The organism is Blastocatellia bacterium (assembly GCA_035275065.1).
Lineage (GTDB): Bacteria > Acidobacteriota > Blastocatellia > UBA7656 > UBA7656 > DATENM01.
The window spans coordinates 1-57265 of the sequence record DATENM010000036.1 but is presented as its reverse complement, the minus strand read 5'-3'; the positions used below and the strand labels follow the sequence as shown (position 1 = coordinate 57265).

Here is a 57265-nt window from a genome sequence, read left to right as displayed (position 1 = left end):
CACTGGCCGAAAGCCTATGGCGGGCGCGGCGCGACGCTCGTCGAGCAGACCATCTTCATCGAAGAGATGGCCCGCCAGAACGCGCCGCCCTTGATTAACGTGCTGGGGCTTTCGCTGCTCGGCCCGACCTTGATCGCTTACGGCAACGAGGCGCAGAAGCAACGTTATCTCGCCAACATCCTGAGCGCCGACGAAATCTGGTGTCAGGGCTACTCAGAGCCGAACGCCGGCAGCGACCTGGCGGCGTTGCGCACCGAAGCGGTGCGCGATGGCGATCACTTCATCGTCAACGGTCAGAAGACATGGACGAGCTTTGGTCATTACGCCGACTGGTGCTTCGCCGTCGTGCGCACGGACCCCGAGGCCGCCAAGCACAAGGGGCTGACCTACGTGCTGATCGATATGCACGCGCCGGGCGTGTCCGTGCGACCGCTCAAGCAGATGACCGGCGACGCCGAGTTCAACGAAGTCTCGTTCCGCGACGTGCGCGTGCCGGTCGAAAACGTCGTCGGCAAGATTAACGAAGGCTGGAACATTGCCATCGCCACCTTGATGTTCGAGCGCGGCACGCTCGGCGCTAGCTTGCAAATCACCTTCAAGCGCCAGATCGAGCGGTTGATGGCTTTGTCAAAAGAGCTGTCGCACAATGGCCAGCCGGCAAGCCAGAATCCGGTCATTCGTCAAAAGCTGGCGCAGATGTATGCCGAGACCGAGATCTTCCGCCTGAACCAGATGCGCACGCTGACGCGCATGAGCAAGACCGGCGTGCCCGGCCCCGAAGGCTCGATTCAGAAAATTTTCTGGAGCGAGATGAATCAACGCATGCAGCAGGTGGCGATGGAGATGCTCGGCCCGTACGGCCAGTTGACCGACGCGAGCGACTATGCGATTGATCACGGCGAATGGGCGCACGGCTACTTGCGGGCGCGCGGCAACACCATCGAAGCCGGCACCAGCGAGATTCAGCGCAACATCATCGGCCACTTCGTGCTCGGCCTACCCAAGAGCTATTAAGAGTGACAAGTGACAAGTGACAAGTGACAAGACGTGGTCACTACGGTATCCTCGCCCGCTTCGTCAGGCGCAGCCGCTCTTGTCACTTGTCACTCGTCACTTGTCACTCTCTGAGGAGACTACATGGACTTTGATCTGAACGAGACGCAGAAGCTGTTCAAGTCGTCGGCGCGCGAGCTATTCGCGCAGGAGTGCCCGCCGGAAGCCGTGCGCGCCATGATCGAAAACGGGGTGCCGTATTCCGAGGCGCTCTGGCAAAAGCTCGTCGAGCAAGGGTGGACCGGCTTGATCTTTGACGAAGCCGACGGCGGCATGGGATTGGGCTACGTCGAGATGGCGGTGGCGTTCGAAGAGATGGGCCACGCCCTGGTGCCGGGCGCTTTTCTCTCGACCGTGGCGCTCGCCGGCTCGCTCGTCGCCAGGGCCGGCAACCCTTCGCAGCGCAATCAATACCTCAAAGCGATCTGCGAGGGCGAGGCGAAAGCCACCGTCGCGCTGCTTGAAGCCGCAGGCGACTGGAACCCTGACGCCGTGCAGTTACAGGCGAGCGAAACCGCGACCGGGTTGACGCTGAACGGCACGAAGCTCTTTGTCGCCGACGCCGGGGCCGTCAATACCATTATCACGGTGGCGCGCATCGGCTCTGATCTGGCGCTTGCAGTGGTGGCCGCTGACACGCCCGGCCTGGCGATCAAGCCGATGCCGGCCATAGACGCGACACGCCATCTGTACGAAGTCGCTTACAACAATGTCGAGGTCGCGGCGACTCAGGTTCTAGCGCGCGGCGAAGCGGCGCGTGCGGCAATCGAGCAGGCGCTCGATGTCGCCACCGTCGCGCTCGCCGCAGAGATGGTCGGCGGCATGCAGTGGCTGCTCGACGCGACGGTTGAGTACGCCAAGACGCGCAAGCAGTTCGGCAAGCCCATCGGCCAGTTCCAGGCGATTCAACATCACTGCGCCAATATGTTACTGCTCACGGAAAGCGCGCGCTCGGCGGTCTACTACGCCGCGTGGCAACTGGGCAATGACGCGGAACGAGCTCCCCTGGCCGTCTCCGTGGCAAAGACCTATACGAGCGATGCCTACCGCGAGGCCGGCAATCTCGGCATACAGGTACACGGCGGCATCGGCTTTACCTGGGACGAGCCGATGCATTTTTACTACAAACGGGCGAAGGCGTCCGAGCTGATGTTCGGCGACGCGGCCTATCACCGCGAGCGCATCGCCCGTCTGGTGATAGACGCCGCCGCACCGGTGAAGGCCGCGCACGGCAGCGGCGATTGACCGGATTATGGCGCACGCCATCTCCGAGCGATTCAACCTCGCGGAAGCCATCTGCCGGCGGCACGCCGACAGCGTCACCCGCGTCGCGCTGCTCGACGCGAAACCGTTGGCGGCGAACTGTTACACCTTTGGCGGGCTGGATTACCTGTCAGACAAGTTCGCTTCGACGCTCAGAGATTGCGGCATCACGGCAGGCGACGCGGTAGCGGTGAGCCTCGAACAATCGGCGGCGCTTGTGGTCGCAGAGCTTGGGGCGCTCAAGTGTGGCGCGGCGGTTGTGCCGCTGTCGCCGGCGCTTGACCTGAGCGACCTTGAAACGATAGTCAACGACAGCCGTGTGAACGCCTTGATTGCGCCGTTCGCGGATCGCGCCGCCTATGCCGCTCTTGCCGCCCGCGCTGACTCGATCACCACGCTCTTTCTCGCCGGCGATTCGCGCGAAGCCATCCATTACGAAGGCGCGGAACGCAGCTTCTGGCGCGATGTCTTTCTCGCCTCTTCGGACTTCATCCCGGTCTCGACTGAAGCCGACGCGCCGGCTTTCATCTTCTACCTGAATACAGGCGGCAGCACGCGCCGCGTCGTTCACAGTCACGCGGCGATGCTCGGACGACTCGCCGATTTTGAACGTCTGCACGATCAAGCGGTTGGCAAAGGCGATGCTCTGTGGTGCGGCGAGGATTGGGCGGCGGCTGACCTGCGGCGAGCCCTGATCTACCCGGCCTGGTGGCGTGGCTGTGCGGTCGTGACGCAATCGCCTAGCGGACTAACGGGCGAAAGCGCATTACGTTTATTTGAAGATTGTGACGTGACATCGGCCTTCTTGCATGAAGATTTGCTGGGCGGGTTGCTGCGCCTGGACGAGAGCGAGCGGGCAAGATTCAATTTAAAACTGCGGACGGTCATCGCGCGCGACGAAGCCGTCACCGGCGAGTTTGGCCAGCGCGTCAGAGAACGGCTTGGCGCACAGTTGGTCGGCATTTCATCGCAATCTGATCCGGGTTGACTGGTAAGCAGGAATTATCGGAGGGCTGGAGTCCGCGAGGAGATAGCGGATGTCAAGTGTTCAGTTGTGTGCCCTACGACTGAACACCTGACACCTCTTTGAACGCTCATCGAAGAGGCGGACTCTCTGAGCGTCGGCTCGACCGCAAGATAACCAAGCGGCGTGCCACAAGGCGATTGCGGATTGCGGATTGCGGATTGCGGATTTGCGGAGCCGTGCAATAGTCCATGATATATCGCTAAATGATGGTGAATAAAGTTATTGCCCTTGTCGCTGTCGGCTCGCCCAGGCCGGTCGCCTGACTAGCCGTTTAAAATCCGCAATCCGCAATCCGCAATCCGCAATTTGCCGGCTGTTCGTTTGCGGAATTGATTGTCGCGGAAGTGGGACGCGCCGCCCTGCCGGGCCTGGCGCGGGTTTCAATCGGGTGTAGCCTGGGAGCGCGGGCGTCTCGCCCGCTTGCTGCGCACATACGCAAGACTGGCGGGCAAGCGGCCCGCGCTCCCAGGCCATCAGCAATTGAATACCGCTCTAGGCTTCTTCGTTGGCGTTAGCCGCGCGCAGCAATCCATAACGGTAATAGCCGATGGCGTTCGAGAAGATCATCGATTCGACCTTTTCGGCGGAAGTGAAAATCTCTTTGATGCCGTCATAGATCATGTCGCCGGAGCCGCCTGCGACCAGCACTTTCTGTGGCCGCATCGGGCGCACGGTCATCGAGATGCGGTCGAGAATCTGCGGCAGGTGCTTCTGCATCACTTCGCGGCGCATGGCTTCCAGATCAACCGCCTCGCCGGTCGGCGTGATGTAAGGCGTCTTGCTGCGGATGTAGGACTCAATCGTGCTGCGCTCTAAGTAATCGTCGTAGCGCGCATCGATCTCGCGCTGCATGTCGTGATAAACGGCGTCGAGCGACGAGGGGATCGATTTCGAGGTGGTGTTGTTGTAGCCGCCGCTCGCGGCAACAATGTCAATCGTCTTTTCGCCGCCGTCAATGACCGCCGTTGACACCAGCCGCTCTTCAATCTTTTTGCCGTCGCGGTCGAGCGCATAGCTCAGGTAAGAGCCGTAGCCTTGCGGCAGGACCAGGATGTTGTCGAGCGTAAAGTCGATGGTGTGATCCACCTTGCCGTTGATGCGATAGAGGGTCACCTGGTGTTTGCCCTTGAGCTTTTCCTCAAGCGTTTGCCGCTGCGAAGCGTAGTAATTCACCGGCAGGCCGACGACCAGCGTGTCCGGCGCGGGCATCTGCTTCTCTTCCACGAAGCGAGCGATGCCGGCCAGCGTCAGCGCCGGGTTGTAATGCTTGGTGAACATATCACGGTCGGCAGTCATCTCGCCGCCGCGATTCAATCGCACCGCGGTTTCGCCGAAGTTGCGCACCTTGCCGGGGTAGAGGCTGAGCTCGGCGATGAAGTTCTCTTCCTTGGTGCCAAGAAAATCTTCGCCAAATTCGGCGGGGCCGATGACCGACGGAAAGATCAAAGTCTTGCGCGAGCCTTTGACCTCCGAATAAATTTTCGTAGCCGAATAGCCAGTGTCAACCGCAAGCACATTCATACGCGATGCTTTTCAAGGCCCCTTGCTGCGGCCTCGACGGACGCCTCCAACGCCCAGTCAACGAGGTAGTGTCGGATGTAGATTATCAGCCGACGCGCGGAAAACAGCAAACCGCCATCCGCGGGTCAAAGCCAATGCGGCATCGGCTGCCGGTGCGCGCCGTTGAGCAATCGGGGGTTCGCCTGGATTATAAGCCAACCGCCGCGCGAATGATAAGCCGGTTCGGAAAAACTCACTGCTCGTTCAAGCTCTTGTCGTACTCCAGGTGCTTGACGCGCAACTGATCCGCCGGGACGCCGGCGAGCGCTCGCGCCGTCGCGCCCGTCAGATAGAGCTTCAGGTAATCGCTGATGTGCGGCGTCGCCAGACCACGCTTGACGCGCAGATAATTCAAGAAGTCAGCTTCGTACCAATCGAAAATCTTTGACAGGTAGAGCGTCTGCGTCGCGGCGTCAACGCGCACGTTCGCCGGGTCGTTGATAAAGGCGCGCGCGCCCTCTTCAAGCTCCGCCTCCGTCGCCCGCTCGGCGATGGCTCTGGCCTTGAGCGGCGGGCAGCTCACCGCGCCACAGTTCAAGTAGAAATGGATGCGCGGGTCGAGAAAACGCTTGCGAATGATGTTGTGCTCCAGGTCGTTGAGCGTCAGTTGTCGCCCGCCTAGCCTAATCTCTTTGTTCTTGAACCAACCGAGCCTGGCCCACAGCGCGTGCTTATCGGGGTAAGCCTTCGCCGCATAGTAAAGCACATAGGCGTTGTAAGCCGTCAGGTAGTAGCGCTTGCTTTCATCGTCACCGGCGAAAAGCTCTGGACGGTTTTCAGGGCCCGTCGCCGCCAGTTGAGCGAGAAAGGCTTCGAGCGCCGCAAGCTCCTTTTTGAGGCCGGCATAATTGACTCGCCCGCGCCCGTCAACGTACTTCGCGACCAGCCGGTCGTATTCGGCATACGAGAACGGCGCGGCAGGCGTCTGTTCAATCAAAGCGGTCGGCAGGGTTTCGCTCATCGCCATCACCATCGTCGCCGTAAGCAGTAGCGCCGAGATTAAACCGGAAAATCGAGCCATCGTCTTCTCTGATTAATAGAGCGGTTGCAGCCGCGCGCCGGGGAAATAATGCGTCAGAATCTCGCCGTGCGCGTAGCCGCGGTCGGCCATCACCGCCGCGCCGATCTGGCACAGCCCAACCCCGTGACCCCAGCCCGCGCCGATCAACGTGAAGGCTTGCGGGAAATCATCCGCGCCCGCTTCGTCCTCGACCACAATCGCCGAGCTGTAGAGGTGCGAGCGCGACAGCGCCCGGCGAATCTCAAGCTCTTTGCCGATGACCAGCGTTTGCCGGTCGCCGGTGATCCGTAGCCGGATGATGCGCCCGGACTCGCCGCGCTCTATGGCTTCGAGCGATTGAAGGCGCCCGACGTCTACGCCAAGCCGCGACTCGATAATCTGTCGCAACTCGTCTGCCGTGTAGCGCACGCGCCAGCGATAAAAGTCGCTGGTCTCTTGATCAAAGCCCGGCAGGATGCGCGCCAGCAGTTCCTTTGATTGCGTGTTGCAAAAGGCCGGCGGCGCGTTGCGAATCCACGCCTCGGCACTCGCTTCGTCGGTGAGCGGCAGCGCATACACGCTGATGTCGTCCGCGCCGTCGTAAAGCGCCGCGAGGTACGGCACGTCGCGGTCTTCCCACCCCGCCCGATAAACTTCGGTCATGCCGCCGCAGCTTTTCGAGTAGCGCGTATCACACACCTCGTCACCCCAGACCATCGCTTTGCCACGCGTGTCGCGCACGGCGTTGAACGCTTCAGGCGAAAAGGCTTTCGAGATGCCCTGATACCGCTGGCAGTGATCGTCTGCGCAGACATCAAAATCGCTGTGATTCTGGCGTCCATACCAGCGAATGATCTCAAGCGGCACGCCCGCCGCGCCCCCGTCGGCATTGTGGCTTTGACCGGCGCCCGTCTGGTCATCAACAACGAGGTCGCTTGACTGCTTGCCGGCCTGGGCCAGTTGCGCCAGCAGCCAGCCACGCGACACGACCGCATGAGCGCGCAACGCCTCGGGCGGACAGGCTGCGCTCATCTCGGATGAGATGACGCTGACCAGATAGGCTTCGAGCGGCAATTCGTTGATGATCGTCAAGCCATCGTCGGTCGCCCTTATCAACAGCGCGCCCTGAAACTGCTGCGCCTCTTTGCGCTGCCAGTGGAAGTCTATGCCGATAGTCACGTCGTGAACGGTGACGCGGCTCGCATCGAAATCCACGGGCGACAGACGTAAGCTTTCGCCGCTGCGCGCCTGGATGTCTGACGCATCGCCGGTCAATGCAACCTTGCCGTCGTCGAGGCGCGCAACATAATCACCCGCGCCGAGCGCCTCGCCCGCACCTGTCACATAACTCCCGCCGAGCGTGATGCGCGCTTCGGTCGCCTTCGTCATCAAGCCGACGCGAATTTGCGGCTCTCGTTCAAACCCAATCACTGGCTTCCCTCCCCTCGGTCACATGTTCGAGAATCTCGTTCACTTGATCGTCACTGAAACTGACTTCGGCATAGATCGCTTCGATCTGCGCGCCGTCCAGGCGGGCGAAGTCTTCGCGGCGCGGCGTGACGATGACGCCGGCCATGTCAATCGCGCCGGGGCTGACGATCAACTGCGCCTCGCCTTCGGCAAAGAAGACCGCGGGGCGGTGCTTGGCGCGCGGAAACAGAAACGTCGTGAAGGTGCCGCGCTCATAGATGCAGACGATGTTCATCATCGGCTCTGTGTAACCATCAGGCCACGGCAGTTTGTCCCTGACGCGATAGAACCACGCGGCAACCTCTTCAGCGTTGTTGCCGCGCAGAACGATGACGCTGCGCCCGATGCCGGTCATGGTGAACAGCTCGAATTGATCGCGCGGCCCGGCTTCGCAAATTTCGCAGTGCGCCGGGTCGGCGGCAATCTCAGCCATCAAGTCGTCGGCTATCGGCAGCACTTCTCGCGCGCACGCCTGGAAGTGGAGATGGTCGGGAGCCGACGCGCCGCATTGCGGGCCGTTGTAGAGCGCGAAATAATCGGGCGCAAGGTCGGCGGCCAGCGCCAGCAACCGCTCGAAGTTGCCGGCAATCGTCTGCTCGATATGGCGGCGATGCACGACGGTTAGATGCTTGCTCATTATCGGAAATGGATTGCAAAAGAGCGCGAAGTCTTCGCCGTACGCAAGGCCCATCTCTTCCGGCGGCAGGTTCTCAACGCAGAGGAAGCACGGGCGCTTTTCAACCGATCCTTTATCCACCGCGGCGGCGGTCGAGCGAATGCGGTGCGGGTTATGTTGAATGAGGACTGTTGACGCCGCGACCGGCGCGCGCCGGGTTTCGACTTCGCTGAGCGCGGCGATGCCGCTGGCAAGCAGCGGCCACGTTGCCCGCTGCTGCTCAATCAACGCGTTTGCCCGCGCCGCCCAACCGCGGTCGCGCGGGTCTTTGAGATAAGCCGACAACTCGCGGTCGCCGACCATGCGGTCGTTCCAGGTCACCGTTGATTCATCCTCCGGCGCGCTTCGATCTCTACGGTGCGCAGATAGTCTTTGTAATAATCGTAACGGTTCGCCGTCGCGAGCGGCAGCGCCGCATCAGAGTTACCTTCCCATCGGCGCGCGAAGTAAAGCGACTCGTAGATGCGGCCAATCTCAAACTCGCGGCTGATGCGCAGGGCGGCGGCGTAGTCCTCGCCGTAGCTGACATTCGGCAGGCCAAACCGCCGCAGCAGCGGCACGTAGAAAGCCCGCGGCGCGCCCAGCCCGTTGATGCGCAGCGCGTTGTTGCGTCCGTTGTCGCGCGTCCATTCGCGGTGATCGATCAAGCCGGGCGGCATCTCCTCAAGCTCGAAATTGACGATGGTGTACGAGCCGATGACCATCGCGTAGCCGCCCGCATCGAAGGCGGCGACGATCTTCGCCAGGGTATACGGGTCGGCGTAGAGGTCATCGGAATCCAACTGCACGGCCACCTCGCCGCACTGCGCGCTAAAGACCGCTACGTTCCAGCAGCCGCCAATGCCGAGGTCGCGCCGCTCAGGAATCAGATGCACCAGGCGGTTGTCTTGGGCGGCAAGCTCGGCAAGTATCGGCGTCGTTCCGTCCGTCGAGTGGTTATCAACGACGATGACATTGAAGCCGAAGTCTGTTTGTTGTGAAAGGGCGCTGCGCACGGCTTCGGCAATCGTGCGCTCGCGGTTGCGCACAGGGATCACCACCGAAGCGCGCGCCGCAAAAGTTTCGTCGCTTGCCGGGCGCGGCTTGAATTCGGCTTGCAGATATGCGCCCAGGCGTTGCAAGTGGCGAGTGGCGATCTCTTCCATCTCGACCTGAAAGTCGCGCCGGCGCGGATCAACGTAGTCGAACTGCTTATCGCCGGTCTTGCGCAAGTCGTGGGGAACGCGCGTGTAAAGTGGCTCAGGGATGCGCAAAGGCTTCGATTCAAGCGAGAGTTTCAGGCGCAAGTCATAAAGGCCGCCCCATCGCCATTGCTCGTCAATCGCGCCGTGGCGGCTAAGGGCGTCGCGGGCCGCGTCCCTGGCGATCAAGACCACCGAGCCGAAATCGAAGCTGTCGCGGATGCTGCCGGTTTGATAATCGATCAACGGGTGATCGCTCAGACTGTCGCCCGCGGCGTCGCGGAAATCGGAATAGACGAAATTGCCGCCGGTGTCAGTGGCGACTTGCAGAAATCGCGCAATGGCGTGCTGCCCGAATTCGACCTCTTCGCCGGGCAAGACAATCAGCAGGTAATCGCCCGCCGCCGACTCGATCAGCTCGTTGATGCCGCGCCCGCTCAAGAAGTCGCCGGTGATAACACGCGATTTCGCGTCGGCAGGCGTTGAAGCGAGCGGCGCTTCGCGGGCAAAGTGGATGATCTCTGTGACGGCGGCGTGTGCGGCAAGCGACGCGCTAGCCGCCCGCGGGTCGCCATCGGCGCTCAAGACTGCGGTTATGGTTGGCATAGAGGTCTCAGCAGAATGATTCCAGACATTCGCTGCGCTTTCAAAAACTCGGCGAGCGGTTGATCGATGACTCGCCCGGCAGTGCGCGACGCGTGGCGCAGCCACACCTGATCGGCGCGCTTGATAATGAATCCCATGTGAAACACGTCGAGATTGCGCCGCGTCGAAGCGAACAGCGCAATGTCGCCGGTCTCGGCGATGCGGCGAATCGTGGCCATCGCTTGCTTTGGAAAAACGCGAAAGGTGACCGTCTTTGATGGCAATTGCTGAATGAGCGAGAGCCGCCGCGTGCGTGTGACGGCGCGCGGGCCGACCGTGATGTCCTTGACGATTCCCCGCCGCCGATTATGCTTCACCCAGTCCGCCATGTAGTGATTGCGGCTGCGCCAGTTTAGCTGACCATCGGCATAGCGCATCTCGCGTAAGGCATCGCTGAACTGACTTGCGGCGCGCGAGCCGGCGAGCGCCAGCACCGTTTCAACGTAGGTCACGCAGTCGAAGCCATCCAGGCGCGTCACCAGCGATTCAGCCACGTCCGGGCCACCGCCGAGCGGATTGCTCAGGTACGGCGCGTCAAGAAACTGCGCCGACAATCGCGCCAATCGTTCGTCCGGCCCGTCTGTGTCGCGGACGAGATTCAGCAATCGCCGGATTTCGGCAAGCGTCGGCGTGTCGGTTTTCCCAGTTCGTCGCAAGCGGATTCTCTTCGCGGCTATAACGTCACGTTCTGGTCGGCGAGCTGTTCTTGCGCGAGGCGCGTCATCACCTGCTTGATCGGCTCGCCTGTGCCGGTCAGCACAAAAGCATTCGCTTCCGCGGACCAGTCGAACTTGTAGCTCGAAACGCGCGCCGATACCCACAACTGGCGCACAGAGGAATTCGGGCTGACAATGAAGCGGCCCGGCTCGCCTTCTTCAAAAGTGATGCTTAGGATGCCGCCCTGCGCATCGACATCAAGGTCGCGGTCTTCGCCGAGCGCCGCGAAGGCTTCCTCAAGGTCGCGGATCGTCGTCTCGGCTTTCTCCTGAAATTCAGCATCGCTCAATCGGTCGCTCATCACGTTTTCCTTTGCGGCAAAATCGAAGGGCAATTATAAACCATCGCCGCGCCGTTGCGCCCGCCCTTTGCAGCGAGCCCGGCGCAGCGGTCGCGCCTGCTTGTCCGCCGCGCGCCGCGTCGGCTATATTAATCGGTTATTAATTTCAACCAGAAGGAGACTGTATGGAACGCACTTTAGTTTTAATCAAACCCGACGCGGTGCAGCGCGGCCTGATTGGCCGCATCCTGGCGCGCTTTGAAGACAAAGGCTTGAAAGTCGCCGGCATGAAATTCATGAAGCTCACGGACGCCTTGCTGAACGAGCATTATAGCCATCTGGCCGATAAGCCATTCTTTCCCGGCACCAAGCGATTCATGACACTGACGCCGGTGGTCGCCATCTGCATCGAAGGGCTCGATGCGGTCGAAACCGTGCGCCGGTCGTGCGGCATCACCAAAGCCCGCGAGGCCGCGCCCGGCACGATTCGCGGCGACTGGGCCATGAGCGTGCAGGCCAATCTGGTTCACGCATCGGATTCGCTCGAAACCGCGAAGGCTGAAGTGGCGCGCTTCTTCGAGGCGGCGGAACTTTTTGAGTACGACTCGGCGTTGACGCCGACCGTCTATTCCGAAGACGAGCTTGGATAGTCATCAAGAAATGAAAGAAAACCACAGAGGCACAGAGGCACAGAGGATACTCCGGGCTATCTCTGTGCCTCTGTGCCTCTGTGCCTCCGTGGTTAATCGCCCCTGATGTTCAAGCTAACCCTGCTACCTGATACGCTGGCGATCTGCCGCCTGTCACCTGATGCGGTAATTCCCGGTTGGGCCTTCGCGTCTAACTTCTACAGCATCACGCGCACGGCAGACGAGCTTTCCATTGTCTGTCATCAACGAGAGGTTCCCGACGACATTCAGAGTGAGGGGGATTGGCGAGGTTTGAAAGTTCATGGGCCGCTCGCCTTCTCGATGGTCGGCGTGATGGCGAGTCTAACCGCGCCGCTCGCCGCTGCCGGCATCAGCATCTTCGTCATCTCGACCTTCGACACCGATTACCTGTTGGTCAAGCAAGCGCATCTGGAATCGGCCATTGCCGCGCTCGCCGCTGCCGGTCATTCAATCATTCGCCCCGTTTAATTCCTTGGCGCGCTGTTGCATCTCGTAGAGCCTGGTCAACGCTTCGACCGGGCTCAACTCGTTGATGTCGAGCGCGGCAAGCTGGTCGAGCAAAGCGCGGTACGCCGGCGCGAGCGTTTCGGATGAACCGCCGCCGCGTTTTGCTTCGCTCGCCGCTTGATCGCGCTCGTTTAACAGCTCGCCGGCGCGGCGCAGCACAGGTTTTGGCAAGCCGGCAATCTGGGCGACGTAAATCCCAAAACTCTTTTCGGCGCGGCCCGCTTCCAGCCTGTGCAGATAGTGTACCTTGCCGCCGCGCTCGCGCACCGCGACGTGATAGTTGCGCACGCGCGGCAGGTAATCACTCACATCGGTCAGCTCGTGATAGTGGGTCGCAAACAATGTCTTCGCCTGAAGCCGCGGCTGATTGTGCAGATACTCGATCACCGCCCGCGCAATCGATAATCCGTCGGCGGTCGAGGTGCCGCGCCCGATCTCGTCAAGCAGGACGAGGCTGCGCGGCGTCGCGTGATGCAGGATGTGCGCGGTCTCGATCATCTCGATCATGAAGCTCGAGTGACCGCGCAACGTGTAATCGTTCAAGCCGATGCGCGTGAAGATGCGATCCAGCAACCCCAGCCGCGCCGACTGCGCCGGCACGAAGCTGCCGATCTGGCCGAGCAGACAGATCAACGCCACCTGCCGCAGATAAACCGACTTGCCGGCCATATTCGGCGCGGTGATTAACATGATCTGTGTGTCGTGGTTCGACAGCCGCGTATCGTTGGCGACAAACTCGCGCCCCTCTAACATCTGCTCAATCATCGGGTGGCGGCCCTTGATGATCGTCAGCTCGTCGTCTTCGGTCAGCTCTGGCCGCACATACTGGCGCTCGACGGCAAGCTCCGCAAGCGCCGTGAACAGGTCGAGCCGGCCGAGCGCCGCGCCGACACGGCTGATGCGGTCGTGGTGCCGGCTGATTTCGTCGCACGCCTGCCGGTACAGTGTCGTCTCCAGTTCGAGGATGCGCTCGCGGGCGTTAGCGATCAGCGATTCGTGCTCTTTCAGCTCAAGCGTAAAGAAACGCTCGGCATTCGTCAGCGTCTGCTTGCGCACATACTCCACCGGCACCAGTCGCAGGTTTGGCTTCGTGACTTCGATGTAATAACCGAAGACCTTGTTATAGCCAACCTTCAGCGAGCGGATGCCTGTGCGCTGGCGCTCGCGTTTCTCGAAGTCTGCGAGGAACGTCCGTCCCCCGCCGAGTATGGCGCGCAACTCGTCAAGCTCGCGCGAAAAGCCTGGGCGGATGATGCCGCCACGCTCAAAGTCGCTCGGCGGGCGGTCGCTGATCGCGCCTTCGATGAAGGCAATCACGTCGTCGCACTTTTCTAGCTGCGCAAAGTAATCCGCCGGCGCGCCGTCGCGTTCGAGCAACGCGCGAAGCTCGCCGACATGCTTGAGACTGTGCGCCAGGCTCAAGGTCTCGTAAGGCACGGCGAGGCGGCGGCGAATGCGACCAAGCAGGCGTTCGACATCAAGCACGTTTTCAAGCAGCGCCCGGCTGCGCTCGCGCGTCTGCCCGCGCTTGACGAACCATTCGACCGCATCCTGGCGAGCGCGCAGCTCATTAATCTCTAGCAGCGGGTGGCGCAGCCAGCGCCGCAGCAGGCGCCCGCCCATCGGCGTTTCGGTCAAGTCTATGGTCGCCACCAGCGAGCCGGTCGGCGCGCCGCCGGTGAAGTCCCAGCCCTGAAAGATTTCCAGGTTGCGCAAGGTCTGCGGGTCGAGCTGCATGAAGCTCGTGGCGCGATAGCTTTGCAAGTGAGTCAGATTACTGAGCGCGTCACCCTGCGTGTCGCGCAGGTAAGCGATGATCGCCCCCGCCGCCCGCGTCGCCGGTTTCGACTGTTCCGCGCCGAAGGCCGCAAGCGACGCGACGTCAAAGTGTTCAAGCAGAGCGCGGCGTGCCGCCGTGAAGGAAACCAGTGCTTCGTCGAGCCGTGTGATCGAGCGAATCTCAAGCGTCGGCAATTCGATGTCACGCGGCGCAATCAGCTCTGCCGGGGCGATGCGCTCAAGCTCGCTGATGGCCTGCTCGCGGTTCAGTTCCGTCATGCGAAACTCGCCGGTCGAGATGTCGGCATAAGCGATGCCGGCGAGGCGCTCATCAATGATGAAGGCGGCGAGATAATTGTTGGCGCGGCGTTCGAGCAATCCCGGCTCGATGATCGTGCCGGGCGTGATAATGCGCGTGACTTCGCGCTCGACCAGCCCCTTGCCCGGCGGCGTCACTTGATCGCAGACGGCGACCTTATAGCCGCGCTGAATGAGCTTGGCCAGATGGCTTTCGAGCGAGCGCACGGGAACGCCTGCAAGCGGATGGGCATTGCCTTTGCCGAACCATTTGCGGGTCAGCACGACGCCCAGCTCGCGGGCCAGCGTCTGCGCGTCTTCGTCAAAGGTCTCGTAGAAGTCGCCGATTTGAAACAGCAGGATCATGCCCGGATAGCGGCGCTTGATCTCCAGGTATTGTCGGCGCAGCGGCGTGCTCATAAGTGAAACAATCAGCGCGAGCGCATCAGGCCGCCCGCTGGCCTCTCGACAGCAGCAGCCAGATGGCGCTCAATAACAGGAAGAAAACGGCCCACACCCATAGGCGGTTGGCGATCATCGTCTGAAGATTGCGGAAGCAGATCAAGTCGGCCTCCGGCGCAACGCTGTGGTAGCGCACCAGCCAGCTTGTGCCCATTTCGCTCATCAGAGCAATGAAGAAGAAGGCGAAGAAATGCTTTTTCATAGTGGCCTCGCGTCACGGCTTGGCGGTGAGCTTTTCGAGCAAGGCGCGCTGCGCGTGCAGCGCCTCGTACAAACGCTGCAAGTCGCCGACGCCGATCACCGTGATGACTTCCCAGATTTCGTGAAACGAGCCGCTCAGCCGCTTGCCCGCAAAACGCGCCGAGCGTTCGTCGGCGACAATCAGAAACGGCAGCGAGCGCTGCGCGTCGTAGGCATGCTTCAAGCGCGTCAGGGCGCTATCGACGCTGCCGGCAATCTGCACTTCAAAGACGTGGCTGAGGCGCGGCGAGTTGGTCGAATCACGCCACACGACATCGTAATAATCGAACTCGGCCTCGGCATGACGGCCCAGCATCATGCCGATTTCGACAAGCATGGCTTGCGCGTCTTTGTGCGATAGCGTGCGCGCGGTTTCGCTCATCGCTTCGGCAGGCTGCGGGCGCATAGCTTCGGCCTCGACGCGCTGGCGGCCACGGGCTGTGATTGTCCAGCGCGTGCGCTCGCGCTTCAGCTCGCCTTTCTCTTCCAGCTCGCGCCCGGCGCGCTGGACGACGCGATTCCAGGCGTTGCGCCGCGACGGCGAGCGGCTCAATAGATCATCAGCGGTCAACTGCGGAAAGTAATGCACCAGCCGGTCGTAGAGGTAGCGCAACTGGTCGCTGCCGCCGGTGGCTTCTAGCTCCTGCAATATCGGCAGTTCTATCCTTGCGGCTTCAGGAAAGGGCATCGGCGTTGTCTTGGTAATTCAAGCTTCGTTCGCGCTGTATTGTAGTGGATGGTCCGCGCTCCTGACAACCGGCGTGCCGCGCCGGCACGACGCGGCGACGTCTTTCGACTTGATTTCTGGCCTTTAGCTGTAGATACTTGTGCGTGATTTGAACCAGTCGGCGCAGGCCGGGGCTCGGGAGTGTTACGCATCAAGCATCCGGCGCGTTCGCGGCTTTCAGGCGGGCGCGGCACAATAACAGCATAATCATAAATGCCGCCAGCGGCGGTCAACAGGAGTCCGATGACGAAAGCAGAGCTTGTAGAAGAAGTGGCGCGCGCTGCGGAGTTGAACAAGCGCGACGCGGAAGTGATTGTCGAAACGGTTTTTGATTCGATTATCGGGGCGCTGCACAAAGGCGAAAAGGTCGAATTGCGCGGCTTTGGCAGTTTCCGCACCCGCGAGCGCGGCCCGCGCCGTGGCCGCAACCCGAAGACCGGCGAGCCGGTTGATGTGCCAGCCAAGCGTGTCCCTTACTTTAAGCCAGGCAAAGAGCTGAAAGAATTCTTCACCGACTCGCCCGAGGCCGAAGGCGACAAGGCTGAAGATAGGGAGAGTCACGGTGTAACTGCCGAAGCGGCGACGGCGAGCGAGCCGGCAGCCGAAACCGGCAACGCCAGCACGGAAGCGACCGGCGGTTCGTCTTCTTCCGGCTCGGCTGACTAAACGCTTGACGATTTACCGCCGCGCCGCGTGAAGCCGGTATCGTCCCGGCGTCGCCGCGCCCTTGCCGATGATCCGGCGTCTGCTCGCCGACCACCTGCAAGTGCGTCCCGGCCTTCTATCCGGGCGCGACTTCTCAATTGATATGAGCAACCACGATTGGAATGGCAAAGACCGCCGCTCAGGCGGCGACCGTCGGCAAGCTGAACGCCGCGAGCCGCAGCCGCAACCCGATGGCAGCATCCTGAGTACCCGCAAAGGCGAGCGCCGCCAGGTGCCGCGCCGCAAAGCCGACCGTGAAAACCCCGACCCCAAAAAGACGAATGATGAGCAATGAGTGAGGCACCGGGCAGCCGTTCCGCCAGGGCATCAATCACCGCTCATCACTGCTGTCGCTATGTAGCGCAAGGCGGTTACGCTGCGCAAGCTAACCGCCTTGCGCTACAGGGCAAACCCAATCGAAAACCGCTCTAGGTTCCCGCTTCCCAGGTATTCATGTACTCGATCATCTCTGGCGTCAGCTCATCGATCTTGATGTTCATGGCTTCGAGCTTGAGCGAGGCGATCTCGTTATCAACCGCTTCGGGCAGCAATCGCAAACCGGGCTCTAGCTTGCCCTTGTTGGTGACCAGGTATTCGCACGACAGCGCCTGGTTGGCAAAGCTCATATCCATGACCGAAGCCGGGTGGCCTTCGGCGGCGGCCAGATTGATCAAGCGGCCTTCACCCAGCACCATGACGCGGTTGCCTGTCGCTTTGACGCGATACTGTTCGACGAACGGGCGCAACTCTTCGCGCTCCTCGCTCATCTCGGCGAGCGCCACCAGATTCAGCTCGACATCGAAGTGACCGGAGTTGGCGACGATGGCGCCGTCTTTCATCTGCGCGAAGTGATGGCCATCAATGACGTGGCGGTTGCCTGTGACGGTGATGAAGATGTCGCCGAGCGGCGCGGCCGTGTCCATTGTCATGACGCGGAAGCCGTCCATCACGGCTTCGATGGCGCGGATCGGGTTGACTTCGGTGACGACGACGTTCGCGCCCATGCCGCGCGCGCGCATCGCCACGCCTTTGCCGCACCAGCCGTAGCCGACGACCACCAGCGTGCGGCCCGCCAGCAAAATATTGGTGGCGCGCACGACGCCGTCAAGCGTTGACTGGCCGGTGCCATAGCGGTTGTCGAAGAAGTGCTTGGTCTGCGCGTCGTTGACGGCGATGGCGGGCCACGTCAGGCGGCCCATCTTTTCGAGCGCCCGCAAACGCACCAGCCCGGTCGTCGTCTCTTCGGTAGAGCCGACCAGCGTATCGATCAAGTGCGGATATTCTCTGACCATCGTGGCGATGACGTCCGAGCCATCGTCAATGATGAGGTTCGGGTTGGTGTCGAGCGCCATCTTCACATGGGTGCGGTAGGTGTCTGTGGATTCGCCTTTGATGGCATAGACGGGGATGCCGTATTCGACCACCAGCGCCGCCGCCACGTCGTCTTGCGTCGACAGCGGGTTGGAAGCGATCAGCACGGCGTCAGCGCCGCCGGCTTTCAAGGCGCGCGCCAGGTTCGCGGTTTCGGTCGTGATGTGGCAGCAGGCGACCAGCTTTGCGCCTTCGAGCGGACGCGATTCGGCGAAGCGCTCGCGGATCAAGCGCAGCACAGGCATCTCGCGCTCGGCCCACTCAATGCGCTTCTTGCCGGCAGCCGCCAGGCCCAAGTCTTTCACATCGCAATTCGGTACTTTCGAGCTACTCGTCATTCTTTTCTCCCTTAAAGGGTGATGGGTGATGGGTGTTGGGTGTTAGGTCGGAGATAGCTTTCGCCATTGAGCGACACCCAACACCCATCACCCATCACCCATCACCTGAATCACAGATTGGCGGCGCGGCGCAGGGCCTCGGCCTTGTCTGTGCGCTCCCAGGTAAACTCCGGCTCTGAGCGGCCGAAGTGGCCATAGGCCGCGGTCTTCTTGAAGATCGGGCGGCGCAAGTTGAGCGTTTCGATGATGCCCGCGGGCGTCAGCTTGAAGTGGTCGCGGACGATCTGCGACAGCTTCTCTTCATCGATGCGACCCGTGCCGCGAGTGTCAATCAGCACGCTCACCGGCTCGGCGACACCAATGGCGTAGGCGAGCTGCACTTCGCAGCGCTCGGCAAGACCTGCGGCGACCAGGTTCTTGGCGACGTAGCGCGCCATGTAGCTGGCCGAGCGGTCAACCTTCGTCGGGTCTTTGCCCGAAAACGCGCCGCCGCCGTGCGCGCCGGCGCCGCCGTAGGTGTCAACGATGATCTTGCGGCCCGTCAGTCCCGTGTCGCCCTGCGGTCCGCCAACGACGAAGCGGCCCGTCGGGTTGATGAAGAATTTCGTGTCGGCGTCGAGCATCTCTTCCGGCACTACCGACTTGATGACATGATGGATGACTTCGTCGTGAAGCTGTTCGTTGGAAACCGATTCGGAGTGCTGAGAGGAAACGACCACGGCGTTGACGCGCACAGGCTTGTGGTTCTCGTATTCGACCGTCACCTGCGATTTGCCGTCGGGCCGCAGGTAATCCATCAAGCCTTCCTTGCGCACGTCCGACAGGCGGCGCGTCAGCTTATGCGCCAGCATGATCGGCAGCGGCATCAGCTCCGCGGTTTCGTTGGAGGCGTAGCCGAACATCATGCCCTGGTCGCCGGCGCCGCCGGTGTCTACGCCCATGGCGATGTCGGGCGACTGCGTGTCAATCGCCGTGATGACGCCGCAGGTCTCGCAATCGAAGCCGTACTTGGCGCGGGTGTAGCCGATATCGCGGACGGTCTCGCGGACGATCTTCGGGATGTCGACCCAGGCTTCGGTGGTGATCTCGCCGGCGACGACGACCAGGCCGGTGGTCAGCAAGGTTTCGCAGGCGACGCGGCCATACGGATCTTTGCTTAAAATAGCGTCCAACACACCGTCGGAAATCTGATCGGCAATCTTATCGGGATGCCCCTCGGTCACAGACTCCGACGTAAACAAGCGTTTATTCGTGCTCACTAATGTCAAGCCTCCTATCGGTAAATTCCCTGCGGCAGGTATCTATACATGAAGCGCGCAATGGCTCGCTGTAACCGCGAAATCTAGCAGACGGTTTGCGGGCTAGTCAAGGTTGACGCCGCTGGCCCCAGGGTCTATTCATTCTCGAATAACCATTGGGGATGAACCGCCAAGACGCCAAGACCGCCAAGAAAAGCTCGGCGTTCTCTTGGCGTCCTTGGCGTCTTGGCGGTTCAAGTCCGGAGAATGAATAGACCCTGCCGCTGGCCCATGCGGGTTGGACGGGGCGGGGCTTGCGGGATAAGATTTAATGACAGAGCAGTCGCGCTTGTTGCGGGCCGGTGAGATCATGAAGGAGGACATACATCATGGCTGACTCACTTGTCTTTGCCGGCATTGCCCCCCACCCGCCGCTGCTGGTGCCCGAAGTCGGAGGCCATCGCATCGCGCGGGTCAATGATTCGCAACAAGCCATGCGCGACTTCGCAAAACGCTTGCTCGCCACGCGGCCTGAAACCGTTGTCGTCATCTCGCCGCATTCGCCGCTCGACCCGCATAGCTTCACGGCGCGCGCCGAGGTCGAGCTGCAAGGCGACTTCCGCGACTTCGCCGCGCCGCACGTGCGGCTCGCTTTTCCGAACGACCTTGAGCTGCTCGACGCCGTCGAGCGCAGCGCCACCAGTGCGGGTGTCAGTTTCGCGCGGCTCGGGCGCGACCAGCGACTCGATCACGGCGCGCTGGTGCCGCTTTACTATCTGCACGAAGCCGGCTGGCGCGGCCGCGTTGTCGTCTTCGGCTTTACCCTGCAAGACAACCAGAAACATCTAGCCTTCGGTCGCGCCATCACGCAGGCCGCCGCTTCGATTAACCGCCGCGTGGCGCTGGTTGCCAGCGGTGATCTGAGCCACCGTTTGATCGTCGGCGGCCCTTACCCCTTCGAGCCGACGGCGCACCTGTTTGACGAGCAGATCGTCGAAGCCATCGCCACAGGCGATGCGGCCCAGGTCGTCGGCATAGACGAAGACTTACGGACGCGCGCCGGCGAGTGTGGCTATCGCTCGATCATTATCGCGCTCGGCGGCGTCGATGAGCGCCCACGCAACCATGAAGTGCTGAGCTATGAAGGCCCGTTCGGCGTCGGCTATATGGTCGCCGTGTTGTTTGACGCGAATCGGGAATAAGTGAGCAGTTACCAGTTGCCAGTCGCCGTTTGTCAGTTGGATAGCGGTAATCGGGACTCCCCAGCCGGCAACTGACAAACGGCAACTGGCAACTGCCAAATATCTTATGAGCGATCTCACACCGCAGGAACTGGCACGCCGGGCCGTCGAAGCGTTCATCCGCGACGGCCAGGTCTTAGAGACGCCGGAAGGAATGACGGGCGTGCTGGTCGAGCGCGCCGGGGTGTTTGTCACCCTAAGGATGCGCAGCGGCGAGCTGCGCGGCTGCATCGGCACGATTCAGCCAACCAGTGAAAATGTCGCCTCTGAAATCATCGCGAACGCCATTAGCGCGGCGACCCGCGACCCGCGCTTCTTGCCGGTGAGGCCGGATGAGTTGAGCGACCTGACCTACGGCGTTGACGTGCTGTCGCTCCCAGAGCCGGTGAGCGGCATCGAAGACCTCGACCCCTCGCAGTACGGCGTCATCATCGAAACCCTCGATGGCCGCCGGCGCGGGTTGTTATTGCCGCGCATCGCCGGCATCGATTCGGCGCAGGAGCAGTGGCAAGCGGTTCACATGAAAGCCGGCATTCGCCCCGACCAGCCGGTGCGCGTCGAACGTTTCACGGTCACGCGCTTCGGCAAGGACTAGCCGCGAACGGCATCGCGAATGGCCCCCCGAAAAAGTTAAACCGGCAAGTTGACACCTTATTTTTGTGTGATATATTACCCGTGTTTTAAGACACGGTCGCAGCTGGCTCCTCCAAATCTGGTAAGGGAATGCCTAGAGCGGTTTGCAATCGGGTGTAGCGCAATCTGTTAGATTGCGCTTGCTATGCAGCGCAATCGAAAACCGCTCTAAAGTCGGTGTGACCCGGGCGCTCGTCCGGCGACGCCGGCTCTGCTCATTCCCCTTACTTCACAGAGAATGAAGATTCAGGATTCCGGGCTGAATTCAGCCACACGGATAACCGCGAGGGCTTATGAAGCAAAGGGCGCTGACGGTGATTTCTCCCATCAAACCCAATCAGGACGGATCGCTGCTAGAGTTATTAAACCTGATCGGCGACAACATTGGCGGCACGAAGGCAAACCAGTACATTCGCTTCTACGACATTCCGACGATCCACTTCGCCCGCTGGGTCATCATCCCCGAAGACGCCGCGCGCGGCTACCGTCCCTATCTGGCGATGGAGGCCAATTACGATGGCGATCTGGATGATCTGCTCGACGCCTTCATCGAGCATGCCGCCAACGGCTTCGACCAGATTTACGGCCACTGCGAAGGCTACCCAAGCGCCGGGACGGCAAACAAAGAGCAATTCAAAAAGTACTTTCGCAAACATATGATTCCCTATAACGCCTTTTACATGGCCTATACCGGCAGATCGGCCAAAGAGATTCATAACAACACGCGCTTGCGGCAGAGCATCGAAGGCTTTCTTGACGAGCAAGGCGACCACGGCGACCTCCAAGGGTTGACGGCGGCTGAAGTGCGCCGGCGCATCCAGGGCTTCCTGCATTCGCCGCAGAGCGCCGGGCTGGAGACCAACCCGTTGAAGCTGACTTTCGTCATGCGCCACATCGGTCTGATCGTGGGGCTCGTGGTCGCGCTGCTGGTACTCTTGCCGTTCCCGGTCTTTTTTCTCCCCCTGCCGCTCATCGCGCGGATACTGCTCTTTTTGACGCCGCTGTTGCTCGTCGGGCTTTTCCTGCTCGTTCTGCGGAGAAAAGAGAAGCGAGACGCGCAGATGCCCGTGAACTTTGTGCCGGTAGATGACGCGATCTTCCGCCGCGAAAATCACAAGGTGCAGAATCAGCTCACGCACCTCGTCGAAATCAAAGGCGGGGCGTTTCGGCTGTACACGCTGAAAACCGTGCTGTGGGTGATTAATCTGGCGGCGCGGCTCTACTGGTACAAAGGCTCGCTCGGCGGCATTCCAACCATCCACTTTGCGCGCTGGGTGATGATCGATAATTCGCGGCGGCTGCTCTTCTTCAGCAACTTTGACGGCAGTTGGGAGAACTATCTCGGCGACTTCATCGATAAAGCCGCCGTCGGGCTGACGGCGGTCTGGAGCAACACGGTCGAGTTCCCAAAGACCGAGTTCCTGCTCTCGAAAGGGGCCAGGGACGAAGAGCGCTTCAAAGAGTGGGCGCGCGCCAAACAGATTCCGACGCAGGTCTGGTACAGCGCCCACGCCAACGAGACCGTGAAAAATATTCTCGACAACTTCACGATGCGCAACCAGATCGAGCCGGCGCTGAATGCCGCCGATACCGAAAGCTGGCTGCGACTTTTCTAAGCGCCGACGACAGACGCTTCCGCAATAGGAGTCTGCGATGACGGATTTGAACCTGAGCGAAATTCAAGGAGTCATTCTCCGCGGCTACAAGCATCAGCCCTACTCGAAATACCTTTTCCTCGAGGTCGAAGATACGGATAGGGCAAAGGTGTGGCTGAGCGGCATCATCGCCGAGGTGACGACCTCCGAGCAATGGCCAAAGGGGACGCCGAGGCCCAGGACCAGCTTGAACATTGCTTTCAGCTATGCCGGGCTTGAACAGTTCGGCTACGAGGACAAGAAGAACACCTTCTCCAGGGAATTCAAAGAGGGCATGGGCGAAGAGAATCGTGCCCGCGTGCTTGGCGACACCCGCGAAAGCCATCCCGACAAATGGGAGTTGGGTGGCACGCTTGGGCCGCTTGCCAAAGATCATCTGCACATCCTGTTGATGCTCTATGCCAACGACCGGGCGGCGATGGACGAGATTGCCGCGCGACAGCATCAACATCTGGAGCAGGTGGGCGGCGTGACCTTGCTATACGAGCAAGACTGTTTTATCAACGAGAGGAACGAGGAGCCGTTCGGATTTCGTGACGGGCTGTCGCAGCCCGCGGTTGAGGGCTACAGCAAACGAGCGCCTACGGACGACGCGGAGGGCAGCGGCGAAGAAGCCATCAAGGCCGGCGAGTTCATTCTCGGCTACGCGAACGCCTATGGCCAGTTGCCCATCACGCCGACCGTGCCGGTTGCCAGCGACCCAAAGAGCATCCTGCCTTTCGTGCCGCCCGACCCCGATCAGCCCGACCAGCCGGTCAGCGACGATGTCAAAGACTTCGGCCAGAATGGCACCTACATGGTCTATCGCAAGCTGCAACAGGACGTCGCGGCCTTCTGGAATTTCATGAACCAGCAAGGCGGCAGCTTCGAGGGCGGGCAGAAGCTGGCGGCGAAATTCATGGGGCGCTGGCCGAGCGGCACTCCCCTGGTCATGTGTCCTGAGAAAGATGACCCGGCGATTGCCGCAGATGTCAGTAAGCTAAACGCCTTCAAATTTCATCAGGAAGACCCGCACGGTTACCGCTGCCCGGTCGGCTCGCACATTCGCCGCTCGAACCCGCGCGATTCGTTGGACCCGAACCCGGAAGAATCCTTAATCGTCGCCAACCGCCACCGGATCATCCGCAGGGGCCGACCCTATGGCATATCGGACGACCCGAAGGCTCCTCAGACCGGAGCGCCGCAGGGCATCATCTTCATCGCGCTCAATGCCAGCATCAAACGGCAGTTCGAGTTCGTGCAGCAGACCTGGGTGGACGATCAGAAATTCGACGGCCTCTACGATAATAAAGACGGCGTCACCGGCGACAATGACGATATGACGGTCATGGTCATCCAGGCGCAACCGGTTCGCCGGCGCATTCGCAACGTGCCGCGCTTTGTGCAGGTCAAGGGCGGCGGCTACTTCTTTTTGCCGAGCATCACGGCGCTGAAATATCTGGCCGCAGGGATGTGATACCAGAGCGGTATTCAATCGGGAGTAGCGCAAGGCTGTTAGCTTGCGCGAGGCAATGCGCAAGCTGTTAGCTTGCGCCACACGGCAAACGCCATCAATAACTATCTGAGAAGGCGCTCGCAGATAAAGGAGCGGTCATGTTCAATCGAATCCTGGCAGCGATCAAGGCGTTCTTTGCGGCGCTCTTTGCCAAAGAAGATGCGCGCCTTCACCGGTTGTGGGCCGCTGCGCTGCCGGCAGACGCGCGCCTCGAAAAAGATTTAAGCAACCTGAAAGAACATGCCGTGGCGAACCTGCAACGCTGGCTGGCCAATCCCGAAGTGCTGCGGACGCTCTTTGCCGGCTTGCGCGAGCATAAGCCCATCGTGCTGGTTCGCGGCTTTGCGATTGTTACACGGCATGCGGATGTGACCGAGGTGCTGGCGCAAGACGAGCATTTCACTGTCCGGCAAATCTACGCCGCAAAGATGGAGCGCACTAGCGGGTCTTTTTTTCTCGGCATGGATCGCGGCGAGCAGTACAGCCGCGAGCATGGCTTGCTCAGACAGGCGACACGCCCCGCGGATGACCTGCCGCGCATCGCCAGCTTCGTCAGCACCCGCGCCGATCAACTGATCGAAGCGGCGCGGCCCGATGGCAAAATCGAAGTCGTCAACGGCTTATTCAGGCTGGTGGCGACGCGGCTGGTCGCGGACTATTTCGGCGTCCCCGGTCCCAACGAAGCCACTCAGATGAACTGGCACCGGGCGATCTTCCGTGACATCTTCCTGAATCTGAACAATGATCCGCAGGTCACGGCGAGCGCCGACACTGCTGCCCGGCAGATGAACGATTACATGGATGAGTTGATCGCCCGGCGAAAAGCCGAGTTGGCCGCCGGTCAGAACGGACGTGACGACTTCCTGACCCGCCTGCTGCGCATGCAGAGCCAGACGGAGCCCGCCATTGATGACGCGTGGATTCGCCGCAACGTCGGCGGCACAATTCTCGGCGCGATTGAAACGACTTCAAAAGCGGCAACCCAGGCGCTCGATCAGCTCTTGAGTCGCCCGGAGCAGTTGCAAGCCAGTCAACAGGCCGCCCGCGCTGGTGATGACCGCTTGCTGTCGGCCTATGTGTTCGAAGCCTTGCGCTTCAATCCGCACAATCCGATCATCATACGCCATTGTGACAAGCCTTATACGCTGGCAAGGGGCAGCCGCTACGAAGCGACCATCCCGGAAGGCACACTGGTCTTTGCCGGCACGGTGGCGGCCATGTTCGACCCTGAAGCGTTCCCTGCCCCTGATGAGTTCCGCAGCAATCGCCCAACCGAACCATTCCTGCACTTCGGCTATGGCATGCACACCTGTTTCGGCGAATACATCAACCGCGTTCAACTGCCGGTCGCTTTGCAACGCTTGTTGCGCCTGAAGTCAATCAGGCGGGCGGCGGGCGACGCGGGGCGGCTACAGTTTGACGGGCCTTTCCCCAACCGGCTGGTGGTTGAGTTCGAGCCCTAGCTGACCCCGCGCAAATACGCTTTAAGCCCAAATACTTGACACGCGCCGGCCTGAGCGGCTATTCTTCTAGTCTTTTTTCAAGACGATTTTCTTAGCAGTGATGAGGAGAAACGAGAAGCATGGCCAATCATAAGTCAGCCGAAAAGCGCATCCGTCAGAATGAGCGCCGCAACGAAGTCAACCGCCGCAACCGCAGCCGCCTGCGCACGCAGGTTAAGGCACTGCGCACGGCCATCGCCGCCGGCGATCAGGGACAAGCACAGACGGCGCTCAAAGAAACGGTGGCGTTGATCGATAAGGCGATTCAGAAAGGCGTTCTGCATCGCAACGCCGCGGCGCGCTACAAGTCGCGCCTGACGGTGCGCGTCAACCAGATGACCGCCTAGCCGAGCGCGCCGCCCGCCAGCAATCACCCACACACTTTTCAAAAGAAAAAAGCGAACGGCTCGCCGGCCGTTCGCTTTTTTCTGTATGCGCTCATTGATTTGAATCATCCGCGCTTGCGCGTCGGCCTGGTCTCCGTCGCACCGGGTTCGAGTGTGCAGATCGAGCTGTGCCGCTTGATGCGCAGATAGACCGACTCGAAGACGCGGAAGGGATGGTTCATGTGCTCGGCGCCGAGATAAGCGACGGTCAAATCCTGCGCCACCGCCAGGTCGAAGTTCGCCGCGCCGGTCGAGACAATCAGCCCAAAGCCATCGCGGATGAGCGGCGATTGATACACGCCGTCGGTGACCAGTTGACGGATATGCTCGATCTCAAGCGTGCCGGTGCCGGGATGCACCTGATGCATTTGCGTGTAGAGGCGCGGGCTGACGACCATGGCGTAAGGCCCATAAAAGCCGCGCTCGACGAGCGTCTGCGTCGCGTCCACCACGTCTTGAAACGGGTTGCCCGCCTGCGTCCAGTCGCGCCGCGTGATGACCTGCCGGCCTTCGACAACCATCAGGCCTTCGTAGCCCATCTCCTGGTTGCCGTTAAAGATCAGGTCGTCTTCGGCGTCGGCGCAAAACGCTGCGGCTGCCCCCGCCGCCGCCACGTCGAGCGGCGCGCCGGTCTGCCGCGCGGTTTCGATGTCGCGCCAGTGGAGAATGAAATCTTTGTAGATGATCGGGATGATGCCGCTCTCGCGCCGCACAGAGCGCACCGGGTCATCTTCTTCTTCGCCGAGCAGGCCGATGCGACCCATGGTCGTGCCGGCGAAGTGATCGTGGACGATGGTCTGCACGCCGGGGCCGAGCGGCCCGTGCAGGTCGACGATGCGGCGACCGATCAGGCGGCGGCGGGCGACGTTAATGACTACGGATTTAATGTTCTCCCATTCCTGATCGTTGAGCGGGTTCTCTTCGTGTGCAAAGATGGGCATCAGGCTCCTCCGATTTTGGATTTTAGAGTTTGGATTAAAGAACCCGCTGCCGAATGCAGCATTGTTTCTGCCAATCCAAAATCCAAAATCTAAAATCTAAAATCCGAATATACCCCAGCGGGCGCTTTCGGGCAAAGTTAATTCGGCAATGAGATATTGCATCTGCAAGCGCGGCGTGGCTTCGGAATTCTTGATGGCGTTGTCGGTCTGCGCGATGCGCCGCAGGCCGTGGACGATCTCTTCGCGCGAGGTGCGCAGCACGCGCCCGTTGAACAGTTCGGCGTTGCGCCCGAAGCGGCCCGTGGCGCGGTTAATCTCTTCGGTCGGCGCCTGGCGGGCCATCAGCTCTTTGGCCGCCAGCATTCGGCGATATAAGCCGGCGAGCGCCCCGAGGATGACCAGCGGCTCGCCGCCGTCTTCGAGCAATCGCTCCATCAGTCTGAGGGCGCGCACGCGCTGGCGCTCGATGATGGCGTCCCACAGCTCCCAACTGCTGTGCTCGCGGGCGCGCGGCACCAGATCGGTAATCATCGGGTCGGTGATGGTGCCGCCGCCGGCATAGCTCATCAGTTTTTCAAGCTCGTTGACCAGCCGCATCAGGTGCGTGCCGGCCAGGCCGATCAGGTGGCCGAGCGCCATCGGCTCAATCAAAAAGCCGCGCCGCCGCAGGAATTCTTCGACCCAGCGCTTCGCCTTCTCTTCCGACAACCGCTCAAAGACCACCAGCGTGCAGGTCTTCATCAGCGCCGCCGTCAGCTTGCGCCGCTGGTCGAGCGAGGCGGCCTGAAAGACCAGCGTCGTCGTCGGCGACGGGCGCTTCAAATAATCGAGCACCAGCTCGATCTCATCTTCTTTGATCTTGTCGAAATCGCGCGCCACGACGATGCGCCGCGCGGCCATCATCGGCGTCATGTTGGCCGTTTCGATGAGCGACCATGCGGTCGCTTTTCTGCCGGGACTCAGGTCGCTGCCGATGGCGATCACCGAATAGTTGAACAGCCGTCCGCCTTCGTCGAGCGTGTTCGCCAGCAACCGCAGCGCGTGGTCGTGATAGTAGCTCTCTTCGCCGAGGAAGGCGTAGAGCGGCTCGATCTGCCCCGCCTTGACCTGCCGGCGCAGATCGTCGAAGCTCAGGCCATCAAGTTTCTTTTTGGGCGATCTCCGGCTCACAGTCCTTCCAGGATGGACGAAACCAGCGCCTGCGCGAACTCTCTGGCGATGCGGTCGACCGCCGGGTTCTCTTCGTTGAAGAAGCTCTGCGGATCGTCCGACAGCTCATACTCGCCGTTGAAATCGAGGCGTTGATCCTGATAGAGAATTTTGCGCGTGCGCTGATCGCGCAAGGTCACGGCGGTGATGATGCGCACGTCCCACAAGCGCGTGCGGCCTCGGTCGTCAAGCAAAGAGCCGGCGGCGCGAAAGCCACGAATGTCGCCGCTCAGCACCGCGTCGGCGTCGTCGGGGTTTTGCGTGATGCGAATGCCGCGGGCGCGTTTGAGAATTTCGTCTATGACGGCCTGCGTGAACCGCTGCTCGACGCGGTACTTGAGGCTGGAGTTTTGAAAGACGGGCACGGCAATCGTCTTGACGTTGGCCGGCAGGCTGCGGCCCTGGCCCGCACGCTTATAGCCGCACACGTCGAAGACCAGCGCCAGCATGATGGCAAACAGAATCGGCTTGAACATGGCTATGGTGATATTAGCCGCCAGTGGCGCGGCGAGACAAGACGCGAGAGCCCGACAGGGTCAAGAGAACAAGCGCGTCCACAGCTCTGAAAGCGCCGCATGGCGCAGGCTGCCGGGGTCTGCGATCAGGATGTAGACGATCCGCCCAACGCCGAAGACCGCGAAAGCAAAAGCCGTATAGCGTATCAGCCGAAAGCGCTCGGCGAACAAATCGAAGGCGCGCGGGAATCGTTGCCGGTTCAGCAGAACGCAAACGGCCCGCGCCCAGACGAGCGCCAATAATAAAAAAAGCGGCGGGCCGAGCAGGTTCCATTCAAAAGCCGCAAGCCAATGGCCTTTGCCAAAGGCGCAGAACGAATGCGTCAACCCGCAGCCCGGACACGGCAAGCCGGTCGCGTTCTTGAAGCCGCAGATCGTGAAGTAATTCCCTTCTGACGGGTGATAGATGACGCTGACGATGAAGACGCCGGCAAGCACCACGAGCGCCAGCCAGGCGAGCGGCCTTGAGGGCTCGCGGTCGCTTGTCGCGTCATCGTCGTGCGGGGTCACCGACGGTGTGGCTTCTTCGGTTTTCGGCTCGCTCGCCTGCATATCGTCTTCACCTATGCGATAGGGCGCGCGGCGACGCGACCGCCGCAATCGCCGCGAAATCGTCAATCAGTTTAGCAAACTGTTTGGGATATTCCAGCATCGGCAAAAAGCCGCAGCCGCGCAAGGTGGCCAGCTTCCCTGCCTTCGACAGCGCAAACAGACGGCGTGCTTCGGCAGTTCCCTTTTTATCTTTTTCGCCGCAAACGAACAGCGCCGGCGCGGCGCTCTCGCCAACGGCGCGCTCAAGCGTGGCAATCGCCTCGAACGACGAAGCGGCGAGCGCCGTTTCGTAAGCCGCGCGCGGGCTGAGCGCAGCAAAATCGCTCGACAGACGATCACGCCAGGGGCGCGGGGCGCGATAGAAGCGGCGCGTCACGATGTTGCGAATCAGCGGGAAAGCCGCCAGCTCGCGCAGCGCCAGTTGAGCGGGCGTAAACAAGCCGAGATTCTTCACATCGTCTTCGGGCAGGCCGGGGCGCGGACTGACGACAACCATCGCGCGGGCGTCTTGCGGGTGCATCGCGGCAAGCTGGGCGGCGACGAGCGCGCCGACGTCGTGGCCGACCAACACCGCGTCAAAGACCTGCGCGGCTTCAAGGATGCGGTGCAGATCGTCTGCGTGATCTTTGAGTTCAAAGCGAGCGTCGAGCGCGACAGGCTGCGACCGCCCGACACCGCGCGCGTCGTAGAGCAAGCAGCGATAGCGTCCGCCGAGCAGCGCCGCCGTGGGCCGCCAGCATTCCGCCGTCATCGCCCAGCCGCTTGAGAAAACAAGCGGCGGCCCGCTGCCGACCGTTTCAAAATATAATGGCCCGTTCTCTGTATTCAGCAGCATCGCCTTTGGTACTCCCGCCTGCCGCCGTGCGGCGCGTGAACGATTGTGCAATGCCGCTCGAAAGATTGCAACCAGCCTGGTTCTTGACAGGCCGGGCGCGCGGCGGCTAACATTCGCCTTTGTCTTTTGAAGCGGATTCGCGGCATGGCATCATCAGACGAAGAATTTATGCGCGAAGGCTTGGCCGAAGCCCTGGCGGCAAGCGCGGCGGGCGAGGTGCCCATCGGCGCGATTGTCGTGATCAATGGCGAGGTCAAAGGCCGGGGCCATAATCAGGTCATTGAAACCAGCGACCCGACGGCGCATGCAGAGATTATCGCCATGCGCGCGGCAGCCCTGGCGGTTGGCAATTATCGGCTGACCGGCGCGACGCTCTATTCGACCATTGAGCCTTGCGCCATGTGCGCCGGGGCGTTAATTCACGCGCGTATCGGGCGGCTGGTTTATGGCGCGCCCGACGAGCGCGCCGGCGCGGTCGTGACCCACTTCGGCATTTGCTCGACCGATTTTTTGAATCATCGCGTCAAGGCCGAAGGCGGCATTCTTGAGACCGAATGCCGCGAGATGATACAATCTTTTTTTCGCGGAAAGCGCAGAGCCACTAATGCGGAGAGGTGCGAGAGTGGTTGAATCGGGCGGTCTCGAAAACCGTTGTACCCGCAAGGGTACCGTGGGTTCGAATCCCACCCTCTCCGCCAGTTTTTGAAGGCAAAAGTAAAAAGGCAAAAGTAAAAAGTGGGGGAACCCGACGTTCCTACTTTTACCTTTTACCTTTTTACTTTTGCCTTGCCTGGAGAGGTGCAGGAGTGGCTGAACTGGCAGCACTGGAAATGCTGTGTACGGGAAACCGTACCGTGGGTTCGAATCCCACCCTCTCCGCCACGAGTTAGGTAAAAAGTAAAAAGGCAAAAGGTAAAAGTCCCGATTGCCAGTTCCCGTGATTTCACTTTTGCCTTTTTACTTTTTACTTTTGCCTTTTTTGACAGGCTCCGGGCGCCGTGCAATCTCGCTGCTGCAAACCCCGCCAGGCCGGGAACGGAGCAACGGTAGCAGCCAGCAGATGTGCCGCGGCTTACCCGGAGCCTGACCAGTTTCTCCCGCTGATTTATTTCCCCACCCGGCAGTAGAATAACTCGGTATTGAAAATGCCCAGCTCGGGATGGTCGGTCATGTAAAGGTTGACCGTAAACCCGAGCGCTTCCAACTCGTAGATGAGATCCAAGCCATACTCGCGGTAGACCGCGACTCGCCCGCCTGGCGCGTTGCCATCTTCGTGATAGTCGGCGCGCAGGACGATGTCACCGAGTGGATCAAGCGGGTCGCGGACTTGAATGAGGGTGCGGGTCGAATATTGATCGGCCAGGAAAGGCACGGTGAAGATGTAGAAGCCGCCGGGCTTCAGGACTCTTCTGATTTCGGCGTGCGCCCGGTCGGCCAGGCGAACGTGTTCCATAACGTCGCTGGTCATCACTACATCAAAGAAGGCGTCCGGAAAGCTGAGCTGTTCGATATTTTCGTTGCTGCAATTGGGGCCGAGAAGGTACCCCGACGGTAAGAACTCGTCATAGCGCGAGGTAAAAAGCTCGACCCAGCGGACTTTCGACAGGTGTTCGGGGAGCGTGTAAGCGGCCTGAAAAAACTTGAATGGCACCTGCGTGTCATAGATCGTCAGCGGCCGGCGGCTGCGTGCCCGTTTCAGGGCCTTGACCGACGTAGCCTGAACGCCGGTTAGTTCGCCAATCGCTTTGAGCAGGCCGCGCGCAATCGAACGGTAGCGGCTAATCGAGCCGCATTTGGAGCAGATGAGTTGCCCGCGGCGCAGGCTTTCCGTCTCGTAGGAGAAGACCACGCGCTTGCCGCAGACGTTGCAACTCCCCGGAACCCGATGCCAGTTGGCTGGTGAAAACATATCCTCCATTGTACGCAACTGCGAAAATGCTTCCAACTTCTTGCAAGCCATCAGGTCACGGCTTAGACTAAAATCATTGCGCAATCGAGGGCGCAAAATTCACGACGCGAAACAGACTCCATGCCAGAATCACAGGTCATCGCCAGGCAGTTCCGCCCGCAGAGTTTTACCGAAGTCGTCGGCCAGGAAGCCATTACGCGCACGTTGAGCAACGCGATCAGCAGCGGGCGGCTGCACCACGCCTACCTGTTCACCGGCGCGCGCGGCGTCGGCAAGACGACGACGGCGCGCATCTTCGCCAAAGCCCTGAACTGCATCAAAGGCGTCACCACCGAGCCGTGCGGCGTTTGCGCCTCCTGTACAGAGATTGCCGCCTCGGCGTCTATGGATGTTTTAGAGATTGACGCCGCTTCGAATACCGGCGTCGAGAATGTTCGCGATGTGATTATCAACACGGTTTCGATCTCGCCGGCGCGCGACCGCTACAAGATTTTCATCATTGACGAAGTTCATATGCTGTCGACGTCGGCCTTCAACGCGCTGCTCAAGACGCTTGAAGAGCCGCCGCCGCATGTCGTCTTCATCATGGCGACGACCGAATTGCAGAAGGTTCCCGAAACCATCCTGTCGCGCTGCCAGGTCTTCGAGTTTCGCACGATCACGCTGAAAAAGATCGGCGAGCAGTTGCGCCAGATCGCCGACCAGCTTGGCGTCAAGATCAGCGACGCGGCGCTTGCGGCCATCGCGCGGGCCGGCGAAGGCTCGATGCGCGACGCCGAATCGGCGCTCGATCAGGTCATCAGCTTTTCGGGCATGACGGTGGCCGACGAAGACGTGTCGGCGGCGCTCGGACTGGTTGACCTCGAAACCCTCAACCGCACGATCCGCGCCATCGGCGAGCAGGATGCCGCCACCATCTTGCGCATCGTTGATGAAGTGGTGACGCGCGGCTACGACCTGCGCACCTTCTGCCGCGAGATGATCGTGCAGTTGCGCGCGCTGCTGGTCATCAAGGTCGCCGGGTTTGACGCCGAGCTTGTGCAGGTGCCCGCAAGCGAAGGCGAGGCGATGGTCAGGCTGGCCGATATGTTTTCTGAGCAGGACATCGTGCGCTTCTTTTCGATCCTGACAAAGACTGAGCAGGATATTCGCACCAGCACTCAGCCGCGCTTTCATCTGGAAATCGGCTTGATGAAACTGGTGCATGCGCGCCGCCTCTACTTGCTTGAAGAGGCGCTCAACAGCTTGAATGACCTGCAATCCCGGTTAGGAATCAGCGGGGCCGCGGCATCCGGTGCTGTGCCACCGGCAACGCCACGCCCTGCCGGTAGAAGCGGCGGGCCGACGGCTTCAGGGCCGTTGCGAGCGGCCTCACGTGAGGCGCTCGCAACCGCAAAGCCTGCGCCGCCGCGCCCCGCGCCTGTCGCCGAAATGGCTCCACAGGCCAGTTTCAAGCCTGCGCCTGTCGAAGCGCCGCCGCCGCTGCCCGCGCCGCCAGAAGATTTTTATGACGGAGAGCCGGCTCTGCCCGCCAGCAATGGACGCGACATAGACGACGCGCAGGCCGTCAGCCAGATCATCGCGGCGCTCGAAGCGCGGCGCAAGATGATGATCGTGCTGGCGCTGGAAAAAGCAACCGTGAAGATAGATGGCGATTTTCTGGTCGTCGCGATTGCGCCCGAAAATGCCAGAGACAAGACGCAGCTCGATGGCAGAGACAGGCGGCAATTGATTGAAGAGGTCAGCCGCGAAGTGATGGGCCGGCGGCTGACGCTTTCGGTCTCGGTCGGCGGCGTGCCCGAGGTTCCGACGGCGACGCCGCGCCCAACGGCGACCGCCAAACCGGCGGCGCGCCAGAAAGCATCGAAGGAGCCGGCAGAAGTTGATCCCCGCGTGCAGGCAATAACGGAGAAGTTTGCCGGCACGGTTGAGATCATTAAACCGGAGTAGCCGTTGACTCGCGAGGCGGCGGGGTGGGACGCTTAATCAGCGACGTAATCATTCATTGGAGGATTGGTAAACATGAAACTTCCGGGCGGGTTCGACATTCAAGAGATGATGAAGCAGGCGCAGCAGATGCAGGATGATATGCAGCGCGAGATGGCCAAGCTGCGCGTCGAGGCGAGCGCCGGCGGCGGCGTCATCCACGTCGCCATGAACGGCGCGAAGGAACTAATTGATCTGAAGATCGATCCTGAAGCCGTCAAAAGCGGCGACGTCGAGATGTTGCAAGACCTGATTCTTGCCGCTGTCAACGAAGCCTCGCGCAAGGCCGACGAGGCGATGAAAGGCAAGCTCGGCTCGAAGCTCGGCGGCATGGGTCTGCCCGACGGGATGCTGTGAAGAAAGAGCGCCGCGGAGACGCGGAGAAGAGACGCGGGGACACGGAGACGCGGGGAGAGAATCAACCGAGTCCAGTTCTGTCTTTTGTTCCTATTCGCCGCGTCGCCGCGTCGCCGCGTCGCCGCGTCGTTTTCTCGCGTCGCCGCGCCCCCGCGTCACGATATTCCTGCTATAATTAACTTGAAACCCCGACCAATCAGCAACAAAGAAAGGCCGCTCGCGGCTTGGCTCGATTAAGCGAGCCAGTGGGCGCATCGATGAATGCTCGATTACGCAGAACCGGTTACGAAACTGATTGACGAGTTGAAGCGACTGCCCGGCGTCGGTCACAAGTCCGCCCAGCGGCTGGCGTTTTACATCTTGCGGGCCGACCGCGAAGAGGCCAACCGATTGATCGAGGCCATTATCGAAGTCAAAGAAAAGATCATTCTCTGCTCGACGTGCAACAACATCACCGACGTCGACCCGTGCCGCTATTGCGCCAGCCCGACGCGCGACCGCCGCGTGCTGCTGGTCGTCGAAGAGCCTTATAATCTAGTGACGATTGAGAAGACGCGCGAGTACAAGGGGCTGTATCACGTCCTGCACGGCGCGCTGTCGCCGATTCGCGGCATCGGCCCGGACGATTTGAAGATCAAGAACCTGCTTGAACGATTGCGCTCAGGCGAAGTCGAAGAGCTTATCCTGGCGACCAATCCGAACACCGAAGGCGAGGCGACGGCGAATTACCTGTCAAAGCTGATGCGCCCGCTCGGCCTGCGGATCACGCGCATCGCCATGGGCGTCCCCGTCGGCTCTGACCTCGAATATGCCGACGAAGTGACCATGCACAAGGCGCTAGCCAACCGACACGAGATGTAGGGATGGGTGTTGGGTGTTGGGGACTAGTATGTATTGTCGCCTTTGAGCATCACCGGCAGGGTCTTGAGCATGATCTTCAGGTCGAGCCACGGCGACCAGTTCTCGATGTAGAAGATGTCCAGCCGCACCATCTCTTCAAAGTGCAGGCGATTGCGCCCGCTCACTTGCCACAGGCCAGTGATCCCCGGCTTGACGTGAAAGCGCGTGCGGTGCCAGTCCTGATAGTGCTTGACTTCATAAGGCAGCGGCGGGCGCGGGCCGACGATGCTCATCTCGCCTTTCAGGACGTTGAGGATTTGCGGCAGCTCGTCAATCGAATAACGCCGCATCCAACCGCCAATCTGCGTCAGCCGCGGGTCGTCTTTGACCTTGCCGTAGATTGGCGCGTCCGCGGTCCCCTGGTTTGCGTCTTCGCCGTTGATCATGCGCGCCATCAGCTCGCGGTGCGTCTGGTCATCCGTGCCGTCGTGCATCGAGCGAAACTTCATCATCAAGATCATCTTGCCATCCATGCCGACGCGCTCCTGGCGCAGGAAGATCGGGCCTTTCGACTCCAGCTTGATGAGGATGGCCAGGGCGATCCACAGCGGTAAGGTGATGATGAGCAGGGCGAGCGCCACGATCACATCGAGGCCGCGCTTGACGGCACGCAGCCAGCCGCGCAGCGGCTCCTCGTAGAGCTTGACCATCGGCAGCGAGCCGATGGTTTCGATCTCGGTCTTGCCCGGCAGGCAATCGTAGAGGTTGGGAACGACGCGATACTTAATGTGATGGTCGCGCCCGCATTCCATCAGCACTTCGAACATCTTGCGCGGGTGGATGCGCGGATCGGTAATCAGCACTTCTTCGATGTTATAACGCTTGACCAGCGACGGCAGATCGTCAAACGCGCCAAGCACGCGCGCGCCATACTTGCGAACCGAGCCCGTATCCTCGCTGTTGCGCGCCGTCACCGTGCCGACCAGCTTGTAACCGAGCCGCGGCTTCTCTGAAATCTCCGCAATGCAGACCTGCGCCATCTCGCCGCTGCCAACCACAATCGTCGGGATCAGGTTGCTCTCGCTCGTGCGCGCCAGGATCTGCCAGACCCGCAACAGCGAGCGCGTCGCCCAGAACGCTCCCAGCGACAGCAGCCAGTCGTAGATGAAGAACATGCGCGAATAGGTGAAGTCGAGCAGCTTGATGTGGCCGCCTTCGAAGGCGAAGCCCTGGCGGAAGAGGAAGGCGATCAGCACCAGAATCAGAAAGGCGAGCGTCACGGCGTTGAAGATTTTGATGAGGTCGCCGGAGAACGAAAATTCGCCGCGCAGTTTATAGAGCCCGTAGCGCCTGAGCGCGTACAGCTTCACAAACGGCACGAAGAGCATCAGCGTGAAGTAGGGCTCGAAATTCGGCCAGACGCCGATGGGAAGGACTGAGCGCTTGTGCTTCCAGATCAGCACCGGCGCGTTGTGGTGCAGCTTGTAGGCGGCCACGAAGACCGTCAGCGAGATCACCAGATCAATCAGCACCAGCGCCACCAGCGGCAGCGCCGACCAGAGTGCGCCCCGCCGCACGGGGCGCGCTTTAATGGCTTGTTCGACAACAGTGAAGGCACGTTCTGACATGACGAATTAAGAGGCCCGTGAAAGATATAAGCTCAGCGCGTAAAGCATCCACGCCTGTGCCCAACGAATGTGAGGCGTGCGTATCGTGTAGAACCGATGACGTTGAAAGTAGAAGAAGCCGGCGCTGTCTTGCAGGTTATGGACGGCCCATTCGACGGCGCGGGCCGCATGTTCGGTGGCGTTCGGCATCTGATCGCTCAACTCCGTAAAAGTAACCACTGCTTGCGCCGCACTGTGAACGTCAACGGGGAAGAGACTTTTATCATAGTAGGCGGGCGTGCCGTCCGCAAGAAAGAATCGCCGCTCATAAAACTCATAGGCGCGGCGCAACGCCTCGGTCCATTCAGGTTTTTCGAGATCGCCGATAATCCGTTTCAGGGCGACGATGATAAAGCCTGTATGGAAGCTATCAATCCACTGCTGTGACCCGGCTTCGCCGTAGGGCCATGAGCCGTCTTCGCGCTGGCGGGCGAGCGTGAAGCCAACCGCGCGCGCGCTGGCATCGCGGTATTCTTCAACGCCCGTCAGGTGAAAAGCGCGCGCCAGCAGTTCAGCCGCCAGCAGGTTCACGTTGTGAACCTGCGACGCGTCGAGCGGCGTGTAGCTGAAACAGAACGCGCCGCCCGCCGCCGTGCGCTTGAGCCGGTCGAGCAGAAAGCGGCAACTGCTCTCGGCAAGCTGCAACGCCTGGACGCTGCCGCCTCGTTCATGCCAGTCGAGAAACGCATGCGCGGCAAAAGTCGTGCAGACGGCGTTCGGCGTGCCGCGCGGCGCGAAGAAGGCGCGCGATTGCCAGTCAAAATCGTATCCCCAACAGGCGTCTTCGTACCCCGCGCAGCGCATGTCTTCGAGCTTGCCGGCCAGCGCGCGAAAGTCATTGGCCAGACTGTCACGCGATTGACTCAGCATCGGCGTCGAAGGCGCGGCATCGTCGAGCAAGTCCGCCGGCAGCGATTCGTTTTCGTGCCGCGCCAGCAGCAGGACGGCGCGCGCCGCCAGCGCCAGCCCTTTGGGATTTGCGGCTTTGCGAATGCCGAGCAGCGGGCGCAGGTTGACGGGGCTGCGCTTGACCAGTTGGGTCAGCGCCGTGCGCGCCAGGCGGTTGCGCATCGGCCACAAACGCGCCAGCGGCGCGTTCAACCCGTCATAAGGGTCGTAGCCCATCCACGACTCACCGCGACACCAGCGCAAGAGCTTCTTGATCGCCTGCTCGCCAAGTTGTCGGGTAGCGGTTTGTGGTTGCATGAAAAATGATGGGAACTTCAGCCTACCCTTCCAGGCTGAATAAAGACAGGGCACGCGGATTCGTCAACGGTCTGACGAATTCATTTGACGACTTCGAGCGGGATCGCGACGTCAACGGTCTGCGGGCGCAGGCAGACCTGATTATTGCACGCCTGCACGGTCAGCTTGCCCTTGAGCGTCTGCGCGCCGGCGGCGAGTTGGGCGAGCGCCCGCGCCGTCGTCTTGAAGACCGCCTTGCCTTCGTAAACCGACAGCGGTTTGGGCGAGAACTCGAACTTCTGCATCTTTGCCCGCGGGTAACTGACCGGCGAGACACTGAGTCCGGCCAGCCGGTCAAACTTCAGCGCCGTGGCGATCAAGTTCTTATCCGCCGGGCGATTCGAATTAATGTGATAGCCGTCGTTAATCTCGACGATCAGCGCCAACGGCGTCGCCGCACCGGCTTTCACCTTGTAGCTTGAATGCTCGGGCCGAACTTTGATGACCGACGCAGAGGTCTGCGCCTGCGTCGTCAGCGCCGCAGCCAATAAAAAAACAACCGAAAGAAAGATCATTCGCAATCGCACAATCGCCTCCGTCCCATTAACCTTTCGGGACGCCGCCGCAAGCTTTGTCCCGAAAGGTTATGATAAACGATTCGGCGGAGGTTTACACCTCGGCGGCTGGTTTTCCGATCAGAAGCGGAAGCCGATGCCGACACCGACCTGAAGATTGTGCGTCGTGCCGCCGGCGTTGGTGAATTGAATGACCGGCCCTGTCGAAGGCGTTAAGATGACCTGCCGATCCGCAACGTGAACCATTGTGTCGCCGACATCAATGCGCGTCAGCCAGCGACGCGAAGGGTAAAACTCAACGACACCGCCGACATCGAGTGTAAAAAGATTATTACTGTGCAGACCGCAACTCGACGCCCCGTCCGGGCAGTAAAAAGATTCTTCGCTGAAGTGCGTGATGCCGGGGCGCAGCTTCGCAAAAACCCCGACCCAATTGTGCCGGATGCCGGCCTTGAGGCCGAATAAGGCTTGCGTCTTCTTGCCGAGGCCAAAGGCGTCTTCCCTTTTCGGAAAGCGATTCACTTCCGCCTCAAGACCAATCACCCTGGTCAGGTTATAAGTAAAACGACCGCCGAAGCCGCCGATCAGGTTGCTGTGAAGGCCGTTAAAATCATTCAGCGGCACGACCCGAAGCAGGTAAGCCTGCCCGCCCGCTTCATACTTCGGCGGGTCGGTTTGCGCGTCAGCCGATGCATTGAGGGCGAGCGCGAAGAGACACATCAAGGCAATAGAGCAGAGAGATTTTTTCATTTCTCCTCCAGAGTCGGCATATTCGGTTCGGCACGGGATATGGGACAAAACGAAATGGGGGCGACGGGCTCCGCCTTCCGTCGCAGGGTCAAACGCTCATGGGTTCATTCTTGACGATTAATTGATTCACATCGACGGCCATGCGGTTGCCCGACTTTGCCGCTTCAACGATGGCAAACGTCGCCATCGTCGTCGCCACGAGCGAGTCCAGAGTGATCGGCGCAGTGGCGCGACCGCGCGCCGCCTCAAAAAATGCCGCGATCTCTGCGGCGTGGCCTTTGTCCTGCGCGCCGCCGCCGAGCTTGACGCGCTTGCGCTCCGCGACGAAGGTGCCGCTCTTAAAGTCGTCAATCGCGGCGACGGCGCGCTCGCAAAACACCTCGACCTGCTCTTTCGGCACTGTCGGGTCGCCGCTCGCTGTGTAGATGATCGAAGCGATAGAGCCATCGGTCATCGTCATTGATACGACGGTGCTGTCATCGAGATAACCGGCGCGCTGTTGTGCGGGGACGGCGGCGGCGCAAACGCTCGCCGGCAGCGCGTCGGTAAGATAGCTTACAAAATCAACGAAGTGGCAGACCTCGCCGATAATCCGCCCGCCGCCTTCGCTCTGATCGTGCGTCCAGTGCTCTGGCGGCACCTGGCCGGCGTTGACGCGATAGATGATCGTCATCGGCGCGGTGCGGGCCGCATACTTCGCTTTGACCTCGCGGGCCAGCGGCGCAAAGCGGCGGTTGAATCCAACCATCAACAGGCCATCGCTTTCGCGGGCGGCGCGCACGACTTCGCGTAAGCCTTCCAGGGTTGTCGCCAGTGGCTTTTCGACGAAGACCGCTTTGCCGCGCCGCAAGGCTTCCGCCACAAGCCCGGCGTGCGAATCATGCCGCGTGGCGATGAAGACAACCGGCGAGCCCGTGTCGTCTAAAACTTCCTGATAATCGGTCGTCGCGGCGGCGAAGCCGAACTGCGCGCCGGTATTCTTGGCGCTCAAACCGGTCGCTGTCGCCACGGTCATCAGCCTCACTTTTTCAGCGCGCTTGATGATCGGCAGCAAGACGCCGCGCGCGAAATTGCCAGCGCCAATGAAGCTCACGCCTAGCTCGTCACTTGCCGCTTTGACCGCGGCGCCCGACGCACCGACGACCGGCGGCTTGTCGGCGTCGGGGTATTGCAGCACGACGCCGCAGCAGCGCTCTTTGCGGTTGAGAATCAGCTCGTAAGCGGCGCTGGCACGCGCCACGTCGAAGCGGTGCGTCGTCAGTAAGCCGGTGTTGACGCGGCCTTCCGCGACCAGCCGCAAGAAGGCTTCGAGGTTGCGCTTCTCTGTCCAGCGCACATAGCCGATGGGGTAATCATTGCCCTTCTCTTCGTACGCCGGGTCATAGCGCCCCGGCCCGTACGAGCGCGACAGGCGCAGCTCAAGCTCTTTGTTGTAGTAGATGTGGCGCGGCACATCCATGCCGACGAGGCCGACGACGACGACGCGGGCGCGGTCGCGCGCCAGCTCGCCCGCCAGCCGCACAGGGTCGTTCGACTTCGTCCCCGCCGTCACCAGCACGCAATCCGCGCCGTGCCCGTCGGTCAATCCTAAACACGCGGCGCGCGCCGCCGCTTCATCCCTGGCAACCACATCGGCCCCTGACCGCTTCGCCAGCTCGCAAGCCGCGGGGTCAATGTCAATGCCGATCACCAGGCAGCCGGCGGCTTTCAGGATTTGCACAGTGAGCTGGCCGACCAGCCCGAGGCCGATGACGGCGACGGCTTCGCCGAGCCGCGTGTCGGACTGGCGAACGCCTTGCAGGGCAATTGCGCCGACGGTCGAATAGCTCGCCGCTTCGAGCGTCGCGCCTTCAGGCAGTTTGGCGCAGAGATTTTTCGGGACGAAGATGACTTCGGCGTGTGATGCATAACCGCCGCCGGCGCAGGCGACGCGGTCGCCGACCTGGAACTCGGTCACGTCGCGCCCGACGCCGATCACCACGCCTGAGGCGCTGTAGCCGAGCGGCTTCATCTGGTTGAGCTTCGAAACCACCTTCTCGTAGGTCGAGCGCAAGCCTTCGCGCTTGAAGGTATCGAACACCTGGCGAACGAGGTCCGGGCGTTCCTTGGCCTTGCCGACGAGTGAGCTTTGCGCCGTCTCAACAGTGGTGCGCTCGGTGCCGGCGCTGATCAAAGAGTAAGCCGTGCGCACCAGAACGCCGCCCGGTCTAAGCGCTGGCGGCGGCAGCTCTTCGACCTTCAACTCACCTGTGCGGTAATTCTGGACGACCTGTTTCATAGCAGTAGGCAGTAGGCAGTAGGCAGTAGGCAGGAAGCAATCCGTCTTTTGACTGCCTCCTGCTTCCTGCTTCCTGCCTACTTTTCTATATCAGCGGATATTCGGCGCGGCGGCGGTGCCGATAATTTTGCAGGACTTTGTGAACCTGGCGCGGGCTAACCTTGGCGATCTGGCCGGCAATGCTGTAATGCAAGCCGTGTTCGGGCGGCTCGGGCGCTTGCAGGTAAGCCTGATAGGCGTCGAGAATTTGCTGTTGGATTTCCTCGGGCGGCTCGGGAACATTGCCGAAGGCGCGCTCGTCGTCGTGCAGCACGTCGAGCCAGCGAAGCACCTGCCAGCGCGTCACGTAGCCGAGCGCTTCCGCGAGTTTTTGCGGCAGCTCAGTCAGACGGTAACGGCCTTTATCAATCTCTTCCCAGTAGAGCTTTTCGATCTCGAAAAGTTGTTGGCGCGAGGGGCTGGGCGTCGGCGAGCTTTCGTACTGCGCCAGCGACCATTCGCGGATAACTTTCATCACTTGCTTGTAGGGCACATTGAGCGCGGCGCTGATGGCGCGGCGGCGACCGCCGTCCGGGCGATGGCCGCTTTCGACGAAGCGTTGATACATCTCGATGGCGCGGCGCTTGATCTCGTCGGTCATCGTCGCCTGCACCTGCAAGTGCTCGCGGATGACGTCGGCGACCAGCTGGCGTTTGACCCAGAGCCGGGTAGCGATCTGCGAGTGCATCTCCTTGGTCTGCATGGCGCGGTTGCTGAATTCGCCCTCGAACAACTCAAGGATGCGCTGACGCAGCTCGGGAGTCAGGGTCGTTGCCTTCGGGGCGCGCGCCGGCTTGGCTTTGCGCAGCACGGGCGGCGGCGGCGCGGGCGCTACCGGGCGGGGTGCGACTCTGGGAGCGGCGGCGACAGCTCTCGCTTCGGCGGGAACATGCTTCACCACGCGCTTCTTCATGCATTTAAGACAATAGGCCGCTTTGCGATCAGGCGAAAAGAAAGTCGCATTGCAGACCGTGCAGGTTCGGCGAAATTTCATTCCACTCATAACTGTCCTCTTAGTCTAATTAGCCATCCAGCAAACTTCAACCCCACTTGAATGCGGTGACAAATGACAAGTGGCAAGTGACAAGAAGGCATCGCGCATGCTTAACTTGCCCGCGCCTTGTCCCTTGCGGCTTTTTTCTTGTCACTTGTCACTTGTCATTTGTCACTCGTCACTCCTTCTCCGCATAAGCCAGCAGCACTTGTGGCATGGCGGCGAGCGGCAGCATGGCGTTGGCCGCGCCGCGCTCGATAACGGCGCGCGGCATGCCGAAGACCACCGCCGATTCGTTCGACTCGGCCAGCACATGACCGCCGGCAGCGCGCACCGCCTCCGCGCCGCGAGCGCCGTCATCGCCCATTCCGGTCAGCACAACCGCCAGCAAGCGATCCCCCATAGCCGCTGCCGCCGACTCGAAGACCGCGTCAGCCGACGGCAAGTGAAAGGTATCTGCCATGGCGTCCTCGGCGGTTGCCTCGATGCGGATCACCCGGCTCTCGCCGTCGCTTGCGACCGTCGCATGACGGCCTGCCGGCGCGATATAAGCATGGTGGCGGCGCAGCGGCTCGCCATCACCCGCCTCGCGCACGGTGTAATGCGACAGCGCGTTCAGGCGCTCGGCGAAAGGTTGCGTGAACCCCACAGGCATATGCTGCACGATGAGGATCGGCACACGCAGCGACCGGGGCAGCTCGGCCATGAGTTTCTGAATCGCCGACGGCCCACCGGTCGAGGCAGCCATGCAGATCAACTCGACCTCGGCGGTGCGCGCTTCACGCTCGGCGGCAAGCACGGCGGCCTTGGCGTCTTTGCTGATGATCGAAACCGTCGCCGGCTTTGCGCCCGCCACCTCCTCAACGCAGCGGACGATCTGGGTTTCAAGCGCCGAAGTCTGTTGCGAAGCGCGCGGCGACGGCTTCAACAAGAAATCAACCGCGCCCAGCTCTAGCGCCTTGAAGACGCGCTCGCGATCACTGAACGAGCTACACACGACGATGGGCAAGGGCTGATGCGCCATCGCCCAGCGCAGCACGCCGAAGCCGTCCAGTCGCGGCATCATCAGGTCGAGCAGCACGATGTCAGGCTTCAGCTCGATGATCCGCCGTATCGCCACGTCGCCATCGTCAGCCACGCCCGCCACCATCAACGCTTCCGAGCGCGCGAAGATCTTCGCAAAACGCATGCGGTAATACGGCGAATCGTCAACGATGAGCAGGCGGTGCATAAAACGGTCACCCGTCGTCAGTTGTCAGTTGTCAGTCCCCAGCCCGCAGAAACTGGCAACAGACAACTGACAACTACTTCTGATGTACTAGCTCGCGGCCAAACTGCACGGGCCTGAAGCCTGAGCCGAGCGGCAGCAGCGACTCGGCGTGGCCCAGCAACAAGTAACCGCCGTCTTTGAGCAGCGAAAAGATCAACTCTAGCGTCTGTCGCGCCGCCGCTTCTTCAAAATACATCAGCACGTTGCGACAGAAAACTACATCAAAGCCGCCAGAATCCGCCGGTCGAATGCGGCTGGCATCCGGGGCGATCAGGTTCGCCTGCTCGAACTGCACGGCGGCGCGCAAGCCGTCGGCGACCTGCAAGAAGCCGCGCCCGGCGTCTTGAAAGTACTGCTGCTGATACGCCGGCTCGGTGGTGCGAAAGCTCGATGGGCCATAGATGCCCTGGCGCGCCGACTCGATCACCCTGCGGCTCAAGTCCGTGGCCAGCAACTCGATTCGCCCATCTTCGAGCAAGCCGCGCTCGGCAAGCAGCATAGCGATGGTGTAGGCTTCTTCGCCGGTCGAACAACCGGCGCTCCAGATGCGCGCCGGGTCGCGCTGGCGTGCCAGTTCGGGGACAATGCGCTCGGCAAAGGCTTGAAGCTGACGCGCCTCGCGGAAAAAGTAGGTTTCGTGAACCGCCACCGTGTCCAACACCGACTCCATCTCGATGGCGTCAATGGCGGCTTCATAATCGGCGAACGACAGCAGACCGCGCTGACGCAGGCGCGGCTGCAAGCGCCGCTCTAGCACGAAGCGCGAGTTCTCGTCAGCCAGCACGAAGATGCCGCTGGCTGCCGTGATCCGGGCGCGCAGCCGCTGAAAGGTCGCAGCGTCGAGCGCCGGGCCGCGCGGGATAATTAACGCTTCGTTTTTGCTCCTCGCGTGATCCACAGGTGACCGATCAAACTTCCGCCAGCCGCGCCGCGTCGAGCAGCGGCACACGCCGGCCATCGTACTGAAAATGCGCCGGTGCCGCCCATCGGGTTTCAGCGGCGGGCGCGGCTTTGTCATCGCCTTTGCGCTTGTTAATCTTGTCGGGATCGAGCGCGATGACCCCTTCGACGCGCTCGGCCAGCAATCCCAGCTGGCTTTCACCTTTCAGGAGAATGAGACGCCGTTTGCCGTCGTCGGGGTTCGCCGCGAGGCTGCAATCCATCACCAGCGTCATGCGCCCGCGCACGCTGGCGATGCCGATAATGCCGTCCGGCGCGCTCGGCAGCGGCGTGACGCGCGGGCAATCGACCACGCCTTCGGTATGCTCGACGCCGATGCCGAAGGCTTCGCCGCCGATCTCAAAAAGCAAGACCGAGACGACATCAACCGGCGCGTCGGTCGGCTCAAGCCCGGTCAACGCCAGCGGAATGGGGCTGACGGCGAGGCTCGATTTTTGTTTGTCTTTCTTTTCGCTCATCCACAGCCATCCAGGCGTTTCAACGCCTGGCTAAACTTACGCCGCCTTTACGCGGCGAAACGCCGGCAATCGGCAATCGCCATTCACATTCGCATACTGCGCAGCATTAGCAGGCTCGGCAGGTCCAGCACCAGCGCCACGTCGCCGCCTTCGAGGTCAACCGCGCCGACGACCGCTTTGATGTGCCGTGTAAGCGGCCCGAGCGATTTGACGATGATCTCGCGCTGCGCCTCGAACTCTTCGACCGCCATCGCAACGTGACGGTCGGCGGCGCGCGTGATAAAGACCGGCACACGAGTCCGACGCGCCGCCTGTTGCGCTGCGCCCGCCCCGTCCTCCGTTGGCCGCACCCGCAGCGGCGGACGAAAGACGCGCGCCCCGCCCTGCCCCAGCAGATACTTCAACTCGACGAGCGGCAGCGTCTGGCCGCGCCATTGAATGCTGCGCCTGCCGTCGCGCCCGATGACGTCATCAAGCGACACATAAAGCAGCTCGACGATCTGCCCGACGTTGATCGCGTAGCGCCACTCGCTCGCCCGCACGATGAAAGCCGAGATCATCACCAGCGTCGTCGGCACCGCCAGCTCGAAGCGCGTCCAGCGGCCCTTCTCCGAAGTGATTCTCAGCTCGCCGCCCAGCTCGTGAACCGTGCGCTCGACGGCATCCAATCCGACGCCGCGCCCCGAAACCGCCGACACGTAATCCGCCGTCGAAAAGCCCGGACGCAATAACAGCCTCAAGGTTTCTTCGTCGCTCAAGGCTTCGCCGGGCTCGATCAAGCCGGCTTCGAGGGCACGGCTGCGCACCGCGTCGGCATCAATGCCGTGCCCGTCGTCGGTAATGGCGATGACGGCGCGCGCGCCTTCAAGGCTGGCTTCGATTTTGATCTTGCCACGGGCGGGCTTGCCCGCCAGCCGCCGCGCTTCGGGCATCTCGACGCCGTGATCGATGGCGTTGCGCAGCAGGTGATAGATCGAGTCGGCCAGCCGATCAACGATGGCTTTATCAAGCTGGGTTTCGCGCCCGGCAACTTCGACGGTCACAGACTTGCTCAGCTCGCGCGCCAGTCGCCCGGCTAATCGCGCGGCCCGTGTGAAGGTCTGCGCCAGCGACACCATGCGCAACTCGACGAGCCGCTCTTCCAGCTCAAGGAACTCGCGCTCGATGCGGCGGGCGCTGTAGCGCAGGTCGAATTGCTCAAGCGCGCCGAGGCCGGCGGCCAGCAGGAAGCGGTCGGCCATGGCGGTCAACCGCTGCATCTGGATCGATAGCTCGTGCGCCAGCCCCGACAGCTCATCGATCTGCGCCATCTCGACACGCACGCTCGGCGACAACGGTTGCAATGACTCTTGCGCGAAAGCCGGCGGCAAGACCCCGCCCGGCGTTTTGCTCGCTTTATCGCCGGCCTTTTTCTTGCTGCGCCCGACGCTGATCAGCGCCGCGCCGGCGCGCCGCCAGGTTGACCGGCCGAGCCGCGTGATGCGCCCCTCGAAAGGCTCGACGACGGCCTTCAGGTCGCTCTCTTTGAACTGTGTGGCGAGCACGAGCTTAAAGGCGACCAGCTCCGTGCGTGACGCCGACTCAGGCAGGGTCGTGATCAACTCGCCTTTGCTTTCGAGCTTGGTGGTCAGCGCGCGGTAGAGGGTATCGAGCTTGCCGACTTCGAACTGCACGACGATGGCGTAAAAGGCGCGGCCCGCGTCGAGGTTTTCGTTGATCCGATGTTCTTCATATTCGGTGAGCAGGCGGCGCTCTTTCGGCGACAGGCTCAAGGCTTCAAGGCCCGATTCGTCGCGTTTGCCTTTGGCCTTTGGGCGCGCGGCGATGGCCGTCAGCAAGACGCGCATGCGCTCGAAGTCTTCGTCGCTGGCGGTGCCGCGCGCCGCGCCGCCGACCAGCGCGGCGATGCCGCCGCCGGCTTCCTGCAAGGCCGGCTTGGTCTCGTCTGTGAGCGCCAGATGGCCCAATCGCAGGTCGTCGAGGATGTCTTCAAATTCGTGTGTGAGCTGCTGGACTTCGGGCAGGCCCATCATGCCCGACAGCCCTTTGAGCGAATGCACAGTGCGGAAGATACGGTTGATGAGGTTGATGTCGGGTAGGTCAGCCGGTCGCGCCGCCAGCGTGTCCAGGTCGGTCAGCAAAGAATCGAGCAACTCTTCGGACTCGGACAGGTACTCGCTTAACAGAGCCTTGTCGTCAATCATAAGTCCACGGAATCGGGGAAGCCGCGCCGCAGCCTTTGGGCGCTGCCGGGTTCCCCGTGATTCGTCGGCGCGCGTGCGCCTTACTGTTGCCGGTTCGTTGCAATCGAAGCGTTCTGCTTCGTTTCCAGGTCACGCTTGATGGCATCGAGGATGCCATTGATGAACTGGGTCGCTTCAAAGGTCGAGAACTTGCGGGCGATTTCGAGCGCCTCGTTGATGACGACGGTCTTCGGCGTATCGGCCTCGTAGAGGAATTCGTAGATCGCCAGCCGCAGGATATTGCGATCCACGACCGCCATGCGCGAGATCCGCCAGTTCTCTGCCCGCTGCTTGATCAGCGCATCGATCTCTTCGAGGTGAGCGATGGCGCCGACCGCCAGGTTGTTGGCAAACTCCTGCGGCACGTCGCCCATTTCGTCGCCGAAATTCCGCCAGTACAACCCGGTCAGGTCGTCCAGGCGCGGTTGGGCGATATCAAATTGAAAGAGCATCTGTAAGGCGCAAACTCTAGCCTTACGTCTGGCACCCATAATTCAACCTTGCTGCTTGGTGTTTCGCTCAGTCAGCGTCCACTTTCAGAATTCGCGGTAGAGGTTCGCAAGCTCGACGGCAGACATTGCGGCCTCAAACCCTTTATTGCCGGACTTGGCGCCGGCGCGGTCAATGGCTTGTTCGAGACTGTCTGCCGTCACCACGCCGAGCGCGATGGGCAGGTTCGTTTCCATCGAAGCCTGCGCGATGCCTTTGAAGACTTCGGCAGCGATATATTCGTTGTGTGAAGTTTCGCCGCGGATGACGACGCCGAGGCAGATGATGGCATCATACTTATTGCTCAACGCCGCGCGCCGCGCCGCCATCGGAATTTCAAATGAGCCGGGCACGCGGATGACGGTGATGGCGTCGCCCGAAGCGCCTAGCCGCTCAAGCGCATCTTCGGCGCCGCTGATCAGACGGCTGACGACGAAATCGTTCCACCGGCTAGCGATGATGCCGACGCGCAGCCCTTCCGCGCTCAACTGCCCCTGTATCGTCTTAGCCAATCGCTTCCCTCTCCTTCGGTAACGCGTGCCACGCTGGCGTCCCAGGCGCTGCGTGGATGATCGCTCGCGTGCGAATCGGACGTTCAATCAGCAATCGCTATCGAGTATAGGTTTTGCCATGAAGCGATGTCAAGCAATGGCCCGGACTGAAAAATGATGAGCGATGAATGATGAATGATGAATTAAAGAGACAGGCCCCACTTCAATGGGCACCGGCTTCGGCCACTTCATCATTCATCATTCATACTTCATCATTTCATCGAGTCGGTTCTGAAAGGCGACGCCGGCAGTCCCGCGCCGTTGGTGAGATTCATCGCCGGGTTGTCGGCCCAGCCGTAGCGCACCGCGACCGGCTGCGGCACCGCGTCGCTCCAGACGACGACCGTCTTGCCATCAATCTTCGCATCGGCCCAGACGAACTTGCCGTCGGCGCCGGCGATAGCGAATCCCTGCACTGGCCCGCCGTCAACGGCGCGCAAGCCCTCGGCGTGCGTGAAGCGCACACGTATTTTGTTGCCTTCGACGGCAAACGATTCGAACAGCGGCCCTGAGAATTCGCCGCTCTGTCCGTAGGTCTTTGCCAGCGCCCACAGCGCCAGCCGGTGGCCGACATCCTGTTTGTTCTTGGGATGAATGTCGCCGGCTTCACCGATATCAATAATCACGGCCATGCCGGTCGCCGGCTCTCTGAGCGTCATCGTCTGCGCCTCTCGCAGCTCGGCCCAGTGGCTCTCGCCGGGCTCGGTCATTCGCGCCTGAAAATTGGCGAGCTGAACGAAGAGGAAAGGGAAGTTGCCCGCGCCCCACGCCGCGCGCCAGTCGCGAATCATCGCCGGAAAGAGCGTCTGGTATTGCCGGGCGCGGTCGGCGTTCGACTCGCCTTGATACCAGGTCGCGCCGCGGATCGTGTAAGGCGTGAGCGGCGCAAGCATCGCGTTATACAGCACAGTCGGCGTGTTCGGATTGCCGACTCCCGCCGGCGCAATCGGCTGCGTCGAAAAATCTACCTTGATCGGTTCAACGCTCATTTCGACTTTGTAAAGCCAGTCGCCTGCCAGCGCGATGGGAGGCGCGCCGGCGGCTGAAAGCGTCATATCCGCCGCGCCGCCGCCGAAGCCTCCCTGGCCATAGTGATCGAAGACGCGCACGGCAATCACGTTGCGCCCGGCATGCACGAGCGCGCCGGGGATGGTGTACTTTCTCGGCACCATATAAAAGTTCGGCGTCTCGCTGCCCGTCGCGCCGACTTTCGTGCCGTTGAAATAGGTGACGTCAAAGTCATCCACAGGGCCGAGGCTGAGCGTCAGGTCGTGGCCTTCCCACGAAGCGGGCAGGTCAACCGACTTGCGGAACCAGACCGCGCCATCGATCACCAGGCCCGCCGACTCCCAGAACTGCGGCAGCCGCATGGTCTGCCAGCCGGCTTCGGAAAAATCGGTGCCGGCGTAGCCGAGATCGAGCCCACGGTTGCCGGGGTCTTGCAAGAAATGCTCTTGCTCCCATTTCGCCTGCGCTGCTTCGTAGGCGTGACGCGCCTCCGGCAGATTAACCGATGCGCGGTCGAGCGCGTCGGCCATCGGTCGCAGCTCAGGAATCGCCGCAAGCGCGGCGCGGCTCGTCCACGCCTCGGCGGGCGTGCCGCCCCACGACGAGTGAATCAAGCCGACCGGCACTTTCAGTTTTTCATTCAGCTCGCGGCCAAAGAAGTAAGCCACCGCCGAAAAGGTCGCCGCGTTTTCCGGCGTGCAGACCACCCAACGGCCCCGCACATCGTCGCGCGGTTCGAGCGACGTGGCTTTCGCGACCGTGAAGAGGTGAATTTCAGGGTGATTGGCGCGCGCGACTTCGTCGCCGCCGTGAGCGGCGTTTTGCAACGGCCACTCCATGTTGGATTGACCGGAGCCGACCCAGACTTCGCCGACGAGGACGTTCTTAAGGACGACCGCATTCTTGCCCTCGATGCGCATCTCGAAAGGCCCGCCCGCTTTGAATGGCCCGATCCGCACTTCCCATCTTCCTTTGGCGTCAGCCTTCGCTTTTGCCGATTTGCCGGCCATCGAAACGGTCACTTGCTCGCCCGGCTCGGCCCAGCCCCAGACGCGCGCGGCGACGCCTTGCTGCACCACCATGTTATCGCCGATGAGCGCCGGCAGCCGCACATCCGCACGCGCCGCCGGGGTGATGGTTATCGTCAAGCCGATGATGAGAAGCGGAAGAATAAGGTGTTTCAGTTTCATCAATGCGCCGCGTGGGCGTCGTCCCACGCACCCTCCTTTGTAGCGCAAGCGGTTAGCTTGCGCGAGTCCTGGCGCAAGCTAACCGCCTTGCGCCACATCCGATTGAATACCGCTCAAGGTGGGTGAATATAACATGATTCGTCGCGGCGAGTGAATTCCGAAGCCGACCAGAAGCCAACGCGGTTGCCACAAATTGCTTCCCTGATGACGGCGATGTTATGATTGATGGTTAACCATAACAGACAATTGCTTACATGTATGGAGAACAAGCAGGGGAACAATGGCTGAAGAGATTATCCGCGTGCGCGGCGCTCGCGTTCATAACCTGAAGAACGTCAACGTCGAGATTCCTATCAATCAGCTCACGGTGGTAACCGGGGTGAGCGGCTCGGGAAAATCCTCGCTGGCTTTCGACACCATCTACGCCGAAGGCCAGCGCCGTTACGTCGAGAGCTTGTCGGCCTACGCCCGCCAGTTCCTTGAGCGCATGGACAAGCCCGACGTAGACGAAGTCGTCGGCATCTGTCCGGCCATCTCGATCCGCCAGAAGAACTCGACGCGCAACCCGCGTTCGACCGTCGCCACGCAGACGGAGATTTACGACTATCTGCGATTGCTTTACGCACGCGTCGGCCGTACCTTCTGCGCCAACTGCGGCGAGGAGGTGCGCCGCGACACGCCCGAATCGATTGCCACGGAAGTGCTGGCCCTGCCCGAAGGCACGCGCTTTTATGTCCTCTTCCCTGCCGCCGCCGGCATGGAGGAGCCTGATGCGAGTAACAACGGCGACGGCAAGAAGAAGAAGCGCGGCGCTCGCACCAGCGTCGTCAGCCAGCAGACGCGCATCAAGGCGCACCTGATGAGCCTGATGCAGCGCGGCTTCACGCGCCTCTACAAAGGCGGGCAGATCATCGAGCTGGCGACGCCCGACAGCTACGCCGACACAAACTTTGATGACACCTTCGTGCTCGTAGATCGTCTGGTCGCCCGCCCCGACACGCGCACACGGCTGGTTGATTCGCTGGAGATTTGTTACCAGGAAGGCCACGGCCAGGCGGTCATCGAGCTGGCCGATGAAGCGCACACCCGCCTCTTTTACTCGGAAGCCTTCGGCTGCAAGAATTGTAGCATTCGTTACGCCGCGCCGGAGCCGCGCCTGTTCAGCTTCAATAACCCGTTCGGCGCCTGCCCGACCTGCCAGGGCTTCGGCAATACTATCGGCCTCGACCTCGACCTCGTCATCCCCAACCAGGAGTTGAGCCTGAGCCGCGGCGCGGTCGAGCCATTCACCAAGCCGCAGTATGATTGGGCGCAGAAAGACCTGCTGAAGTTCGCGCGCTCGGCGGGGATTCCGACAGACGTGCCGTACCGCCAGTTGACCCGCGACCAGCAGCGCGCCATTCTCCGAGGCCGCAACGGCTTCGATGGCGTCCAGGGCTTCTTCGATTTTCTCGAAACCAAGAAATATAAGCTGCACGTGCGCGTCTTTTTGTCGAAGTATCGCGGCTACACGCTCTGCCCCGAATGCCAGGGCTCGCGGCTGCGGCTCGAAGCGCGCATCGTCCGCGTCGCGGGCCGCACGCTGCCCGAAGTCTGCGCCATGACGGCTGCCGAAGCCGGCGTCCTCTTCAACGAGATCAGCCTCACGGACGCCGAGATGGACATCGCCGGTCGCCTGCTGATGGAGATTCGCAACCGCCTGAAGTTCTTGATTGATGTCGGGCTGGAGTACCTGACATTAAACCGCCTGGCTTCGACGTTGTCGGGCGGCGAAGCGCAGCGCATTCAACTGGCGACCAACCTCGGCGCGGCCCTCGTCGGCGCGCTTTATGTTCTGGACGAGCCTTCCATCGGCCTGCACCCGCGCGACAATCAGCGGTTGATTCACATTCTGGAAAACCTCCGCGACATCGGCAACACGGTTCTGGTGGTCGAACACGAGCCGGAGATGATGATGGCCGCAGACCTGGTCATAGACATCGGCCCCGGCGCGGGCGAGCTGGGCGGCGAAGTCGTCTTTTCAGGCACCCCGAAAGAGCTGGTCAACAAGGGCGGGTCGCTGACGGGCCGTTACTTGCGCGGCGAGCTGGAGATCAAGCAGCCGAAGACGCGGCGGCAGCCCGGCGCCAAACGCATACAGGTGCGCGGCGCCAGCGAGCACAACCTCAAAGGCATAGACCTGGACATCCCGCTCAACATGATGGTCTGCATCACCGGCGTCTCAGGGTCGGGCAAGTCAACGCTCGTGCATGACATCCTCTACGCCGGCATCAAGAAGCAGCGTCACGAATGGACGGGTCACGTCGGCTCTTTCGCAAAGCTCGATGGCGCGCAGCAGATCGATGACGTGGTGCTTGTAGACCAGTCGCCCATCGGACGGACGCCGCGGTCGAACCCGGTCACTTATATCAAAGTCTATGACGCGATCCGCGACCTGTTTGCCTCGACGCGCGAGGCGCAGGCGCACGGCTACGACTCGTCTCACTTCAGCTTCAACGTGCCGGGCGGGCGCTGCGAGCGTTGCGAGGGCAATGGCGTCGAGATCAAGGAGATGCAATTCCTCGCCGACGTCGAGCTGACCTGCGAAGAGTGCAAGGGCATGCGCTTCAAGCCTGCGATCCTCGACGTGCGTTACAAAGGGCGCTCGATTCATGACGTGTTGAACATGACTGTGCGCGAGGCGCTGTTGTTTTTCGGCAACGTCAACCGCATCGCCTCGAAGCTGCGGGTGCTGGATGACGTGGGCCTCGGTTACCTGCGGCTCGGCCAGTCGGCGACGACGCTCTCGGGCGGCGAAGCGCAGCGCGTCAAGCTGGCGGCCTACCTGGCGCGCAAGACCAGCGAGCGCACGCTCTACATCTTTGACGAGCCGACCACGGGACTGCACTTCGACGACATCAACCGCTTGCTTGCGGCCTTCCGCCACCTGCTCGAAGCCGGCGGCTCGATTGTGATCATCGAGCACAACCTCGACGTGATTAAGAGCGCCGACTGGATCATTGACCTTGGCCCCGAAGGCGGCGACGCCGGCGGCCAGGTCGTCGCCGTCGGCCCGCCGCAGGCGATTGCCGACAGCGCCACGTCGCACACGGGCCGCTTCCTGCGCGGACTTCTCAAAGAGGCCAGAGGCTAGAGCAGTATTCATTAGGATGTGGCGCAATCTGTTAGATTGCGCCACACGGCAAGCTGCTATTCGCCCTGCTGCAACTGAATCAAACGACTTGTATAATTCAAGGGCAGCCTCTAGTCTCTAGCCGCTAGCCTCTTCAAATCAGGATGACTATGAAAGCACGACCCATCGCGGCTTTGCTGATCGCTTACGTGGCGCTTGGCGCGGTCAAGGTTTCGGCGCAGCAGATTCCTTACCTGTCTGACCTGCTGGCGCGCAGCGAGACGTTTTATAAGCTCTATAACGAGAAGCGGCGGGCGGGCGCGAAGCTCGACGCCTTCGAGCCCTTGCGCAAGCGCGGCGAAGAACAGTTCCGCAACGGCAACGTTCCCGGCATTATCGAAACGCTCGCCGAAGGCACGGCCATGCTTCAAGGCAAGGCGTGGGACGAGCGGCAGCGATTTCTCGCCTCGCTGACTGTTGAAGCCGACCGCCTGGTGCTGGAACCGAATCAGGAGTTGAGCCTGTCGCTCGTCCGCATCTTCCCCACGGATGCCGACAAGGCGTTCAGCGCCCAGCCGACCGTCACTTTCCTGATTGCGCCCGCCGGCAAGCAAGCAACCAGTGACGCGAAAACCAAACGCGCGATGGAGCCGATTCAGCTCACCGAGCGCATCCCCATCGGTGAAGCGCAGGCCGGCACGGCGCGTCGGCTGACGCTTGCCGACGGCGCGTATACGATCATCGCGCGCATCGAAGCCGGCGGCCAGCAGGTCGCTGACATCACCCAGCCGCTCTGGGCCATCAACGACTACCGTGACAGCCTCGCGCAGTTGACAAAGCAGGTCGCCGATATCAAGGCGTCAAGTGACGCCAAGGTGAAAGCGGTCGCCGCGCTGGTCGCAACGCCGGAGTTTCAGATTCAGCGCCTGCAACCGTTGAGCAAGGGCCGCGGCGAAGTCGCCATCAACCCGGTTGACGAACTGGACTTGATCGAAGCGCGGCTGGCGGCGCTCGCCAAAGGCGAAAACCCGTTTGCCGCCGAGCGCGGCGAAATCGAGCGCGCTTATCAAGCGACGGACGGCAAGTTGATTCCTTATCGCCTCTATGTGCCGCAGGGCTACGATGGCAAAACGGCCCGCCCGCTCGCCGTCTTGCTGCATGGCGCGCTCGGCGATGAGCGAACTTTTTTCAGCGGCCTCTACGACCCGGCAACCGTTAAGGGCGAGGCCGAGCGGCGCGGCTACATCCTGGCGGCGGTGAATGGGCGCGGCAGGTTTAGCAATTATCGAGACGCCGCCGGCGAAGACCCTCTGGAGGTGGCCGCCGCGGTGATGCGCAATTATCAGGTTGACCCGGCGCGCGTCTATCTGGCGGGTCATTCGCTGGGCGGCTTCGGCACCTGGGTCGTCGCGGCCCGCAAGCCGGAACTCTTCGTCGCCATCGCGCCGATTTCCGCGGGACCGCCGGCGCAAGGCGAAGCGTTGACCGCTCTGCTCGAAAAGCTGAAGCCCGTGCCGGCGCTCGTCGTCCACGGCGCGAAAGACGGCATTGTGCCGCCTGAGCTATCAAAGAAGATGGTCGAAGCGGCACAGAAAGCCGGCCTCAAGGTAACCTATCTTGAAGTTCCCGACAGCGATCACCTGACCATCATCGGCGCATCGTTCGCCGCAGTGCTGGACTTCTTCGACAAACACCCGAAAGGAAAATAGGAGGCAGGAAGCAGGAGACAGGAGGCAGTAGACAGTTCATAGTCCCGTAGGGACGCAATGTTTATAGTTACACAGTAGGTCGGCGTGACCAGCCGCGCCCTTTTCTTCTCAGTCCCGTAGGGACGCAATGTTTATAGTTACAGCCGCTAAAAATGACGAAGCCCCGTATGACATTGCGCCCCTACGGGGCTTGAGTGTTTAAGCACATCGGTAACTATAAACATCACGCTCCTAACGGAGCTTAGAGATCGCCTGCCTACGGCCCCTAGCCCCTAGCCCCTAAGTATGTACATCACCGCTGAGATCATCGCGGCGCTTGAAGCGCGTTATGGCGCGCCGGACGAAGTGCGGTGGCAGTTTGAGATGTCGCCGCGCGAATTCGATGTCGTGCGCCGCAGCCAGAAGCACGACCGCGCTCACGACGTAACTCTGTTCATCATCGAAGGCGAACAGGTCGTCGTCATCAAGAAACCGTTTTACCCGCCCGACGTCTACCGCGCGCCTTCGGGCGGGGTCGCTCCCGGCGAAGCGTTCGAGGTCGGAGCGTTGCGCGAAGCCTATGAAGAGACCGGCCTTCGCGTTGAGCTTGAGCGTTACCTGGTTCGCGCCCGCGTCAAGTTCACCCGCGCGGGCGACGAGATTGATTGGGTGTCGCACGTCTTCAGCGCTCAGGTGACAGGCGGTTTGCTTGCGCCGATTGACACGCATGAAATTGTTGAGGCGCGCTTTGCCACTGTGGCCGAGGTGCTCGGACCGATGCGCGAAGCGATGCTGGCGAGCGGCTCGACCGGCCTCAGATACCGCGCCCGGCTTCAGGATGTCGTCATGGCAAAGCTGATTGCAATCGGCAGGCTGCCGGCGGCATGAAACGATCACCAGACAAAACACCGAGCCCGGTCGAAGCGTTTGCTTCGACCGGGCTCGGTGTTTTGAGATGGCCGCGCTGTCTAGCGCGACGAAGCCAGCCGGGCGCGGCGATAGTCTTCCGCCGCCGCCTTGGCCCTGGGGACCTCCTGGACGGCGCGCAGCCATTGCGCGTCGCCTTCGTTCAAGACCTGGCGGGCGATCTCTTCGCCATAAGCCGCCGTCACCACTTCGTAACGAATCCGGCGCTTCAGCCAGTCGGCGTCTTTGTCAACGCGCGCCACGTCGGCCTTCAGCTCAGGGTGCGCGGCCAGGTACTTCTTGAAGGCCGCAATCACCTGATCGTTGACCGTAAACTCGCTGGCCGCCAAACGGTGGTGGTGATCGTTCGAGCGATCAATCTTGAACTCTGACAGGCCGGCGACCTGACCGGCGACCAGCTCGCGGGTGAACTGGAAAGCCGGCTCGATCCAGACGCGGATCATCTCGGTCTCGTGCGCCGAAATCTTCACTTTGATGTCGGGATCGATGCCGCCGCCGCCGTAAACCGTGCGCCCGGTGTCGGTCTTCTTCTCTTCGGTGTGCTGCACGGCTTCTTTGTCGCCGCGCTTCAGGTAGTAATCGTAAAACGAGCGCCCGCTGTAATCGCGCTGAATCAAG

Annotated in this window: 52 protein-coding genes, 2 tRNA genes and 1 other RNA gene (1 of these 55 cut by a window edge); 23 read left to right on the top strand and 32 right to left on the bottom strand. The window is 61.4% G+C overall.

Annotation, left to right across the window (positions count from 1 at the left end; translation table 11 throughout):
* The 3 genes from VJ464_07640 to VJ464_07630 all read left to right on the top strand — a co-directional run.
* Positions 1–1014, top strand: the 3' portion of a protein-coding gene (locus tag VJ464_07640) for an acyl-CoA dehydrogenase (GenBank protein ID HKQ04985.1). The gene continues 180 nt to the left of window position 1, outside the view; only the last 1014 of its 1194 coding nucleotides appear in the window; its start codon lies off the left edge, out of view; the stop codon is at positions 1012–1014.
* A gap of 123 nt (positions 1015–1137) precedes the next feature.
* A complete protein-coding gene (locus VJ464_07635; GenBank protein ID HKQ04984.1) occupies positions 1138–2298 on the top strand; it encodes an acyl-CoA dehydrogenase family protein in 1161 nt (386 codons plus the stop codon).
* 7 nt (positions 2299–2305) lie between these two features.
* On the top strand, positions 2306–3304 hold the full coding sequence (locus tag VJ464_07630) for an AMP-binding protein (protein HKQ04983.1): 999 nt from the start codon (positions 2306–2308) through the stop codon (positions 3302–3304).
* A gap of 531 nt (positions 3305–3835) precedes the next feature.
* Here the strand turns inward: VJ464_07630 and VJ464_07625 are convergent.
* From VJ464_07625 to cyaY, 7 genes are all read right to left on the bottom strand, one after another.
* Positions 3836–4864 carry a ParM/StbA family protein gene (locus tag VJ464_07625; GenBank protein HKQ04982.1) on the bottom strand — a complete coding sequence of 343 codons (1029 nt, stop codon included), beginning with the start codon at positions 4862–4864 and terminating at the stop codon, positions 3836–3838.
* A gap of 232 nt (positions 4865–5096) precedes the next feature.
* The gene (locus VJ464_07620; GenBank protein HKQ04981.1) at positions 5097–5924 is read right to left on the bottom strand and encodes a DUF547 domain-containing protein; all 828 of its coding nucleotides are present in this window, start codon (positions 5922–5924) and stop codon (positions 5097–5099) included.
* A 12-nt stretch (positions 5925–5936) separates the two neighbouring features.
* Complete coding sequence (locus VJ464_07615) at positions 5937–7334, bottom strand: SpoIID/LytB domain-containing protein (protein HKQ04980.1); 1398 nt, start codon at positions 7332–7334, stop codon at positions 5937–5939.
* Entirely contained in the window at positions 7321–8370 is a 1050-nt protein-coding gene (locus VJ464_07610) for a DUF4922 domain-containing protein (protein ID HKQ04979.1), read from the bottom strand. Before VJ464_07610 ends, VJ464_07615 begins: the two co-directional genes overlap by 14 nt.
* On the bottom strand, positions 8367–9836 hold the full coding sequence (locus VJ464_07605) for a glycosyltransferase family A protein (GenBank protein ID HKQ04978.1): 1470 nt from the start codon (positions 9834–9836) through the stop codon (positions 8367–8369). The genes VJ464_07610 and VJ464_07605 overlap by 4 nt, the downstream gene beginning before the upstream one ends.
* Entirely contained in the window at positions 9824–10531 is a 708-nt protein-coding gene (locus tag VJ464_07600; GenBank protein HKQ04977.1) for an N-acetylmuramoyl-L-alanine amidase-like domain-containing protein, read from the bottom strand. The genes VJ464_07605 and VJ464_07600 overlap by 13 nt, the downstream gene beginning before the upstream one ends.
* Before the next feature lie 17 nt (positions 10532–10548).
* A complete protein-coding gene (cyaY, locus tag VJ464_07595) occupies positions 10549–10893 on the bottom strand; it encodes an iron donor protein CyaY (protein HKQ04976.1) in 345 nt (114 codons plus the stop codon).
* Between the two features lie 164 nt (positions 10894–11057).
* On the opposite strand from cyaY, the gene ndk reads away from it, so the two are divergent.
* Together ndk and VJ464_07585 are read left to right on the top strand one after the other, a co-directional pair.
* Positions 11058–11522: a nucleoside-diphosphate kinase gene (ndk, locus tag VJ464_07590; GenBank protein HKQ04975.1), complete on the top strand. Its 465-nt coding sequence runs from the start codon at positions 11058–11060 to the stop codon at positions 11520–11522.
* A gap of 105 nt (positions 11523–11627) precedes the next feature.
* Entirely contained in the window at positions 11628–12011 is a 384-nt protein-coding gene (locus VJ464_07585) for an ACT domain-containing protein (protein HKQ04974.1), read from the top strand.
* Here VJ464_07585 and mutS read toward each other — a convergent pair.
* Genes mutS through VJ464_07570 form a run of 3 tightly spaced genes read right to left on the bottom strand, consistent with a single transcriptional unit; the run spans position 11991 to position 15516 of the window.
* Positions 11991–14546, bottom strand: coding sequence for a DNA mismatch repair protein MutS (gene mutS / locus VJ464_07580; protein ID HKQ04973.1), 2556 nt, complete (start codon positions 14544–14546; stop codon positions 11991–11993). The genes VJ464_07585 and mutS overlap by 21 nt on opposite strands.
* Before the next feature lie 25 nt (positions 14547–14571).
* The gene (locus tag VJ464_07575) at positions 14572–14790 is read right to left on the bottom strand and encodes a hypothetical protein (protein ID HKQ04972.1); all 219 of its coding nucleotides are present in this window, start codon (positions 14788–14790) and stop codon (positions 14572–14574) included.
* 12 nt (positions 14791–14802) lie between these two features.
* Positions 14803–15516 carry a hypothetical protein gene (locus VJ464_07570; protein HKQ04971.1) on the bottom strand — a complete coding sequence of 238 codons (714 nt, stop codon included), beginning with the start codon at positions 15514–15516 and terminating at the stop codon, positions 14803–14805.
* Between the two features lie 282 nt (positions 15517–15798).
* Between VJ464_07570 and VJ464_07565 the strand changes: the two genes are divergently transcribed.
* Both VJ464_07565 and VJ464_07560 read left to right on the top strand, forming a co-directional pair.
* A complete protein-coding gene (locus VJ464_07565) occupies positions 15799–16221 on the top strand; it encodes an HU family DNA-binding protein (GenBank protein HKQ04970.1) in 423 nt (140 codons plus the stop codon).
* A 61-nt stretch (positions 16222–16282) separates the two neighbouring features.
* Positions 16283–16555: a hypothetical protein gene (locus tag VJ464_07560; GenBank protein HKQ04969.1), complete on the top strand. Its 273-nt coding sequence runs from the start codon at positions 16283–16285 to the stop codon at positions 16553–16555.
* Between the two features lie 133 nt (positions 16556–16688).
* Here the strand turns inward: VJ464_07560 and ahcY are convergent, their stop codons facing one another.
* Both ahcY and metK read right to left on the bottom strand, forming a co-directional pair.
* Positions 16689–17969, bottom strand: a complete 1281-nt coding sequence (gene ahcY, locus VJ464_07555; protein ID HKQ04968.1) for an adenosylhomocysteinase — start codon at positions 17967–17969, stop codon at positions 16689–16691.
* Positions 17970–18079: 110 nt separating this feature from the next.
* Positions 18080–19228: a methionine adenosyltransferase gene (gene metK / locus VJ464_07550; GenBank protein HKQ04967.1), complete on the bottom strand. Its 1149-nt coding sequence runs from the start codon at positions 19226–19228 to the stop codon at positions 18080–18082.
* Positions 19229–19596: 368 nt separating this feature from the next.
* Between metK and amrB the strand changes: the two genes are divergently transcribed.
* The 6 genes from amrB (at position 19597) to rpsT (ending at position 26080) form a co-directional block, all read left to right on the top strand.
* Positions 19597–20409 (top strand): AmmeMemoRadiSam system protein B, encoded by an 813-nt coding sequence (gene amrB, locus VJ464_07545; GenBank protein HKQ04966.1) that lies wholly within the window; start codon positions 19597–19599, stop codon positions 20407–20409.
* A 106-nt stretch (positions 20410–20515) separates the two neighbouring features.
* On the top strand, positions 20516–21043 hold the full coding sequence (gene amrA / locus VJ464_07540) for an AmmeMemoRadiSam system protein A (GenBank protein HKQ04965.1): 528 nt from the start codon (positions 20516–20518) through the stop codon (positions 21041–21043).
* A gap of 331 nt (positions 21044–21374) precedes the next feature.
* The gene (locus tag VJ464_07535) at positions 21375–22697 is read left to right on the top strand and encodes a hypothetical protein (protein HKQ04964.1); all 1323 of its coding nucleotides are present in this window, start codon (positions 21375–21377) and stop codon (positions 22695–22697) included.
* 37 nt (positions 22698–22734) lie between these two features.
* Complete coding sequence (locus tag VJ464_07530; GenBank protein HKQ04963.1) at positions 22735–24192, top strand: peroxidase; 1458 nt, start codon at positions 22735–22737, stop codon at positions 24190–24192.
* A 137-nt stretch (positions 24193–24329) separates the two neighbouring features.
* The gene (locus VJ464_07525; protein HKQ04962.1) at positions 24330–25694 is read left to right on the top strand and encodes a cytochrome P450; all 1365 of its coding nucleotides are present in this window, start codon (positions 24330–24332) and stop codon (positions 25692–25694) included.
* Between the two features lie 119 nt (positions 25695–25813).
* Positions 25814–26080: a 30S ribosomal protein S20 gene (gene rpsT, locus VJ464_07520; protein HKQ04961.1), complete on the top strand. Its 267-nt coding sequence runs from the start codon at positions 25814–25816 to the stop codon at positions 26078–26080.
* 104 nt (positions 26081–26184) lie between these two features.
* Here the strand turns inward: rpsT and VJ464_07515 are convergent, their stop codons facing one another.
* From VJ464_07515 to VJ464_07495, 5 genes are all read right to left on the bottom strand, one after another.
* A complete protein-coding gene (locus VJ464_07515; GenBank protein HKQ04960.1) occupies positions 26185–27060 on the bottom strand; it encodes a family 1 encapsulin nanocompartment shell protein in 876 nt (291 codons plus the stop codon).
* A 96-nt stretch (positions 27061–27156) separates the two neighbouring features.
* A complete protein-coding gene (gene holA, locus VJ464_07510) occupies positions 27157–28230 on the bottom strand; it encodes a DNA polymerase III subunit delta (GenBank protein ID HKQ04959.1) in 1074 nt (357 codons plus the stop codon).
* On the bottom strand, positions 28227–28745 hold the full coding sequence (locus VJ464_07505; GenBank protein ID HKQ04958.1) for an LptE family protein: 519 nt from the start codon (positions 28743–28745) through the stop codon (positions 28227–28229). Before VJ464_07505 ends, holA begins: the two co-directional genes overlap by 4 nt.
* A 60-nt stretch (positions 28746–28805) precedes the next feature.
* Entirely contained in the window at positions 28806–29336 is a 531-nt protein-coding gene (locus tag VJ464_07500) for a DUF2752 domain-containing protein (protein ID HKQ04957.1), read from the bottom strand.
* Positions 29337–29343: 7 nt separating this feature from the next.
* On the bottom strand, positions 29344–30171 hold the full coding sequence (locus VJ464_07495) for an alpha/beta hydrolase (protein ID HKQ04956.1): 828 nt from the start codon (positions 30169–30171) through the stop codon (positions 29344–29346).
* 144 nt (positions 30172–30315) lie between these two features.
* Here VJ464_07495 and tadA point away from each other — a divergent pair, with 144 nt between their 5' ends.
* From tadA to ffs, 4 genes are all read left to right on the top strand, one after another.
* Entirely contained in the window at positions 30316–30801 is a 486-nt protein-coding gene (tadA, locus tag VJ464_07490) for a tRNA adenosine(34) deaminase TadA (GenBank protein HKQ04955.1), read from the top strand.
* Positions 30780–30869, top strand: a tRNA-Ser gene (locus tag VJ464_07485). Before tadA ends, VJ464_07485 begins: the two co-directional genes overlap by 22 nt.
* A gap of 94 nt (positions 30870–30963) precedes the next feature.
* Positions 30964–31053, top strand: a tRNA-Ser gene (locus VJ464_07480).
* A gap of 105 nt (positions 31054–31158) precedes the next feature.
* Positions 31159–31256: signal recognition particle sRNA small type (gene ffs, locus VJ464_07475), an RNA gene on the top strand.
* 20 nt (positions 31257–31276) lie between these two features.
* Here ffs and VJ464_07470 read toward each other — a convergent pair.
* On the bottom strand, positions 31277–32080 hold the full coding sequence (locus VJ464_07470) for a class I SAM-dependent methyltransferase (GenBank protein ID HKQ04954.1): 804 nt from the start codon (positions 32078–32080) through the stop codon (positions 31277–31279).
* Positions 32081–32200: 120 nt separating this feature from the next.
* On the opposite strand from VJ464_07470, the gene dnaX reads away from it, so the two are divergent.
* The 3 genes from dnaX (at position 32201) to recR (ending at position 35284) form a co-directional block, all read left to right on the top strand.
* Positions 32201–34030: a DNA polymerase III subunit gamma/tau gene (gene dnaX, locus VJ464_07465; protein ID HKQ04953.1), complete on the top strand. Its 1830-nt coding sequence runs from the start codon at positions 32201–32203 to the stop codon at positions 34028–34030.
* Positions 34031–34102: 72 nt separating this feature from the next.
* Positions 34103–34423 (top strand): YbaB/EbfC family nucleoid-associated protein, encoded by a 321-nt coding sequence (locus tag VJ464_07460; GenBank protein HKQ04952.1) that lies wholly within the window; start codon positions 34103–34105, stop codon positions 34421–34423.
* Positions 34424–34684: 261 nt separating this feature from the next.
* On the top strand, positions 34685–35284 hold the full coding sequence (gene recR, locus VJ464_07455; GenBank protein ID HKQ04951.1) for a recombination mediator RecR: 600 nt from the start codon (positions 34685–34687) through the stop codon (positions 35282–35284).
* A 23-nt stretch (positions 35285–35307) separates the two neighbouring features.
* Here the strand turns inward: recR and VJ464_07450 are convergent, their stop codons facing one another.
* The 13 genes from VJ464_07450 to VJ464_07390 form a co-directional block, all read right to left on the bottom strand.
* Entirely contained in the window at positions 35308–36891 is a 1584-nt protein-coding gene (locus tag VJ464_07450) for a sugar transferase (protein ID HKQ04950.1), read from the bottom strand.
* 6 nt (positions 36892–36897) lie between these two features.
* Complete coding sequence (locus VJ464_07445; protein ID HKQ04949.1) at positions 36898–38136, bottom strand: hypothetical protein; 1239 nt, start codon at positions 38134–38136, stop codon at positions 36898–36900.
* Positions 38137–38216: 80 nt separating this feature from the next.
* Positions 38217–38702, bottom strand: coding sequence for a protein-disulfide reductase DsbD domain-containing protein (locus VJ464_07440; protein ID HKQ04948.1), 486 nt, complete (start codon positions 38700–38702; stop codon positions 38217–38219).
* A gap of 108 nt (positions 38703–38810) precedes the next feature.
* On the bottom strand, positions 38811–39440 hold the full coding sequence (locus tag VJ464_07435) for an outer membrane beta-barrel protein (GenBank protein ID HKQ04947.1): 630 nt from the start codon (positions 39438–39440) through the stop codon (positions 38811–38813).
* An 88-nt stretch (positions 39441–39528) separates the two neighbouring features.
* The gene (locus VJ464_07430) at positions 39529–41718 is read right to left on the bottom strand and encodes a bi-domain-containing oxidoreductase (GenBank protein HKQ04946.1); all 2190 of its coding nucleotides are present in this window, start codon (positions 41716–41718) and stop codon (positions 39529–39531) included.
* 85 nt (positions 41719–41803) lie between these two features.
* On the bottom strand, positions 41804–42760 hold the full coding sequence (locus tag VJ464_07425) for a hypothetical protein (GenBank protein HKQ04945.1): 957 nt from the start codon (positions 42758–42760) through the stop codon (positions 41804–41806).
* Between the two features lie 169 nt (positions 42761–42929).
* Positions 42930–43982: a chemotaxis-specific protein-glutamate methyltransferase CheB gene (cheB, locus tag VJ464_07420; protein HKQ04944.1), complete on the bottom strand. Its 1053-nt coding sequence runs from the start codon at positions 43980–43982 to the stop codon at positions 42930–42932.
* A 73-nt stretch (positions 43983–44055) separates the two neighbouring features.
* Complete coding sequence (locus VJ464_07415) at positions 44056–44919, bottom strand: protein-glutamate O-methyltransferase CheR (protein ID HKQ04943.1); 864 nt, start codon at positions 44917–44919, stop codon at positions 44056–44058.
* Between the two features lie 10 nt (positions 44920–44929).
* Positions 44930–45439, bottom strand: coding sequence for a chemotaxis protein CheW (locus VJ464_07410; GenBank protein ID HKQ04942.1), 510 nt, complete (start codon positions 45437–45439; stop codon positions 44930–44932).
* An 83-nt stretch (positions 45440–45522) separates the two neighbouring features.
* Entirely contained in the window at positions 45523–47643 is a 2121-nt protein-coding gene (locus tag VJ464_07405; protein ID HKQ04941.1) for an ATP-binding protein, read from the bottom strand.
* Positions 47644–47723: 80 nt separating this feature from the next.
* Positions 47724–48173 (bottom strand): transcription antitermination factor NusB, encoded by a 450-nt coding sequence (nusB, locus tag VJ464_07400; protein HKQ04940.1) that lies wholly within the window; start codon positions 48171–48173, stop codon positions 47724–47726.
* Positions 48174–48218: 45 nt separating this feature from the next.
* Positions 48219–48683: a 6,7-dimethyl-8-ribityllumazine synthase gene (gene ribH, locus VJ464_07395; protein ID HKQ04939.1), complete on the bottom strand. Its 465-nt coding sequence runs from the start codon at positions 48681–48683 to the stop codon at positions 48219–48221.
* A gap of 251 nt (positions 48684–48934) precedes the next feature.
* The gene (locus VJ464_07390) at positions 48935–50920 is read right to left on the bottom strand and encodes a sialate O-acetylesterase (GenBank protein ID HKQ04938.1); all 1986 of its coding nucleotides are present in this window, start codon (positions 50918–50920) and stop codon (positions 48935–48937) included.
* Between the two features lie 280 nt (positions 50921–51200).
* On the opposite strand from VJ464_07390, the gene uvrA reads away from it, so the two are divergent.
* From uvrA to VJ464_07375, 3 genes are all read left to right on the top strand, one after another.
* Positions 51201–54053: an excinuclease ABC subunit UvrA gene (gene uvrA / locus VJ464_07385; GenBank protein ID HKQ04937.1), complete on the top strand. Its 2853-nt coding sequence runs from the start codon at positions 51201–51203 to the stop codon at positions 54051–54053.
* 149 nt (positions 54054–54202) lie between these two features.
* Positions 54203–55741 (top strand): prolyl oligopeptidase family serine peptidase, encoded by a 1539-nt coding sequence (locus VJ464_07380; GenBank protein ID HKQ04936.1) that lies wholly within the window; start codon positions 54203–54205, stop codon positions 55739–55741.
* A gap of 285 nt (positions 55742–56026) precedes the next feature.
* On the top strand, positions 56027–56608 hold the full coding sequence (locus tag VJ464_07375; GenBank protein ID HKQ04935.1) for an NUDIX hydrolase: 582 nt from the start codon (positions 56027–56029) through the stop codon (positions 56606–56608).
* Between the two features lie 80 nt (positions 56609–56688).
* On the opposite strand, the gene VJ464_07370 is transcribed toward VJ464_07375, so the two are convergent.
* Positions 56689–57265, bottom strand: a 577-nt coding sequence (locus VJ464_07370) for a hypothetical protein (protein HKQ04934.1), incomplete at its 5' end; no start/stop codon positions are given.

Coding starts and splice junctions, on each gene's coding strand:
- VJ464_07630 (HKQ04983.1), top strand. CDS start 2,306: ATGGCGCACGCCATCTCCGAGCGATTCAACCTCGCGGAAGCCATCTGC.
- cheB (HKQ04944.1), bottom strand. CDS start 43,982: ATGCACCGCCTGCTCATCGTTGACGATTCGCCGTATTACCGCATGCGT.
- VJ464_07470 (HKQ04954.1), bottom strand. CDS start 32,080: ATGTTTTCACCAGCCAACTGGCATCGGGTTCCGGGGAGTTGCAACGTC.
- VJ464_07445 (HKQ04949.1), bottom strand. CDS start 38,136: ATGCAACCACAAACCGCTACCCGACAACTTGGCGAGCAGGCGATCAAG.
- amrA (HKQ04965.1), top strand. CDS start 20,516: ATGAGCGATCTCACACCGCAGGAACTGGCACGCCGGGCCGTCGAAGCG.
- VJ464_07430 (HKQ04946.1), bottom strand. CDS start 41,718: ATGAAACAGGTCGTCCAGAATTACCGCACAGGTGAGTTGAAGGTCGAA.
- VJ464_07410 (HKQ04942.1), bottom strand. CDS start 45,439: ATGAGCGAAAAGAAAGACAAACAAAAATCGAGCCTCGCCGTCAGCCCC.
- VJ464_07500 (HKQ04957.1), bottom strand. CDS start 29,336: ATGCAGGCGAGCGAGCCGAAAACCGAAGAAGCCACACCGTCGGTGACC.
- VJ464_07565 (HKQ04970.1), top strand. CDS start 15,799: ATGACGAAAGCAGAGCTTGTAGAAGAAGTGGCGCGCGCTGCGGAGTTG.
- VJ464_07605 (HKQ04978.1), bottom strand. CDS start 9,836: ATGCCAACCATAACCGCAGTCTTGAGCGCCGATGGCGACCCGCGGGCG.
- VJ464_07620 (HKQ04981.1), bottom strand. CDS start 5,924: ATGGCTCGATTTTCCGGTTTAATCTCGGCGCTACTGCTTACGGCGACG.
- VJ464_07380 (HKQ04936.1), top strand. CDS start 54,203: ATGAAAGCACGACCCATCGCGGCTTTGCTGATCGCTTACGTGGCGCTT.
- VJ464_07625 (HKQ04982.1), bottom strand. CDS start 4,864: ATGAATGTGCTTGCGGTTGACACTGGCTATTCGGCTACGAAAATTTAT.
- VJ464_07435 (HKQ04947.1), bottom strand. CDS start 39,440: ATGAAAAAATCTCTCTGCTCTATTGCCTTGATGTGTCTCTTCGCGCTC.
- VJ464_07530 (HKQ04963.1), top strand. CDS start 22,735: ATGACGGATTTGAACCTGAGCGAAATTCAAGGAGTCATTCTCCGCGGC.
- VJ464_07505 (HKQ04958.1), bottom strand. CDS start 28,745: ATGTTCAAGCCGATTCTGTTTGCCATCATGCTGGCGCTGGTCTTCGAC.
- tadA (HKQ04955.1), top strand. CDS start 30,316: ATGGCATCATCAGACGAAGAATTTATGCGCGAAGGCTTGGCCGAAGCC.
- cyaY (HKQ04976.1), bottom strand. CDS start 10,893: ATGAGCGACCGATTGAGCGATGCTGAATTTCAGGAGAAAGCCGAGACG.
- amrB (HKQ04966.1), top strand. CDS start 19,597: ATGGCTGACTCACTTGTCTTTGCCGGCATTGCCCCCCACCCGCCGCTG.
- ahcY (HKQ04968.1), bottom strand. CDS start 17,969: ATGACGAGTAGCTCGAAAGTACCGAATTGCGATGTGAAAGACTTGGGC.
- rpsT (HKQ04961.1), top strand. CDS start 25,814: ATGGCCAATCATAAGTCAGCCGAAAAGCGCATCCGTCAGAATGAGCGC.
- VJ464_07495 (HKQ04956.1), bottom strand. CDS start 30,171: ATGCTGCTGAATACAGAGAACGGGCCATTATATTTTGAAACGGTCGGC.
- VJ464_07535 (HKQ04964.1), top strand. CDS start 21,375: ATGAAGCAAAGGGCGCTGACGGTGATTTCTCCCATCAAACCCAATCAG.
- VJ464_07460 (HKQ04952.1), top strand. CDS start 34,103: ATGAAACTTCCGGGCGGGTTCGACATTCAAGAGATGATGAAGCAGGCG.
- nusB (HKQ04940.1), bottom strand. CDS start 48,173: ATGGGTGCCAGACGTAAGGCTAGAGTTTGCGCCTTACAGATGCTCTTT.
- ndk (HKQ04975.1), top strand. CDS start 11,058: ATGGAACGCACTTTAGTTTTAATCAAACCCGACGCGGTGCAGCGCGGC.
- recR (HKQ04951.1), top strand. CDS start 34,685: ATGCTCGATTACGCAGAACCGGTTACGAAACTGATTGACGAGTTGAAG.
- VJ464_07525 (HKQ04962.1), top strand. CDS start 24,330: ATGTTCAATCGAATCCTGGCAGCGATCAAGGCGTTCTTTGCGGCGCTC.
- VJ464_07390 (HKQ04938.1), bottom strand. CDS start 50,920: ATGAAACTGAAACACCTTATTCTTCCGCTTCTCATCATCGGCTTGACG.
- uvrA (HKQ04937.1), top strand. CDS start 51,201: ATGGCTGAAGAGATTATCCGCGTGCGCGGCGCTCGCGTTCATAACCTG.
- VJ464_07405 (HKQ04941.1), bottom strand. CDS start 47,643: ATGATTGACGACAAGGCTCTGTTAAGCGAGTACCTGTCCGAGTCCGAA.
- VJ464_07635 (HKQ04984.1), top strand. CDS start 1,138: ATGGACTTTGATCTGAACGAGACGCAGAAGCTGTTCAAGTCGTCGGCG.
- mutS (HKQ04973.1), bottom strand. CDS start 14,546: ATGAGCACGCCGCTGCGCCGACAATACCTGGAGATCAAGCGCCGCTAT.
- VJ464_07585 (HKQ04974.1), top strand. CDS start 11,628: ATGTTCAAGCTAACCCTGCTACCTGATACGCTGGCGATCTGCCGCCTG.
- VJ464_07425 (HKQ04945.1), bottom strand. CDS start 42,760: ATGAGTGGAATGAAATTTCGCCGAACCTGCACGGTCTGCAATGCGACT.
- VJ464_07515 (HKQ04960.1), bottom strand. CDS start 27,060: ATGCCCATCTTTGCACACGAAGAGAACCCGCTCAACGATCAGGAATGG.
- VJ464_07375 (HKQ04935.1), top strand. CDS start 56,027: ATGTACATCACCGCTGAGATCATCGCGGCGCTTGAAGCGCGTTATGGC.
- VJ464_07575 (HKQ04972.1), bottom strand. CDS start 14,790: ATGAAAAAGCATTTCTTCGCCTTCTTCTTCATTGCTCTGATGAGCGAA.
- VJ464_07450 (HKQ04950.1), bottom strand. CDS start 36,891: ATGTCAGAACGTGCCTTCACTGTTGTCGAACAAGCCATTAAAGCGCGC.
- dnaX (HKQ04953.1), top strand. CDS start 32,201: ATGCCAGAATCACAGGTCATCGCCAGGCAGTTCCGCCCGCAGAGTTTT.
- VJ464_07570 (HKQ04971.1), bottom strand. CDS start 15,516: ATGCCCTTTCCTGAAGCCGCAAGGATAGAACTGCCGATATTGCAGGAG.